The sequence below is a fragment of the Actimicrobium sp. GrIS 1.19 genome (assembly GCF_035984655.1).
In the GTDB taxonomy this organism is placed as follows: domain Bacteria; phylum Pseudomonadota; class Gammaproteobacteria; order Burkholderiales; family Burkholderiaceae_D; genus Actimicrobium.
In genome coordinates, this window is the sequence record NZ_JAXCHT010000002.1 from 1 (window position 1) to 53,796 (window position 53,796).

Consider the following 53,796-nt stretch of genomic DNA (forward strand, 5'->3'; position numbering starts at 1 on the left):
TGCGCTTCATAACTCAACGGCCCCAGGCCGCGTGTCTGCTGGCCGTTGAAATTGAGTTCGGTCGTATCCTGCAGACACAGCACGACCGCTTGCGCACACATGCGCACCTGGGTTTGCTGCCAGTGCGGCTCCAGCAGCGCACGCCAGTCCACGCTTTCATTGGCAAAGAATCGGTACGCTGCCATCGTCTCGCCCCAGCCATTGCAGGCCTTGGGCACACTCAAGGTCGGTTCTGCCGCCAGTCGTTCCATCAATATCCTCGCTCGCTTGTCCAGGCGTGCATCGCCCAGATCGAGTTGCCCGAATTCCGTGTCCGTCCACACTGCCGATTTGGTTGTCAATTGGGCCACCCAAAAGACGAGAGTAAACGCGATTTCTGCCCAGTTTACAAGGGATGCGCTAATTTATTGAACGTATGCGGGAATTCTCGTGTGGCGTGGGTGGGGCGCACTTGTGTATAACGAGGTGGGCCATGCCGCGTCGCCGCAGCAAGTTAAATTACCGAGTCCATTGGGTGGCGGTGGCAGCGTAGCCGGTTCCATTCCCACCGGATTGCCAGCAAGCCGGACTGCGCTTATCATCGCTGCGCGTTCCAATTGCAATCCCATTGCTTCGCTGTCCCACTTTTTCCGGAATCACCATGCGCATTCCAACGCTCGTTTTATTTCTTCTTCTGGTCACATCGGCACACTCAGCCGACCTGCCGGCCAATGCTCCGCCAATCGTGCGCAACGCAATCGGCATGCAGCTCGTGCTGATCCCCGCCGGTGACTTCGTCATGGGCAGCGACGAGAGCCCCGACTCCCTGGCCAAGGCCTATCCGCAATACGATCGGTCGCGCTTTCTCAAACTCGGCGACGAAGCGCCGGCGCACAAGGTCCGGATCACGCACCCGTTTTATCTTGGCCAGCACGAGGTCACGGTGGGCCAGTTCCGGCGCTTTGTCGCCGCCTCCGGCTATGTGCCGGAAGCCGAGGCCGACGGCACAGGAGGCTACGGTTACAACCCGGCCTACGATCCGGCCACGACCGTGCGCGGCGATGCCTTCGAAGGACGCAATCCGCGCTACTCGTGGCGCAATCCGGGTTTTCCGCAAACCGACGAGCACCCGGTCGTCAACGTCACCTGGAACGACGCGGTGGCGCTGGCGCAGTGGCTCAGCAAGACCGAGGGAAAAACCTACCGCCTGCCAACCGAAGCCGAATGGGAATACGCCGCCCGCGCCGGCACCCGCACGCGCTACCACAGCGGCGATGATCCGCAATCGCTGCTGACGGTGGCGAACGTGTTTGATGCCGACGCCAGGGTCAATTGGGAAAAGTGGTCGTCGTATGCGCTGACCGGGCACGACGGCTTTGCCTTCACCGCGCCGGTAGGCAGCTTTGCACCAAACGCCTTCGGGCTGTACGACATGCATGGCAACGCGTGGGAATGGACCGGCGACTGGCACGATGAGAATTACTACGCGCGCTCGCCCGAGAATGATCCGCAGGGACCAGCCACAGGCGTGGTGCGGGTGCGGCGCGGCGGTTCGTGGCATACCTGGGCGCTGTACGCGCGCTCGTCGTTCCGCAACTGGAATTCACCCGAGACACGCTATACGCTGGTCGGGATGCGGCTGCTGCGCGAAGCGGATTGACCCCCGGACGGGAGCGCCTTAGAGGCGCGATCGTTTCTTGCGCTTCTTCTCGGGAACCGATTGTTCCTGCTTGGCCTTCATCGACGGCGGCGGCGCCACCGGCATCGGGAAGCCCAGAAAGATCATGACGAAGAATATCGGCAACAGGACGTAGAAAAGGGGTTTCTTCCAGTTGAGTTGAAGTTTCATCATAGCCGGCAGATTGGGGCATCCCCGGCCGATTCAATGCCATTGAGGTCGCAGTGCCGACAACAAAATAAAGGAGCCACGCCGTGCCAAAATTTGCCGCCAATCTGACCATGATGTTCAACGAAGTCGCGTTCCCGGAGCGCTTTGCGGCAGCCGCCGCGGCCGGCTTCACGGCAGTTGAATTCCTGTTCCCGTATGACCATCCTGCACAGGACGTCGCTGCATGGCTGCAGCACAACGCGCTCGAGAACGTGCTGTTCAACCTGCCGCCGGGCGACTGGGCTGCCGGCGAGCGCGGCATTGCGGCGTTGCCCGGCCGGGAAGAAGAGTTCGAGGCGGGCGTGGCGCTCGCGATCAAGTATGCGCTGGCCCTTGGCACGCCGCGCGTGCACATGATGGCCGGGCTGGTCCCGGCAGGCGCCGACCTGGGCCCGCATCATGACGCGTATGTGCGCAACCTGCGCCATGCGGCCGCGGCGGTCGGCGCGCACGGACTGGCGCTGCTGATCGAGCCGATCAACGGTCGCGACATGCCGGGGTATTTCCTCGCTTCGCAGCGCCAGGCGCATGCGCTGCGCCTCGAATGCGGCGCGCCGAACGTGCAGGTGCAAATGGATTTTTATCACGCGCAGATCTCGGAGGGCGATCTGGCCACGACGCTGCGCAAGCATATCGACGCCATCGGCCATGTGCAGATAGCCAGCGTCCCGGCGCGCAACGAACCGGATGACGGCGAAGTCAATTATCCGTTCCTGTTCCGGTTGCTCGACGAACTGGGCTATGCGGGTTGGATTGGCTGTGAATATCGGCCGCGCGGGCGCACCGAGGATGGCCTCGGCTGGCTGGCTGAGGCCCGGCGCCAAGCGTTCTGATGGTCGTGCACACCGCTTGTGCGGCGACAAGGATGACGACGCGATCCCCAGGGGCCTTTGCGGATACGCGCTAAGATCAACGGCACAGACCAGTCCGGTCGGGCTGGTTCCATTGAAGCATTGTTCACGGGAGACTCACATGGCAGCCAGGAAAATCCTGTTCTTGACAGGCGATTTTGCGGAAGATTATGAAACGATGGTGCCTTTTCAGGCACTGCAAATGGTAGGCCACACGGTGCACGCGGTCTGCCCCGGCAAGAAGAGCGGCGACAAGATCAAGACCGCGATCCATGATTTCGAAGGCGACCAGACCTACACCGAAAAGCCGGGCCACCTGTTCGCACTCAATGCCAGCTTCGACGATGTCCAGGTCGGCAACTACGATGCCCTGATGATTGCCGGCGGGCGGGCGCCGGAATACCTGCGCCTGAACGAGCGCGTGATCGCCATCGTGCGCGAGTTTGCCGCCGCCGACAAACCGATTGCAGCCGTCTGCCATGGCGCGCAGCTGCTGGCCGCTGCCGACGTGATTCGCGGCAAACGAATTTCGGCCTATCCCGCCTGCGCGCCGGAAGTGCGGCTGGCCGGCGGCGAGTATGCCAACATCGAAGTCGACCAGGCGGTCACGGATGGCAATTTCATCACGGCGCCGGCCTGGCCAGCCCATCCGCAATGGCTGGCGCAATTCCTGAAACGGCTCGGCACCGAAATCTCCCTGTAGACTGGAGCCGCGCGCACCTGCTGGCGCGCGGCAATTCCACGCCATTCACCCACTGAGCGACCATGCCCCTGACAACGCCGCAGTACCGTATCGGACTGGCCGCCAACCGAAGCCATCAGGACGATGCGGATTCCGCGCTGGTGCGTTTGCTGCAGGATGGCAAAGCTGCGATCGAGACCCATCTGCGACCGCAACTGGTAGTGGTCGGACGCACCCTGGATGCGATGCAGCGCCACCGCCTGCTGGCCGATTACCCGTCGATCGAGCGCTTTCCGTACGGGCGCGAAGGCGGGCTGATGATGCTGGTCTCGCGGGTGGTCGATCCCGACCCGGTGCGCGCGCTGGATGCGGTGATCTACCTGATCGATCCGGTCGATCCGTCGTCGAATTTTCCCGAAGCACTGGCGCTCAAGCGCCAGTGCGTAATCCACGGCAAGCCGTTTCTGTCGACGCTGGCCGGCGCGCGCGAATGGCTCGAACTGGAAGCCATCGCCACCGGCGCCGCGCCCGATCGCTCGCTCGACGGCATGTTCGATCCGGCCAATGAGGCCATCGCCCTGATCGCGCACGATGCGATGAAGCCGCGCCTGCTGGAGTTGGCCGAGCGCCATTTCGACTTGCTCAACCGGTTTGCATCGCGCTGCGCGACCGGCACCACGGGGGGCTTGCTGAATGGCCTTGCACAAAAGATGCTTGGGCAGGAAGCCGGCCGCAACTGGGTCAAGCCCTACCTGAGCGGCCCGATGGGCGGCGATGCGCAAATTGCGGAGCGCATCCTGAACCGGCAATGCCGCCGCGTGCTGTTCCTCGAAGACCCGCACGTGGCGCGCCAGCATGAGGCCGACATTCAACTGCTGGAACGTGCCGCCCGCACGGTCACCGATTTCGCCACCTGCTGCAGCGACGCCGGCAGCGCCGATCGCTGGCTGACATTGCTGGCACTGCGCTGCGGCGGCAGGCCGGACTGAGGCACGACCCGCGGCGCGCTTACTTGCTCAGCAAGCGCATGCCGCGCTCGAGACCCTCGATCGTCACCGGGAACATGCGGTTGTTCATGATCTGCTTGATCACCGCAATCGACTGCCGGTACTGCCACAAGCCCTCCGGTTCCGGATTGAGCCAGATGAATTTCGGGAAGGTCTGGGTGAAGCGCGCCAGCCAGGTTGCACCGGCTTCGGGATTGTCATACTCGACCGAGCCACCCGGCTGCAGCACCTCATACGGACTCATGGTGGCGTCGCCCACGAAGATCAGCTTGGTGTCGGCCGGATACTTGCGCAGGATGTCCCAGGTCGGAAACCGCTCGGCGTGGCGCCGGCGGTTGTGCTTCCACAGATAGTCGTAGACGCAGTTGTGGAAGTAAAAGAACTCCATGTTCTTGAATTCGGTCTTGGAGGCCGAGAACAATTCCTCGGTGCGCGCGATGTGGTCGTCCATGCTGCCGCCGACGTCGAGCAGCATCAGCACCTTGATCTTGTTCTTGCGCTCGGGCTGCATCTTGATGTCGAGGAATCCGGCGTTGTTGGCGGTGGCGCGGATGGTCGCATCCAGCGCCAGTTCTTCATCCAGGCCTTCGCGCGCAAACTTGCGCAGGCGGCGTAGCGCGACCTTGATATTGCGCGTGCCCAGTTCGCGTTCGGCGTCGTAATCGCGGTAGCTGCGCGCTTCCCAGACCTTCACCGCAGTCCGGTTGCCGCCTTCGCCGCCGATGCGGATGCCTTCCGGATTCTGGCCGCCATTGCCGAATGGCGAGGTGCCGCCGGTGCCAATCCACTTGTTGCCGCCTTCGTGGCGTTCCTTCTGCTCGGCCAACAGCTCCTTGAGCCGGTCCATCAGCTTGTCGTAGCCGAATTTTTCCAGCGCGGCTTTCTGCTCATCGGTCAGTTCACGCTGCATGCGCTTGGCCAGCCAGTCCAGCGGGATCTCCGGGTGCTTCTCGAAGATCGCATCGATGCCCTTGAAGTACATGCCGAAGGCCTGGTCGAACTTGTCGAAATGGGCCTCGTCCTTGACCAGCGTGATGCGCGACAGGTAATAAAATTCATCCAGCGAATTGCTGATCACGTTCTTTTGCATGGCTTCGAGCAGGATCAGGAATTCCTTGATCGAGACCGGAATTTTGGCGTCCTTGAGCGTGAAGAAAAAGTCGATCAGCATGATCAGTCTCCGCGATAGCGTTGGAGTTTTTGCTGCAGGCCTGCCTTGATGGCAGGCCACTCGCCGGCGAGGATGCTGAACATCACGGTGTCGCGCACGCTGCCATCGCGGCGCAGCGCGTGGTGACGCAGCGTGCCGTCGCGCTGTGCGCCCAAGCGGACGATGGCGGCCTGAGAGGCATGGTTCAGATGGTCGGTCCGAAAACCGACCACTGCACAACCGAGCGTGTCGAAGGCATGGCCGAGCAGCAGCAGCTTGCAACTGGTGTTGACATGACTGCGCTGCCAGGATTTGCCGTACCACGTGTAGCCGATTTCGACCCGGCCAATGGCGGGAACCATGTCGTGAAAACTGGTGCTGCCGATCACCTTGCCGCTGGCGATGTCGCGTACCACCCACGGCAACCGGGCGCTATCCTGCAGCGCCTTGTCGATGTAGGCGGCTTCTTCGCCGGGGGCCGGCACCGAGGTCACGTGCAGGTTCCAGAGCTCGCCGTCAGCGGCCGCCAGCGCCAGGTCGGCGGCATGCGCGCGCGTCATCGGCTCCAGCCGCAGGCCGTTGAATTCCAGCGTGACGGGGCTGAGCGCCTTCATTTATCGATTGGTCCGGGACATGAACACCAGCCGCTCGAACAGATGCACATCCTGCTCGTTCTTCAGCAGCGCGCCGTGCAGCGGCGGCACGATCGACTTGGCATCCTTGCTGCGCAGCGCCTCGGGCGGAATGTCTTCGGCCAGCAGCAACTTGAGCCAGTCGAGCAATTCGGAGGTCGAGGGTTTCTTTTTCAGGCCGGGCACGTCGCGCACTTCATAAAACGTTTGCAGCGCCTGCGCCAGCAAATCCTTTTTCAGGGTGGGGTAGTGCACGTCGACGATTTGCTGCATCGTGTCCTTGTCAGGGAACTTGATGTAGTGGAAAAAGCAGCGGCGCAGAAAGGCGTCCGGCAATTCCTTTTCGTTATTCGAGGTAATGATCACCAGCGGGCGATGCCTGGCCTTGATCAGCTCGCGCGTTTCATAGACATAGAATTCCATGCGGTCGAGTTCGCGCAGCAGATCGTTCGGAAATTCGATGTCGGCCTTGTCGATCTCGTCGATCAGCAACACGACCTGCTGGTCGGCGGTAAAGGCTTGCCAGAGCACGCCCTTGACGATGTAATTCTGGATATCCTTGATGCGTTCGTCGCCGAGTTGCGAATCGCGCAGGCGCGACACCGCATCGTATTCGTACAGGCCCTGCTGCGCCTTGGTGGTCGACTTGATATGCCATTGCATCAGTGGCATGCCCAGCGCCGCGGCGACTTCTTCGGCCAGCATGGTTTTCCCGGTACCGGGCTCGCCCTTGATCAACAACGGCCGTTGCAATGTCAGCGCGGCATTGACCGCAAGTTTCAGGTCGCCGGTGGCGACATAACTGGAAGAGCCTTCGAAGCGGGTAACTGGTGGCATGGCGGTAGCGGGTCCGTTTGTAAATGAAAACGAGTATAAGCGAGAACCGGTTTGCGCCGGACTGCGCGAAAAGCGGGGTCGGTGGGTCGGCAGGGGTGCACGAAGGCCGTTTCTTGCGGTAGAATCCGGGGGTTTTGATGCCGAGTGGCACGGGCAAGCGGGGGCATCAACAGCCCGGCGTGGCATCGGTACTGCACTGCACCGCGCGGATTTCGCACTGAGTTTCGCATTAATTATCCTGGCAAACATGAAAAAACTACTTGCACTTCTTGTGCTGGCCGGACTGGCCAATGTCGCTGCAGCAGCAGACCTCGTTGGTGATCCAAAAGCCGCAGAAAAAAACATCGCGCAATGCATCGGCTGCCACGGTATCGCCGGCTACAAGGCCAGTTATCCGGAGGTGTATTCGGTGCCGATGATTGGCGGCCAGTCTGCCAAGTACATTGAAAGCGCGCTCAAGGCGTATCGCAAGGGCGACCGCAAGCATCCGTCGATGCGTGGCATTGCAGGCAGCCTGTCGGACCAGGACATGGCCGATCTCGCCGCTTACTATTCGCAAAAGAAATAAGGACAACCAGACATGAACAAGATTCTCACAGGCGCGGCCTTCGTGCTGTGCAGTGCGGTGTCGTTGCATGCCAGCGCTGGCGGCAATATCGACAGTGGCAAGGCAGTCACCGTCAAATACGGTTGTGCCTCGTGCCACGGCGCTGATTTCAACAGCCCGATCGATCCGACCTATCCGCGCATCGCCGGCCAGCATGCCGATTATCTGGCGCATGCACTGACCGCCTACAAGCGCGGTGGCGATGCGATGAACGGCCGCAGCCACGCCATCATGGGCGGCATGGCCAAGCCACTGACCGACAAGGACATCGCCGATGTGTCGGCCTACCTTGCCAGCCTGCCGGGATCGCTCGCCAGGGTTAAATAAGGCGGTTCTTCTTCGCGCATGAAAAAAGCCACGGATTCCGTGGCTTTTTTATTGGGCGCGCCGTTTCACGCACTCGATGTACGCCGCCCCGTCCGGTGGCAGGCCGCTGCGCTGCGCCGTCCACATCATCTCGCCAAGGCATTCCATGATTTGATGGTGGGCCTCGTGTTCCGAATCGAGCCGGCGTGCCAGTGCCAGAAACGCCATGCGGATACCCGGCGGCTGGTCGATCGACACCTGCTCGGCAATCGACAGGTGCATCGACAGGTGCAGGAAGGGATTGCTCTGGCCGCGCTCGACCGTAAAATCCATTGCCACGGCCGCCTCCGCGTCGGACAGCGTGTCGGCATATTCGGGATGCTGCACAATCCAGTCGCGCGCGATGGCTTCGAGCGGTGACAGGATGCCCTGGCGCTGGTGCTTGTCGAAGGTGGCGCAAAAAAAGCGCCGGACCTCATCCTGTGACGGATTGAACATGATTGGTCGTCTGGCTCTTTGAAAAGTGCGATTGTACGTGGCCCGGCGGACATACGCAGTCGGGCGATCGTGACTATGATGTGGCTCACTGATTTTTTCGGGAGTCCCCAATGCTTGATCAAGCCGCACTTGATACCCTGTTCGTCACGGCCCGCACCCACAATGTCTGGCTCGAGGAACCGGTTCCACAAGCGCAACTGGAACAACTGTACAACCTGATGAAATGGGCACCGACATCCGCCAATTGTTCGCCGGCGCGGATCGTGTTTGTGCAGTCCGAGGCCGCCAGGGCAAAGCTGGCCGCCTGCATGTCCCCGGGGAACGCCGACAAGACCCGGGCGGCGCCAGTGACCGCGATCATCGGGATGGACATGGCGTTTTACGACAAGCTGCCCGAGCTGTTCCCGCACGCCGATGCCAAGGCCTGGTTCGTCGGCAATCAGCCGATGATCGATGCCACCGCCTTTCGCAATTCGTCGCTGCAGGGCGGCTACTTCATTCTTGCCGCGCGCGCGCTCGGCCTGGATTGCGGTCCGATGTCCGGATTCGACGCGGACAAACTGAATGCGGCGTTTTTCGCCGGCACCACCATCAAGGTCAATTTTGTTTGCAGCCTCGGTCACGGCGATGCCACCAAACTGTTCCCGCGCTCACCGCGGCTGACGTTCGAGCAAGCCTGTCAGGTGCTGTAGCGTCACCGACGGCGCGCACGTCCGTTCAGGAGATCGCCCGCGCCACGCCAAATGCCACGCCCGCGGCCAGGCCGCCAATGATGAGTGTCTGCAGCGCCGAACGGAACGCGCCAGTGCCGGTGAAGCGTCCCTTCAGATAGCCGAAGCCGAACAGCGCCAGCAGTGTCACAACGGTCGAGACGGCCAATGCGGTTTGCGGCTGGTCGCGCACCAGCATGTAGGGTGACAGCGGAATCATGCCGCCGACGATGTAGGACAGCGCAATCGTCAGCGCGCTTTTGCGTGCCGATGCGGCATTCGGTTCTTCCAGTCCCAGTTCGAACCGCATCATGAAGTCGCGCCATGCAGTCGGGTTGCGTTCCAGGCCTGCCAGCAGCGGAGCGCATTCGCTGGCAGTCACGCCGTACTTCGCCATGATCTCGACGACTTCGGCGCGTTCGCGATGCGGCACGCGCTGGATCTCCTGCTCTTCGCGGGTGCGTTCGGCAAAATAATGCTGATGTTCGCTGCGCCCGGCCAGATAGCCGCCCAGGCCCATGGCGATCGAACCTGCGGCGATTTCCGCCAGCCCGGCCGTGATCACGATGTCGATGCTGACCGCCGCGCCGGAGATGCCTGCGGCCAGCGCGAACGGCACCGTCAAGCCATCAGCCATGCCGAGCACGATATCGCGCACGCGGTCGCTGGATTCAAAGTGGTGCTCGGTATGGCTATGCTTGTGATCGTCGCTCATCAGATGGCCTTGGTCGGTGTCGGGGTTTTGTCGCGATAGTCGCAGAGATCGGCCAGCATGCAGTTCCAGCACTTGGGCGTGCGCGCGATGCAGGTGTAGCGGCCGTGCAGGATCAGCCAGTGATGGGCGTCGAGCAAAAACTCACGCGGCACGACTTTCATCAGTTTCTGTTCAACCGCATCGACGTCCTTGCCTGGCGCCAGACCGGTGCGGTTGGACACGCGAAAAATGTGGGTGTCGACCGCGATGGTCGGTTCGCCGAAGGCCGTGTTCAGGACCACGTTGGCGGTCTTGCGCCCGACACCTGGCAAGGCTTCCAGGGCGACGCGGGTGCGCGGGACTTCGCCGCCATGTTCGGCCAGAATCAGTCGACAGGTCTCGATGACATTTTTCGCCTTGTTGCGAAACAGGCCGATGGTTTGCAGATAGGGGATCAGCCCCTCGACGCCGAGTGCAAGCATGCTCGCCGGCGTATTCGCAACCGGGTACAGCTTGCGCGTGGCCTTGTTGACCGATACGTCGGTGGCCTGCGCCGACAGCAGTACCGCAATCAGCAGTTCGAACGGCGTGGTGTAGGCCAGTTCGGTGGTCGGATGGGGATTGGCCTCGCGCAGGCGGGCAAACAGCTGGTGGCGCTTGGCGGTGTTCATTCCACTTGCTCGCGCTTGATGCGGGCCCGTTCGATGGCGGCCTGGATGATGGCCCGCTTGCGATCGCGCTCGGCCAGCGCTTCTGCCGACAGCGTCGGTTCGGCCTCGACCTCCCTGAGTTTGGCAGCGGCCTTGGCCAGCAGTCGCGCATCGTTCTCGTGGCGCTCGCGCTGCAGGCGCGCGCTGCGAAAATCGTGGCGTGCACGGGCCTCGTCGGCCTGCTGTTGCGTCCATGCCTGCCAACCGGTGGTGGTGGTCACCGGCACCATCGCAATGCAATCCACCGGGCAGGGCGCCACGCACAGGTCACAACCGGTGCACAGGTCGCCCAACACAGTGTGCATCTGTTTGGCCGCGCCCAGGATGGCATCGACCGGACAGGCCTGGATGCAGAGTGTGCAGCCGATGCAGAGTGCCTCATCGATCACCGCCACCGTGCGCGGCCGTTCCACGCCATTGGCCGGATTGAGGGCAATCACCGGGCGGCCAAGCAGGTGCGCCAGCCGCGCGATGCCTTCGCTGCCGCCAGGCGGGCATTGATTGATGGCGGCGCTGCCGTCGGCAATTGCCTCGGCATAGGGGCGGCAGCCGGCATAGCCGCATTTGGTGCACTGGGTTTGCGGCAGCAGGTCTTCGATGCGATCGGCGAGGGTGGGGGCGGGAACGTGCGGCACGGGAGCCATTCAGTTTCAAAAAATACATTATCCCGGCAATTGCATGCCGCACCAAATAAAAAAGCCGTTCAACCCGAGGGTGAACGGCTTTGTCGCGACGTGCGTCGGATCAGGCGTGTTCCTTGATGAACTCGGTGATCTTCGGGCAAATCACTTCGCGCCAGCGACGACCGGCAAAAATGCCGTAGTGGCCGCACTGCGGCGCCACGAAATCCTGCTTCATGTTGTCCGGAATGCCACTGCACAGCGTATGCGCGGCCTGGGTCTGGCCAGCGCCGGAGATATCATCGAGCTCGCCCTCGACCGTGAACAGCGCGACGGTCTTGATGTCCTGCGGCCGCACCAGCTTGCCTTCGACTTCCCAGGTGCCCATCGGCAGATTGAAATCCTGAAACACGGTCTTGATCGTGTCGAGGTAATACTCGGACGGCATGTCGAGCACGGCGTTGTACTCGTCGTAAAACTTGCGGTGCTCTTCGGCCGATGCATCGTCGCCTTCGCGCAGATGCATGTAGAAGTCCCAGTGGCTTTGCGCGTGCCGGCGCGGGTTCATTGCGACAAACCCGGCATGCTGCAGGAAGCCCGGATAGACCTTGCGGCCGGAGCCTGGATAGTTGGCCGGCACGCTGTAGATGACGGTGTTTTCAAACCACGAAAAGGGTTTCTTGGTCGCCAGATTGTTCACTTCGGTAGGCGATTTGCGCGGGTCGATCGGTCCGCCCATCATCGTCATCGTCTTTGGCAGCTTCGGATCCTTGGCCGTGGCCATCAATGCAATTGCAGCCAGCACTGGCACGGTTGGCTGGCAGACCGAGATCACATGCACATCAGGACCCAGCAGGCGGATGAAGTCCTGCACGTAATAAATGTAGTCATGCAGATGGAACGCGCCTTCCGACATCGGCACCATGCGGGCATCGGTCCAGTCGGTGATGTAGACATCATGTTCCGGCAACAGCGCCCGCACGGTGTCACGCAGCAGCGTCGAATGATGGCCGGACAGTGGCGCGACCAGCAGCACGGTTGGCTGTTTCAGTTTGGCCCGCTCGCTGGTGGTGACATTCTTTGCAAAGTGCAGCAACGTGCAGAATGGCTTGATCTCGGCCGGTTCCTCAACAACTCCGCACGGTTTGCCATTCACGGTGGTCGATGTCAGGTCGAATTTTGGTTTTTCGTAATCTTTTCCCAGCCGGTACATCAATTCGTACCCGGCAGCGATGCGCTGCGCGAACGGCGAGTGCGCCAGCGGAGAGACAGGATTGGTGAACAGTTTTGCCGAGGCTTCAGCCCACTGGATCAGCGGGTTGATGAAGGTGCGGTTCAGTTCATGCAAGTGGTAGAGCATAGTGGCCTCGTAAAAAAATACCGTGACTCCAACAATACAGACTCACCTTGTTGCAACGCATCATAGACCAGATCAGCGGATTCCCTGTGTGAATTCGGTGCCCGATAATCATATAAACCAATAGTCGCATTGGCGTCTTGCCAAGGTTTGGTCGTGCGGTCTGGCATTTGCTGACAATTCGTGCAGCGCGTGCCAGACAAATCCAATATGTAGCCACCGAATCGGCGATGCAATCACAAAAAAGCAAACTGTTGTAACGGTGATGATGTTCATCGTCGGGTTCGGTCTGATGCAGTATGCCACTTTCCAAAAAAAAAGCACGGTGCGCCTTTTATGCGCCCGTGCCTTGTTTGAATATTGCCGGATTTAATCGAAAACCGGACTTTCGACGCCCAGGATCTTGTGCAGCTTGGGCGAGGTCGTGGTGTATTGCATGTGGATTTTCTTGTCAGGGAAAATATAGGGCGCTGCACCGAAGGCGGCCAGTGCCGCTTCATGGAAGCCGGACAGGATCAGTTTCTTTTTACCGGGATAGGTGTTGATGTCGCCAACGGCAAAAATACCCGGCACGTTGGTTTCGAACTTCTCGGTACCCACCTTCAACTGCTTGCGCTCGATCTCGAGGCCCCAATCGGCAATCGGTCCGAGTTTTGGCGACAGCCCGAAAAACACCAGCAGGTAATCGAGCGGCATGCGACGGGTGACGCCATCGGCGCCGGCAACCTTGATGTGATTCATCACGCCGGCCTCATCAGCTTCGAACCCGGTGACCTGACCGATGACGAACTGCATCGCGTAGTCTTCGCACAACTGCTTCATCCTGGCGACCGAGGCGGGTGCTGCGCGGAACTCGTCGCGCCGATGCAGCAGTACCACCGATTCGGCCTTGCCGACGAAATTCAGGGCCCAGTCGAGCGCCGAATCGCCGCCACCGCAGATGACGATGTTCTTGCCGTCGAAGCGCGCCGGATCCTTGACGCGGTAAAACAGCTGACTATCCTGAAACTGCTCAATGCCGTCGACTTTCAGGGTGCGCGGCTGGAAGGAGCCGACACCGGCGGCGATGAAAATGGTTTTGGTGAGGAAGCGCGTGCCGGTCGAGGTTTCCAGATTGAAGCGGCCATCGTCGCGCTTTTCAACCAGCGTGACTTCCTGGTTCAGGTGGAAGGTCGGTCCGAACGGCTCGATCTGTTTCAACAGATTGTCGGTCAGTTCCTGACCGGTGCAGACCGGTACGGCCGGGATGTCGTAAATCGGTTTGTCCGGATACAGCTCGACGCATTGGCCGCCGACGCTGGGCAGGGAATCAATGACATGGGCCTTGATCTCGAGCAGTCCCAGCTCGAACACCTGGAACAGGCCGACCGGACCGCCGCCGATAATGACGGCATCGGTCTCGATGATTGGTGCGAATTGGGCAACGGGGATGGCTGCGGAGGCGATCGCTCCGGAATCAAGGCTGGCGCTGGTGTCCATACGACGGTGTGCTTCCTGTTTCGTGGGGTGGTTCAAAAAACCGCCAGACAAGGGTGTCGGCGGCTTCGGTCATCAGTGGTGTGGCTGGCGTGCGGGCGGTCAGCGTTTGAGCAGATGCAGCTTCTTTTCCACATCCTTGAATTGCTCGGCTTCGGGCAGAGCGGCCTTGGTTTTCGTGATCGACGGCCAGCTGCGCGCCAGATCGATGTTGAGCTTGATGAATTGCTGCTGGTCGGCGGGCACATCTTCTTCGGCGAAGATTGCGTTGACCGGACATTCGGCCACGCATACGGCGCAGTCGATGCATTCATCCGGGTCGATCGTCAGGAAGTTCGGGCCTTCGCGAAAACAATCCACCGGGCATACATCCACGCAGTCGGTATAGCGGCACTGGATGCAGGATTCGGTCACAACGTGGGTCATAACAGTCCTATTACTAAATTGAGACGGAAGCGTTGGTTCGCCGGCAGGCTGGCCGCCGGGGAACGCATTTGCAAAGACCCGTATTTTAAGGTACTTCCGGGGTTCTCACAAACCGGGCTTAGACAGAATGCGTATAAGCAAATTCGGAAATTTCCGGAATTACCTCTTGGGGCGGCCGCTTTCGACCGATTTCGTCGGCGCGTCGCAGCCTGGCGGGCTAGAATGCTGCTCCCCTTCCTTGCAGACTGCCGGCAATGACCAAGCAAAAAATCCTGATCGCGCGCGCCACCTTTCCCGACCTGCTGGCCCGGCTGGAGTCGCAGTTCGAGGTTGAATCGAACCAGGCCGATGAAATTTTTTCAGCGCAGACACTGCAGGAAAAAATGCGCGACAAGGATGCGGTGATGGTGACGGCCAGCGAGGCCATCAGTGCCGCATTGATCGCCACATCGCCACGGCTCAAGGCGATTTGCAATATCGCGGTGGGCTACAACAACATCGACGTCGCCGCCGCCACGGCCGCCGGCATCATGGTCACCAACACGCCCGACGTCTTGAACGAAACCACGGCCGACTTCGGCTGGGCCTTGCTGATGGCGACGGCGCGCCGCATCACCGAAGCCGAGCACTGGTTGCGCGCCGGCCATTGGGACAAATGGCGCTACGACGCGTTCCTGGGCGCGGACCTGCACGGCAGCACGCTGGGCATCATCGGGATGGGCCGGATCGGTCAGGCGATCGCACGGCGCTCGATGGGGTTCGACATGCGTGTGCGCTATCACAATCGCTCGCCGCTGACGCCGCAGCAGGAGGCGCATGCCAACGCCGCCGCATATCGCAGCAAGGAAGCGCTGTTGCGCGAGGCCGACCATGTGGTGCTCGTATTGCCGTACTCGGCTGCCACCCATCACACCATCGGCGCTGCGGAACTGGCGTTGATGAAGCCGTCGGCGACCCTGGTCAACATTGCGCGTGGCGGCATCGTTGACGATGTGGCGCTGATCGCCGCCTTGCGCACGGGGCGCGTAGCTGCTGCCGGACTGGATGTGTTCGAGCACGAACCGGCGTTGCATCCCGATTTTCTGACGTTGAGCAATGTCGTGCTGACGCCGCACATCGCCAGCGCCTCGGCGCCGACCCGGCGCGCCATGGTGCAGTGTGCCACCGACAACCTGCTGGCGGCATTGGCGGGGCGCATTCCGCCAAACTGCCTCAATCCCGAATCCATCACGAACAATCACTAAGGCGGCACAGCATGTCTGACATCAGCATCACGCAATCGCACACCCTGAGTCTGGTCGAGGCGCGTGCGGCGGCGCAGCTCAGCGCCGATTCAATGGCCGAGCAATACGACATCTCCAGCAGTTGGGAGGGTGATGTGCTGACCTTTGCCCGCAGCGGTGTGGCCGGGACGCTGGCCGTATTCGACCATGAAGCCCGGCTCGACATCACGCTGGGCTTCATGCTGAAATCGTTCGCGCCGATGATTCAGGAAAAGGTCGCGCGCAACATGGCCAAGGTGTTCGGCGCCGACGCTGGCTAGTCCTTCAGTTCTTCGATCAGCGCAATATATTCTTTCATCGCGGCGTCTTTCGAGGTGCCCTTGAGTTCGTTCCAGGCATCCCACTTGGCCCGGCCGACCATGTCAGTAAAGCCGGGGCGTTCGCCGTCGACATCGCCTTTGCTGGCTTGCTTGAACAGGCCGTACATCTTCAGCATGGTCATGTTGTCAGGACGTTCTTCCAGATTCTTCGAATCCGCCATGGCCTGGTCAAATTGCGCTTGCAGTGTCATCATTTTCTCCGGAAGAGGAACGCGGTTAGCCAAATACTGCTTCTTTATACGCCCAACAGTTCAACATCGAAAATCAACACTGCATTGGGCGGAATGACACCACCTGCGCCACGTTGACCGTAGCCCAGTGCGGCCGGAATCACGAGCCGGCGCTGTCCGCCCACCCGCATGCCTTGCACGCCTTCATCCCAGCCCTTGATGACATTGCCGGCGCCCAGCACGAACTTGAACGGCTCGTTGCGGTCGCGGCTCGAATCAAACTTCAGGCCGGCGCTGCCATCCGGATTCTGCAACCAGCCGGTGTAGTGCACCGTCACACGCGCGCCGGACTTGGCCGCCGCGCCGGTGCCAGGTTTGACTTCCTTGTATTGCAGACCGGACGGGGTGCTGATGAGCGTTTTGCCGTCGGCAGCCGCAGCGACGCTTTGTGCCTGACACACACCGGCAGCCAGCGCCAATGCCATGACGCCCGCCAGTGCGGTTGCCTGAAGGGTCTTCATACGCCCAGCAGCTCAACTTCGAAAATCAGGGTCGCATTGGGCGGAATCGCGCCGCCAGCGCCGCGGGCGCCGTATCCGAGTGCTGCAGGGATGATCAGGGTACGGCTACCGCCGACTTTCATGCCTTGCACGCCTTCGTCCCAACCCTTGATGACGTGGCCTGCGCCGAGCGGGAAGTTGAACGGATCGTTGCGATCCTTGCTGGAATCGAATTTGCTGCCGGCAGTGCCGTCCGGTTTTTGCAGCCAGCCGGTGTAGTGCACGCTGACATGGTTGCCGGCCTTGGCTTCGTCGCCGCTGCCGACCTGGGTGTCTTCGTATTGCAGGCCTGAGGCCAACATGGTCATCGTCATGATAATTTCCTTGCAAAAGTTGTCTGGGCCCGCCGATTGTAGCAGGACACCCGGGAATGACCGCGATACTGATTTAAGTCTTCGTAGACAGGGGCGACGCGGTAAAATGCATCACGTTTTCTTCTTCTACAAGTGGTGTTCATGCTTCGTCAATTCGGTAGTTGTGGTGCGGTCCTGCTGGCGCTGTTGTGCGCGACGCCGGCACAGTCCAGCGTCGTGGTGGTGCTCAATTCGCGCGACGCGACAGTCAGCCTGATCGATCAGGACACATTTAAGGAGATCGACACGTTTTCTGTCGGCAAGGAGCCGCACCATCTGATGGCGACTCCTGACAACAAATCGCTGATCGTCGCTAGCGCCACCGGCGACCAGCTGATTTTCCTCGATCCGGTGACCGGACGTATCCAGCGCAGCATCAAGGACATTGCCGATCCGTACCAGATCGGCTTCTCGCCCGACCAGAAATGGTTCGTTGCCAATGCGCTAAGGCTCGATCGCGTCGACATTTACCATTACGATGGCCGCGACATGAAGCTGGCCAAGCGCATTGCGCTGCCCAAGCTGCCCAGCCACATGGCCTTCACCGCCGACAGCAGCACCGTTTTCATCACGCAGCAGGGCAGCGACCAGATCAGCGCCATCGATCTGGCCACCCAGGCCGTCAAGTGGACCATGCCGGTGGGCAAGCTTCCTGCCGGAATTGCACTCACGCCGGACGGGCAATATCTGCTGGTTGGCATCATGGGCAGCGATTACGTCGAAGTCATCGACTGGCGCAAGCAAAAAACCGTCAAGCGCATCAAGGCTGGCGCCGGCACGCATAATTTTCAATCGATGAACGATGGTCGCCACATGTTTGTCTCGAACCGGGTGTCGAATTCAATCAATATCATCGACATGATCAAACTGGAAAATGTCGGTACGATCAACGTGCCGGGAGGTCCGGACTGCATGGAACTGACTGCCGATGGCAAGACCCTGTGGGCCACGCTGCGCTGGATCAAGAAGGTTGCCGTGATTGATGTCGCCAGCCGCAAGGTGATCAAGCTGATTCCGGTCGGGCGCTCGCCGCACGGCGTGTATTTCGTCAACCACGCAGTGCCTTGACACGGACTGCCGTGATGCGATTCGATGCCTTGGCGGCGGCGGTTCTTGGCCTGGTGCTGGCGGCGCCGGCCAGTGCCGCGGGCGTGTGCAAGGGCACGATTTACCTGACCTTCGATACCGGCAGCCAGTCGCAGGCGGAGTTCATTGCCGCCACATTGCGGCGGCATCATGCCAAGGCCACTTTTTTCCTGGCCAACGAAAAGACCGTCAATCAGGATTATTCGCTCGACCCCGCATGGGCGCCGTACTGGAAAGCCCGCGTCGCCGAAGGACATGCGTTCGGCACCCACACCTTCGACCATGTGTATGTGCAGCGCGACCTGCCCGGCGGGCGCATCGAGGTCAAGCCGCAATTCGGCGAGCACGCGGGCCAGAAGCTGGACTGGAGTCCGGCCCAATATTGCGCAGAACTCAATCGTGTCGGTACGCGTTTCGCGGCGCTCACCGGCAGCCGGCTTGATCCGTTGTGGCGCGCGCCGGGCGGCAAGCTGACGCCGAATCTGCGTGCTGCCGGCAGCGCCTGCGGCTACGCGCACGCCGGCTGGTCGCCGGCTGGTTTTTCCGGCGACGAATTGCCCAGCCAGGCCTGGCCGAATGTCAAGTTACTGCAACGTGCGCTGGCCGGTTTGAAGGACGGCGACATCCTGATGGCCCATTTGGGCATCTGGTCGCGCCAGCAACCGTGGGCGCCGGCGGTGCTGGAGCCCTTGCTCAGCGGCCTCGAACAAAAGGGCTTCTGTTTTGCCACGCTGCGCGACCACCCTGACTATCGCAATGCCATCGCCGCGGAGCCGCATTCATGATCCAGACCATCGTTGACCTGTTCGGCCAGGCGCAGGGCTGGTTGTTCCAGACCGTGATCGAACCGGTGATTTATCTGACCGGTCTGGGCGAATTCACCGAACAGGCTTTCGAGGGCACCGAGTGGCTGCTGATTGGCGCCTGCGAGATCGTGCTGCTGTTCATCGTGCTGCGTCCGCTGGAGGCGCTGATGCCGGCGCAGCCGATCACCGATCCGCGCGCGCGCTGGATTGATTTCATTTACACCGTCGTGCATCGGCTCGGCGCATTTGCCGTGGTGGTGTTCTTCGTACTTGATCCGTTGATGGATCATCTGGCCGCGCTGCTGCACCTCGAAGGCATGCAACCGTTTAACCTTGATGCGCTGTGGCCGGGCCTGACCGATTTGCCGCTGGCGAGTTTTCTGGTCTACCTGGTGGTGCTGGACTTCTTCGATTACTGGTATCACCGCGCCGAGCATCAATTTTCGTGGTGGTGGGGCTTGCACAGCCTGCATCACAGCCAGCAGAACATGAACCTGTGGAGCGACAACCGCAATCATTTGCTGGACGACTTCCTGCGCGACATTTACATGGCGATTATTGCGCTCGGGATTGGCGTTCCACCCGCCCAGTACGTGCTGCTGGTGGCGGCGTCGCGCATCCTGCAAAGCCTGCAACATGCCAACGTGCGGCTGCATTTCGGCGTCGTGGGCGAGCGTCTGCTGGTGTCGCCGCGCTATCACCGGCTGCATCACGCGATTGGCGTCGGTCACGAAAGCGGCGGGCGCGGCACGCTCGGCGGGCACAATTTTGCCGTGCTGTTTCCGGTCTGGGACATCCTGTTTCGCACGAGCGATTTCCGCCGCACGTTCGAGCCGACCGGGATTCGCGACCAGTTGCCGCCACCCGACGGTATCGGACGCCAATACGGACGCGGTTTCTGGGCGCAGCAATGGCTGGGCCTCAAGCGCATGGCTGGCGCAGATCGGACGGTGGGCTGATGCATCCTGTTCTCGGCAGCTTCTTTCGGGCGATCTGGTCGCAACTGCATCCGCGCATGCTGTTGCTGACGCTGATGCCGTTCATTCTTTCGGTAGTGATCTGGGGCGTGGTGCTGTGGCTGGGCCTGCAACCCATGATCGACTGGCTGCAGGCAGGCTTCGCCAACAACGACGGCTTTCGCGTGGCCGGCAGCGTGCTCGGCGCGATCGGACTGGGTGCGCTGAACATCGTCATCGTGCCGTTGATTGCGATGTGGGTGCTGCTGCCGCTGATGATCCTGACCGCGCTGGCGTTCATTGGCACGCTGGCGATGCCGGCCATCGTCAAGCATGTCAGCCAGCGCAACTTTCCGGCACTGGCGGTGCGCGGCAGCGGCTCGATACTGGGCAGTCTGTGGATTGCCCTGTCGTCGTTCGTCGTGTTTCTGCTGCTGTGGCTGGTGACGTTGCCGTTATCGATGATCCCGCTGGCCGGACTGCTGATCCAGCCGGTGTTGTGGGGCTGGTTGACGTACCGGGTGCTGGCTTACGACGCGCTGTCGACCCATGCCGACCGCGCCGAACTGCATGCCATCCTGCGGCAGCACAAATGGTCATTGCTGCTCATTGGCGCCATCACCGGCACGCTTGGCACCGCGCCAACGCTGCTGTGGCTGGGCGGTGCGATGTCGGTGGTGCTGTTTCCGTTCCTGGCGGCGTTCTCGATCTGGTTGTACGTGCTGGTGTTCGTCTTCACCGGCCTGTGGTTCCAGCATTACTGCATGGCAGCGCTGGCCGGTCTGCGCGCGACTGTGGCATCATCGGCGCATCCCGCAGGACAACCCATTGAAGGCACCGCATGGCCATCGGATTAATCATCATCGGCGACGAAATTCTGTCCGGAAAACGTGCCGACAAGCACTTCCCCAAAGTGGTCGAATTGCTGACGGCACGCGGGTTGCAGCTGGGCTGGGCGGAATACCTGGGTGACGAACGTGGCCGCATTACCGCCACGCTGGCGCGCACCATGGCCTCCGACGACATCGTGTTTTCGTGCGGTGGCATTGGCGCCACGCCCGACGACCACACGCGCCAATGTGCCGCGGCCGCATTCGGCGTGCCGCTGGCGCTGCATCCGGAGGCAAAGCGGCTGATCGAACAACGCATGCTCGCCATGGCGCGCGAGGCTGGCACCCCGATCGACCTGCAGGCGCCGGAAAACCAGCATCGGCTGAAGATGGGCGAATTCCCAACCGGGGCCGACATCATTCCGAATCCGTTCAACCAGATTCCCGGCTTCGCGCTGGCCACCGGCAGCGGCGGGGCGCATTACTTTGTGCCGGGCTTTCCGGTGATGGCATGGCCGATGATCGAGTGGGTGCTGGACACCCATTACAGCCACCTGTTTCATGGCGTCGCCCGGCTCGAGAAGGCGGCGCTGGTGTATGGCTCGATGGAGTCGACCCTGACACCGTTGATGGAAGCCATCGAGAACGACTATCCGCTGGTCAAGGTGTTCAGCTTGCCCAGCGTTGGCGACGCCACCACCCGACGCCACATCGAGCTGGGTGTGAAGGGCGAGCCGGGCCAGGCCAGCGCCGCGTTCGACCGGATGCTGGGTGAACTCGACCGCATGGCGGTCGAATATCTGCGTATCGAATGAACCCGTCGCGTCCGTTGTTATGATGCTTGCTCTTTTTTGAATTGATGCCGCCCTCCATGTTCGATTTCCTGTTCAAGCGCAAGACCCCACCAGCGGCTGCGGCCCCGATTCCGGCGGCGCCGGCGCAGCCAGCATCGACTGCGGCGCGCGACGCCGCATTGGCGCAGGCGGGCACCCTGCACGGCGACGAGGCCGGCAGCGTGGCCTTTCTGCTCGGCTGCGAATTTGCCGAGGCCAGGCTCAAGGCAGCACAGGGCATCGTCTCGAAGGCGGCGCTGCAACAGGTGCTTGGCGCGATGCGCAACACGGATCGGCGCGTCGCCAAGCTGATGCAGTCGCGGCTGGATGCGCTGGCCGCGCACGACAAGCTGGTTGACGGGGCGAGCGCCGCCATCACGCAGGCACGACAGCTGCTCGACGAAACGCTGCTCACACCGAATCAGGTGACCGAGCTGGATCAACGCTGGCAGCTGTTGAAGGCGGCGCCGCCCGCGCTGCTGCACGAATTCGATCAGGTACGCAGCAGCCTGGCCGAGCGGCTGACACAGCAAGCCATGCTGCAACGGGCGGTCATCGACGCGCTGGCGCAACTGCGCGCGCTGCACGACAACGCATTCCATCAGGAGCCGTCGGAAGTGCGCGCGCAACTCGCTGCCCTGGAAGCAGACCTCGCCAGTTATCGTGTCTCGCCCGAAGTCAGCGCCTTGCCGAAGCAGCTGCTTGGCCAATGCGCCGACGCCGCTGCCGAGCTCCAGCAGAGCCTGGCCGGCATCGAACAGCAGCATGCCGCGCGCAGTGTCTGCATTGCGTTGCTGGATGAGTGGGACGCGGCGGCACCGGAGTCGTTGCAGGAGTCGACCCTGCGTCGCAGTTGGCAGCGCCTGCAGCCGCAGAGCGTCGACCAGGAGCGCTTCGACCAGTTGCTGCAGCGGGTCAGTGCGGCGCGGCCGGCGCCGAGCGCCTCGCCGCTGCTTCCGGTGTCGGATCAGAAGCCGGCGTTGCTGGCCGCCCTGGAGGCGATGGAACAGGCACTGGAAGACGGCGCGTTGCAGCTGGCCGCGCAGGCCGATCAACGCGTGCGCGCGCTGGACCTGGCAGCGCTGCATCCGACGCCGGCGCAGAGTGCGCAACTGTCGCGCCTGCGTGCCGAACTGGGTCGCCTGCAAGGCTGGGCACGCTGGGGCGGCAATGTCTCGCGTGAAGAATTGCAGAAAGCCGCTGAGGCGCTGGCGACGCAGCAGTTGGCGGTGGCCGAGCTGGCCAAGAAGATCGGCAGCTTGCGGGAGCGCTGGAAATCGCTCGATGTTTCGGCCGGACCCGCGCCGAGGGAGCTGTGGCAAGGCTTCGATGCCGCCTGTACCGCCGCGTATGCGCCCGTGGCCGAGCACTTCGCGGCACTGGCCGAGCAGCGCCAGAAAAATACCGTGGCGGCCAGCGAATTGATCGCCGCCATGACCGTCCAGGCCGACGCCCTGGCCGGCGATGACAGCCCGGACTGGAAAGCGGTGGCACTGTTTTGCCAGCGCAGCTTGCAGGCGTGGCAGCGCCTTGGGCCGATCGACCGCAAGGAAAAGAAGCGGCTGGATGAGGAATTCGATCGCGTCCTGCAGCGCTTGCGCACGCCACTGGCGGCAATTCGTGCAACTGAAATTCACGGGCGCGAGCAAATGATCGATGCGGTCAACCACCTCGCCAGCAACGAGCGCAGTTCGCTCGACAGTTTGCGCGCCTTGCAGGAGCGCTGGCAGGAACGCGCCAAGGCGCTGCCGCTGGAGCGCAACGACGAGCAGGCGCTGTGGGAGCGTTTTCGCGCCGCCTGCGATGCCGTGTTCGCGCGCCGCAAGCAGGCAGCGGCCGGTGCCGATGCCGAGCGCCGGCAGAATCTGGCGGCACGCGAAGCGGTGTGCGCAGCGCTCGAACTGGCCGCCGCCGAACCAACCGCGAATCATGCCGAACAGTTGCGCGACAGTGCCGCGCAATGGAGCCGCATCGGTCCGGCACCGCGCGCCGTCGAAGGCGCACTGGAGACCCGCTATCGCCAGGCGGTGGTACAACTGACGCAGCAACGCGATGCCATTCGACTCGATCGGGCCGCCGCCGAAACGCGCAGCCTGCAGGAAAAATTACGGCTCTGCCAAGAGCTCGAAGCAGCCATCGGCGGCCGGGCGGAAGTCGATCGCGACAACATGATGGCACGCTGGCAGGCGTTGCCGGCACTGGCGACGCCGCTTGAACGCGCCTTGCAACTGCGCTTCGACAAGGCGCTGCAGGCACTTCGGGACGGTGACGCCCATTTCGCTGAATTGCTTGAGGCGAATCGCGCGGTCCTTGCCAGGGAGTTGTTGCGGGTCGAGATTGTGCTGTCGCTCGACAGCCCGGCCGAGTTCATCCGTGAACGATTGCAGTTGCAGGTCGAGGTGCTGCAGGCGGCGTTGAAATCGGGTCAGCAGTCCATGACCGAACAGGCCCGTCTGCTTGCGCTGTGCGCCTTGCCGGCTGCCATGGATGCGCAGTCCGTGGTGCGCTTCGAGCGGGCCGTGGCGGCGCTGGGAAAGCTGCCGACCTAAAAAAATACCCCGACGAATCGGGGCAAAAATCGGCTCCTGCATCAACTGCGGGGAGGTGCAGGCGCCGGGGGAGAACGCGGGCCGGCCTCCCTGCGGGATGCCGGCCAGGTTGTTATTTCTTGGACGCGCCGCGCGTGGCTTTTGCCGATGCTTCCGACAACTGCGAGACGGCGCTGGTGACATTGCCTTCGATCGTTGCCGCGGCCTGCTTGGCGGTGCGGGACATTTGTTCGTAGCCCGCGTTGGCATTGCCCATTGCCGACTTGAACATCGCAATCACGCTTTCCGAACCTGCTGGCGCATTCTTTGCGACATCCTCGACCAGCTTGGCGACTTTCTGGTTCACTTCACTGATCTGGGCTTCGGCCACCTTGGCGAACTCCGCCTGCACCTCTGACGCAATGCTGGCGACATGACGCGCATACGAAACGGCTTTCTCGGCCTGTGGTTGCGACTGCGCTTTGCTCATTGCGAAAAATTCCTGGGGATCCTTTGCCGCCAGCAGTTGCTTGACTGCGAAGCTCGATTCATCCATCGATGTCCGGGCCACGGTCAGGTTCAACTCGACCAGTTTTTCGACGCCTTCGAGCGCCTTCTGCGTCAGGGAAGTCATCAGTGCGAGTTGGAGTTCATACGCGCTTTTGGTTGCAGCTGAAATCTGTTCGGGTGTGGAAAACATGAGTTTCTCCTGATTGGGATGGGCTAAAAATTCTGCTGCAAATGACAACTGCCGGTTTCGCATTGTGCGCTGCAACACGGCCATTTTAAGTAGTCGCCGCGCCCTGTCAAGTACCTTTTTGACAGTAACTTAAGCACGGGTAAGTATTGTTCGGAAGTACCGGATTTGGGAGGCCGGGCTGTGCGTTCGCAAGCGCTTTTCCTCATTGGAAACGACGGGCCGGCGCCAGTGCTACACTCCGGCTTCCCTTGTTTTTTTGACAGAGCTTGTCGTGACAACATTTACCAGCGATAAACCGGCGGTTAACCCCTTGTTGGTCACCATGCCGTGGCTGTTCGTGCTGCTCTGGAGTACCGGTTTCATCGTCGCCAAATTTGGCTTGCCGTTCGCCCCGCCGTTGACCTTTTTGCTGCTGCGCTTTGCCGGCGTATTACTGATATTGGTACCGTTGGTAGGGCTGGTGCGGGCGCCCTGGCCAGTCGGCAGTCGGCGTCACATTGCCGTGGCCGGGGTCTTGCTGCAGGCCGGTTATCTGGGCGGCGTCTGGTGCGCCATCAAGCTCGGCATGCCGGCCGGTTTGTCTGCGCTGATTGTCGGCATGCAGCCGATCCTGACTGCCTTTGCGGCGCCGCTGATCGGTGAATCGGTGCGCGGCAAACAATGGTTCGGACTCGCGCTCGGCCTGTGCGGCGTCGGGCTGGTGGTGGCCAACAAGATCAGCCTGACGGGCTTGTCGATCGACAGTATCCTGCTGTGCCTCGGCGCGCTGCTGTCAATCACCGCCGGTACGCTGTATCAGAAACGCTATTGCGCACACTTCGATCTGCGCACCGGCACCATCATTCAATTTTCGGCTTCGGCGCTCGTCATCCTGCCACTGGCGATCATTTTTGAAGGCTTCACGCCGACATTGAGCACGGTGCATTGGACCGCGAGTTTCATCTTTGCCCTGCTCTGGTCGGTGCTGGCGTTGTCGATCGGCGCGATCTTCCTGTTGTTTGCCTTGATCCGCAAGAGCGCTGCAACCTCAGTGACCAGCCTGCTGTATCTGACCCCGCCCACTACGGCGGTGATGGCATGGCTGGCGTTCGGTGAACAATTCAGCTGGATCGGGATTGTCGGCATGTTGCTGGCCGTGGTCGGCGTGGCGTTTGTGGTGCGGCGATGACGCGCCTGGCCGCCCATCAACGCAGCGACTATCTGCATTTCCAGTCGCTCAATACCCGTTGGGGTGATAACGACGCGTATGGGCACGTTAACAACGTCCTCTATTACAGCTGGTTCGATACTGCCGTCAATGCGTTCCTGATCAATAACGCCGTGCTCGATATCGCACATAGTCCGGTAATCGGGCTGGTGATCGAGAGCCAGTGCAATTATTTTGCGCCGGTGTCGTTTCCCGAGCGCGTTACCATCGGCCTGCGGGTGGCCCGCATGGGGAACTCCAGCGTATGTTACGAGGTTGCCGTGTTCCGTGACGACGCTGCGCAGGCTGCTGCGCAAGGCCATTTTGTGCACGTGTATGTTGACCGCGTCAGTCGTCGGCCAGCGTCCATTCCCGAGGCGATGCGCACGCTGCTCGCCACCATTGTTCCCCCCAGTTACGTCAGTGAGCCAATCATGATCCAGTCCGCGCTACAGCAAGCTGTCGACGAAGCCATCAAGTCGCGTCGCTCCATCCGTGCCTTTCTGCCGGACCCGGTGGCGCGCGAAGATATTGAAGCCATCCTGGAAGTCGCCGCACGCGCGCCATCGGGCACCAACACCCAGCCCTGGAAAGTGTATGTACTGACCGGCGCAACCAAGGAGCGCCTGTCGGCCGCGATCCTGCAGGCGCATGACAATCCCGCCGAAGGGGTAAAACACGTCGAGGAATACCACTACTATCCGGTGCAGTGGAATTCGCCCTACATCGATCGACGTCGCAAGGTCGGCTGGGACTTGTACGCGCTGCTGCAGCTCACTCGCGAGAACAAGGCCGGCATGCATGCCCAGCATGGGCGTAACTACCGCTTCTTCGATGCCCCGGTCGGGTTGATGTTCACGATCGACCGCAGCATGGAGCGCGGTTCCTGGCTCGATTACGGGATGTTCCTGCAAAACGTGATGATTGCCGCGCGCGGCCGCGGTCTTGATACCTGCCCGCAGGCCGCGTTCACGCAATATCACCGGATCATTGCCGACGTATTGCAGCTGCCGGACAACGAGATGTTTGTCTGCGGCATGTCGCTCGGCCATGCCGACCTTGACCGCATCGAGAACACGCTGGTGACCGAACGCGAGCCGTTGCCGGGATTCGTCAAATTCGTCGAGTAGCAGCCGCAATCGTGCCGGTCGGTCGGGACGGAACCGCCCGGCGCCGTTGCGACACCCATCGAACCATGCTTTCTTGATATTATCAGTTCGAAAATTGATTAATAGTTTGCGCTAACTCTCTAATTTGCTTGCGAATAGTCTTGATTTTGCTACACTGCAAGGTGTTTAATCCATGCCCATTTTCGGGGAGCCACCGATGTCCAAGCCCGCCTTAGCACTGCTGCTCTTTTTGTCGTTGACCGTGTCGTCCGCGATGTCGGCCAGTGACACAGGCGATGCATCGGCCGCAGCGAAAAAACACCACACCAAAAAAAGCACCGTACGCCATCGCATGCATCGCGTCGTGCAAGCCAATCCATCGCTGGCCGCCAATGAAAAACTGGTGCGGCACGTATCGGTCGTACACGGCAAACGGCGCGTATCCTATCAACGCGTGGCTGCAATGCCGAGCATTCCCGCCGTCCCTCCGGTAATCAGCGCCGGTGACCTGGCAGGACTGAACCTGACGCGCGACCCGCTCGATCTGAAGTCCAGCGTTGCCCTCGTGATGGACCAGTCGAATTCCAAGGTACTGTTCGAAAAGAACGCCAATGTGGCTTTGCCCATCGCCTCGATCACCAAGCTGATGACCAGCATGGTCGTGGTCGAGTCGCACCAGAACATGGATGAAGTCATCGAAGTCACCAACGACGACATCGACAAGGAAAAATTCTCGTCGTCGCGCCTGCGGGTTGGCGCACAACTGTCGCGTGCCAACATGCTGCATATCGCCCTGATGAGTTCGGAAAACCGCGCGGCATCGGCGTTGGGCCGCAATTACCCGGGCGGACTGCCGGCATTTGTCGCAGCGATGAATGCCAAGGCCAAGTCGCTGGGCATGAACGATACCCACTATGTCGATTCAACCGGCCTGTCCAGTCACAACGTGGCCAGTGCGCAGGATCTGGCCAAGCTGGTGATCGCAGCGCGTCAGCATCCGATCATCTGCCAGTATTCGACCGATACCAAATACGTGGTTGAGCCGGGCGGACGGCCACTGCAGTACGCCAATTCGAATCATCTGGTGGCCAATCCGAGCTGGGAAATCAACCTGCAGAAAACTGGCTATATTTCCGAAGCCGGTCGCTGCCTGGTGATGATGACCAATATCGAAGGCCGTCCGATCGTGATGGTATTTCTCGATTCGAAGGGCAAGCAATCACGACTGGCCGACGCCGGCCGGATTCGCAAATGGATCGAAGCGGCAAAGCCGGAGAATCTGACCAATCCATTGGCGGTGCAGGCGTCAGCAGCGCGCAGCTGAGCGCGCCTGACAAAACCTGCATTGCTGCAGAGGTGGTCGGACATAAAAAAAGCGAACTTCGGTTCGCTTTTTTTTTCAGGTTCGCACGACGTCTGCCAGTTCAGGCGGAATCCTGCGCCGCATAGCCAAGCACTGCCGAGATCTGGTTCACCGTCAGGATCAGGTCGTCCAGCCACTCTTCCTGCAAGCGGTCGGCCGGTGCAGAAATCGACAGGCCGGCGATCAGGCGCCCGGAATCATCCCGGATCCCCGCTGCCATGCAACGTACGCCCAACTCCAGCTCTTCATTGTCACGCGCATAGCCGCGTGCGCGCACCAGGCTGAGCTCGCGTTCGAGCTTGGTCAGGTCGGTGATCGAATTCTTGTTGTGGCCGGCCAGCCCCGTGCGGGTGGCATACGAGCGCACTGATTTCGGATCGTCCACCGACAGAAACAATTTGCCGGTCGAGGTCAGATGGAGCGGGGCGCGTCCGCCGATGGCGCGTACCACCTGCATGCCGGAGCGTTCCGAAAAGGCGCGGTCGATATACACGATTTCATCGCTTTGGCGCACCGACAGGTTGACGGTTTGATGGGTCTTGCGATGCAGCGCGCGCATGAAATCGACCGCTGCCTCGCGCACATTGAGGCGACTCTTGACCACATTGCCCAGCTCCAGCAAACGCATTCCAAGCCGATAAGCGCCCGGTTCGGCGCGCTCGACGAAGCGTTTCAGCACCAGGTCATTGAGAATCCGGTGCGCCGTCGACGGATGCAGTCCGGTGTCGCCGGACAGTTGCTTCAGGCTGACCGGGTCGGGGTAGTGGGCCAGTGCGTCGAGCAACGACGTCATGCGCTCGATTACCTGGATGGAGGTCTTGTCGGTGTCAGGATTGGGCAGCGTTTTCATTGAGCAGGAGGAGCAGGCTGGACCCGCAATTTTATACCACAATGTGAAAAGATGGCCAGAAATTGCCCAGCGTTGACAAAACGGCACACGCAATTGTTTCGTGTCGATGACAGTCTTTTTCAGCTTGCGGTATGGGGGGTGGCGTCACATCGGGACAGCCGTCCGGCTCCTGTTAGAATCCGCCGACCGTGCCTCTCCTTCGATTTGTTCGACAACGTTTTCCAGCCAGGTTCAGCATGAGCGACAGCCCGCAACCAATCAGTCAGTTCAAAAGCAAGAGTGGACTCAAGCGCATCTTCGGCGCATTTCATTATTCGATGGAAGGATTTCGCGCCGCCTGGAAAGGCGAGCATGCGTTCCGACAGGAGCTCGCCGTGGTGGTGGTGGCCACCATCGTCGCCCTGTGCCTGCCGGTGCCGGCGCTGCAGCAGCTGATGCTGATTGGCGTATTCGTGCTGGTGCTGGTGGTTGAACTGCTGAACTCGGCCATCGAGGCGGTGGTCGATCGGGTCTCGCTGGAGCGCAATCCGCTGTCGAAGAATGCCAAGGACTTTGGCAGCGCCGCGGTATTCTTGACGTTTTCACTGGCCGCCGCCACCTGGGGCGTGATCGTCTATCCGTTGTTGGGTTTCCGTTAAGCATTCATTTCGGTAAGATACCGCCTGTTCAGTCATTCAAGGCGTGTCATGTCTACCGCAACAAGCAACGGCTTCGGCGTGCTCCGGCATCGCAACTTCCGGCTGTATTTACTGGCGCGGCTGTTGTCGACGCTGGCGGTGCAGATGCAGAGCGTTGCCATCGGCTGGCAGGTCTATGCAATGACGCATGATGTGTTTGATCTGGGCCTGATCGGACTGGCCCAGTTCGCACCGTTTCTGCTGTTGATCCTGTATGCCGGCCACGCTGCCGATCGTTACGACCGGCGCCGCATCATCACACTGTGCATTGGCGCCCAGCTGCTGTGCGGCCTGGCGCTGCTGGCGTTCTGCTTTGTCGACATGAAGGTGGTCTGGCCAATCTTCCTGGTACTGGTGCTGTTTGGCAGCGCGCGCGCATTCATAATGCCGGCCAGCCAGGCGATCCTGATCAACATGGTGCCGCCGGAGAGCTTCAGCAAGGCGGTGGCACTGGGCTCATCGACATTTCATGTGGCCGTCATCCTTGGCCCGGTGCTGGGTGGCTTGCTGTATCTGGCGGGCGCAAAGACGGTCTATGCGGTGGTCACCGCGCTGTTGATCGTGGCGGTTGTGCTGATGATGCTGGCACGCGTCATTCCGCAAGCCAGCAATCGCGAACCCGCCACGTGGCACAGCGTGCTCGAAGGTCTGCGCTTCGTCTGGTCGCGACCGGTGGTGCTCGGCGCGATTTCGCTGGACCTGTTTGCCGTGCTGTTTGGCGGTGCGACCGCGCTGCTGCCAGCGATCGCGCACGATATCCTGATGGTCGGCCCGACCGGGCTCGGCCTGCTGCGCACCGCGCCAGCGGTCGGGTCGGCGCTGACCTCGATTGCGTTGGGTTTCTGGCCGATCTCACGGCGCGTCGGGCGCTGGATGTTTGGCGGCGTGGCGCTGTTCGGCGCCGGCACCATTGCGCTCGGCCTCACCCACAGCATGGTCATTGCGCTGGTCGCGCTGGTCCTGATGGGGGGCGGCGACATGGTGAGCGTCTACATCCGCCATCTGCTGGTCCAGTTCGAAACACCGGACGCGATCCGGGGCCGGGTCAGTGCCGTCAATTCGGTCTTCATCGGCGCATCCAATGAACTGGGCGAATTCGAATCGGGGATCACTGCCGGCTGGTTCGGCCTGGTCCCGGCCATCCTCGTGGGCGGTGTCGCCACGCTGGTGGTGACGGCGGCATGGTCGCTCGGCTTTCCGGTGTTGTCGCGGATGGACCGCTTCCCGCATGCGCGCAGGGATGCCGCCGACACGGATGCGCCTGGCGCGGGCGCCTGATCAGGATGGTTGCGCGGCGTCGCCGTGAGCCGCGCCAGCTTGCTCACTGGCCCGTTTTTCCTGATACATGGCTTCGTCGGCGCAGGTCAGCAGCTGTTGACCACTTTCGCCATTCTCCGGATAGCGCGCCACGCCAATGCTGGGCAGGATGCGCAGGCTGCGGCCACTGATCAAAATCGGCTGGCTGATGGCATTGCGGATTTTTTCTGCCACCATCGCAGCATGCTCGGTGGCCTGGACATTTTCGAGCAGCACCACGAATTCGTCACCGCTCATGCGCGCCACCGTATCGGCGCCGCGCACGCACTCTTTCAGTCGGCTGGCGACTTCCTTGAGCAGCAGGTCGCCGGCAGCATGCCCGAACGTGTCGTTGACCTGCTTGAACTTGTCCAGATCGATATACAGCAGCGCCAGCCGGGTCTGTTCCCGTTGCGATCGTGCCAGCGCCACGTCCAGCCGGTCATACAGCAGCCCGCGATTGGGCAGGTCGGTCAGCGCATCGTATTGCGACATGTACTGCAAGCGGGTCTGCAATTGCTTGCGTTCGATGGCGGCGGCGACCTGTGTCGAAATGAAGTGCAGCAGCGCCTTGTGCTTTTCCGTGTAGGGCATGCCGCCGCGGTCGCTGCACAGGATCAGCGCACCGATGGTGCCATGTTGCGCATCGAGCGGCACACCGAGCCAGCATTGCGCCGCGCCGTTGTCGACGCGCGCCGGATTTGCCGACGCTGCGTCTGGCACCGTCGCGTTGCGCAGCAGTGGCAGCCGCGAGCGGATCACTTCGGCGCAGAATGCACGCGACTCCGCCTGTGGTACGGCTGCGCTGTCGTGATCCTCATTGGCGTGATACGGAAAGCTCAGCAGCTCGCTCTTGCGGTCGTACAGCGCGACTGAAAAATTGTTCGCCGAAAGCAGCTTCCCGATGATCTGATGAATTTGTCCGAACAGCGCGAACAGGTCGACTGCCGCATGGGCTGCTTCGGAAATGGCGAACAGCGCCGCCTGGGCCGACTCCGATTGCTTGCGCTCGGTGATGTCATGGGCAATCGCGATGCGCACCTGATCGGCTTCCAGCCAGCGGGCCGACCACATGATGTCGACCAGATGACCATCCTTGCGCACATAGCGGTTCTCAAAGTTGAGCCGCGGATGGCCGGCGATGATGTCGTTGGCTGCGGCGAGGGTGCGCTCGCGATCGTCCGGGGCGACCAGGTCGATCATGCGCATGCCAATGATTTCCTGCTGGGTATAGCCGAAGATCCGTTCGCAGGCGGCGCTGACGAAAACGAAGTGCCCCTGTCGATCGACCACGCAAATGGCATCGAGCAGCAGGTCGACGAAAGTGTTCAGTGGCGCGTACGGTCCGATTTCCATTCGGAAATGATACTCCAACGCCGCTGTCGGCTGATCAATCCCGTTACGGGGACACTGTCGGCTGCCGTGGATTTACAGCTCGTCTTCGTCGGCCAGGGTGATGGTCGACTTCTCGAGCTTGCGTTTTGCCACGCGCTTCATGCGTTCGTCACGTTCGTCCTGCAGCGCTGCATTGCGGCGGTACATCCAGCGCATGCGCAAAATGGTGGCCGCCGCGATCAACAGCATCACGCCGGAAATCAGACCGATCGCAGTGTGCACATTGGAAATCGATATGACGCCTGCAGCGGCATAGACGTAGGGCGAATATTCATACCAGATTGCTTCAAGATTCATCAGGCTTGGCAGGTTGGTTGGGCGGCGCTGCCGCGTGGGGGAACGCGGGAATACTACCCGGACATGCATCAGCAATGTTGGCGAATTAACAATTTTTAACGTTGTGCCAACTATCCATGCAGGTGTACCAGCCCATCCCAGCACAGCTTGATTCCGGTCAGCAGCAAAAAGCCGTAGGACAAGCGATAAAAGATTTTTTCATTGATCCGGTCATGCAGCCAGGCACCCAGTTTCACGCCCAGCGGAGCCAGTGGCGACAGCACCGCAGCGGTCGCCAGGTTATCGACACTGAGCTGTCCCAGCAATGCATACGGAACGATCTTCGCGTAATTGATGGTGGTGAAGAGGATCGTCAGCGTGCCGACCAGGATCGCTTTTTCGAGCCGCTTCGGCAGCAGGTAGATCATCATCGGCGGGCCGCCTGCATGCGACACGAAACTGGCAAAGCCGGACAGCGTCGACCACAGTGCGGCGCTGGCGGCAGGCGGCAAATGCAGCGGTGCGCGGACCCGGCCCTTGAGCCAGAAATTGAGCGCGAACAGCAGCGCCATGACGCCGATCAGCGTCTTGACGATGGCTTCGTTCAAGTGATGAAACATCAGCGTGCCGATCAGGATGCCGATCAACGCACCCGGCAGCAGGCGCTTGAACAGCACGGGATCGCAGAATTTGCGCCAGGTAAAAAAGCCGGTCAGATCCATCACGCACAGGATCGGCAGCATGATGCTGGCGGCCTGCAGCGGTGAAATCGCCAGCGCCATCAACGGCACTGCGGCGACTCCCATGCCGCCGGCGAAGCCGCCCTTCGAGATGCTGGTCAACAGGACCGCTGGCACGGCAACGGCATAAAACGCGGGATCGGTAATGACGTGCATGGGAGCGGCGGGAAATTGGCGACTGCCGAGCATATCTGAAAAGCGCATAACAAACCGCGAAAGCATTCGTTCCAGCTTGGGCGATGTGTCTTTACTGTTGAGCCTCCCCATCTCGCTTCCGAGGAGTTATTCGATGTCGTTCAAGACGCTGGTTCCCACATTCTTCACTGCCATCGCGCTATTGAGCGCGCTACCGGTGGCACACGCAGCCGATGTCTCGCTGCTCAACGTCTCCTACGATCCGACCCGCGAGTTCTACCAGGACATCAACCAGTCCTTTGCCAAACAATGGCTGGCCAAGACCGGCGACAAGCTCAGCGTCAAGCAGTCGCATGGCGGCTCGGGCAAGCAGGCGCGGGCGGTGATTGACGGCCTGGATGCCGATGTCGTCACGCTGGCGCTGGCCTATGACATCGACGCCATCGCCGAACGCGGCCTGTTGCCGGCCGACTGGCAAAAGCGCCTGCCGCACCACAGCGCGCCCTACACCTCGACCATCGTGTTCCTGGTCCGCAAGGGCAACCCGAAAGGCATCAAGGATTGGAGCGACCTGATCAAGCCGGGCGTGGCGGTGATCACGCCAAATCCGAAGACATCCGGTGGCGCCCGCTGGAATCATCTGGCGGCGTGGGGCTATGCCCTCAAGCAACCGGGCGGCAGTGAAGCCAGCGCGCGTGAATTCCTCGGCAAGCTGTACAAGAATGTGCCGGTGCTCGACTCCGGCGCGCGCGGCGCCACCACCACATTCGTGGAACGCGGCATTGGCGATGTGCTGATTGCGTGGGAAAACGAAGCCCTGCTGGCGATCAAGGAACTCGGTCCCGACAAGGTTGAAATCGTGGCGCCGCCGTTAAGCATCCTGGCCGAACCGCCGGTTGCCGTGGTCGACAAGGTAGTCGACAAGCACGGCACCCGCAAGGTAGCCGAAGCCTATCTGCAGTTTCTCTATACCGAAGAGGGGCAGAGCATCGCTGCGAAGCATTATTACCGGCCCACTTCCGAAGCTGCGCTGAAGAAATTCGCCGGACAGTTCCCCAAAGTCCAGTTGCTGACCATCGACGAGGTCGCTGGCGGCTGGACCAAGGCGCAGAAAACGCACTTTGCCGATGGTGGGGTGTTCGACCAGATCTATCAGCCCGCCCGCAAATAAGCAGCTACAACCGCATTGGAAAACCGCATGAATATCCTGTTAATCGCCGGCAGTCCGACCGTCCCGTCACGTTCGACCCGACTGCTCCATCACGTTGGCGACAAGCTTGCCTTGCTCGGTCACCGGATCGACAAATTGCAGGTGCGTGATCTGCCGGCGCAGGCGTTGATGCACGGGGATTTTGCGAATCTCGATCTGAATGTTGCGCGCTCGCGGGTCGAGCATGCCGACGCGGTGGTGATTGCCACGCCGGTCTACAAGGCTTCCTACAGTGGCTTGCTGAAAGCCTTTCTGGACATCCTGCCGCAAACCGCGCTGGCCGGAAAACTGATCCTGCCGCTGGCCACGGGCGGCAGCCAGTCCCACATGCTGGCGCTTGATTATGCATTGCGTCCGGTGCTGTCGTCGCTGGCGGCGCGGCATATCCTGCCGAGCATCTATGCGACCGACGCACAGGTTGTCTGGGCCATCGAGCAGGGCCTGACGCTCGATGCCGACATCGCCAAGCGGGTCGCCGAAGGTGTCACGCATCTCGCCGGCAGCCTGGCGCGAATGCATAGCGTCGTCACACCGGATTTCGCGCCGGTGCATTTCTCACAGGTTCAGTACAGCGGCTGAACCCGGCACTTCCCGATGTTCACACAGCCGCGCGCGTCGCGACGGGGGATTGCTTTGCCAACCCATTATCGATCGAGGACCAGACATGCACGTCATCAATAAGAAACGCACCGACAAACGCCGCACCCTGGGATTGTTGTCGGCCACCGCCATGGCGGCGATGCTGCCCGCCTGGAGCAGCGCGAAGGACAAGAATGTGCTGCGCATCGGCTTTCAGAAATACGGAACGCTGACCCTGCTCAAGGCGCGCGGCATGCTCGAAACACGGCTGGCGCAACAGGGCGTGGATGTGAAATGGACCGAATTTGCGGCCGGCCCGGTGCTGCTGGAGGCGCTCAATGTGGGCAGCATCGACTACGGCACCGTCGGCGAAGCGCCGCCGATTTTTGCCCAGGCCGCCAGCGCCGATCTGGTGTACGTCGCCAACGAACCACCCGCGCCGCTGGCCGAAGCGATCATCGTGCCGAAGGGATCGACGATCAGCTCGGTCGCGGCCCTGAAGGGCAAGAAGATCGCGCTCAACAAAGGCTCGAACGTGCACTACCTGTTGCTGAGGGCGCTGGAAAACGCCGGCGTGGCGTATGCCGACGTACAGACGATTTTTCTGCCGCCAGCGGATGCCCGCGCCGCGTTCGAGCGTGGCAGTGTCGATGCCTGGGTGATCTGGGATCCGTTCCTGGCCGCTGCCGAACGGCAGCTTGGCGCGCGCATTCTGGCGGATGGCAAGGGACTGGTCAGCAACCACCAGTTCTTCCTCGCAGCCCGGCCCTATGCCGAAAAAAACCCGGAGGTGCTGCGCGCCGTGCTGGAGGAGCTGGCCAAGGTGGATGCCTGGGGCAAGCAGAATCCGAAGGAGGTCGCTGCGTTGCTGTCGAGCCAGATCGGCCTCGAACCAGCCATCGTCGAGCTGGCCACCGGGCGCTATGCGTTCGGCGTGCAGCCCATCACGCCCGAGGTGCTCAATGAACAGCAGAAGATCGCCGACGCCTTCGCCAACCTGAAACTGATCCCGAAAAAAATCAAGGTGCACGACGCGGTGCTGGCCACCCGGTCGTAAGCGTCGCCGTCTACTGAAAGGAACCGCAATGAGTTTGAATGTTTTCTGGTTTTTACCGACCCATGGCGACAGCCGCTATCTGGGCACCACGCATGGCGCGCGCGTGGTGGATTTCGATTATCTGCAGCAGATCGCAGTGGCTGCCGACACGCTCGGCTACGACGGCGCGTTGCTGCCGACCGGACGCTCCTGCGAAGACGCCTGGGTCACCGCCGCCAGTCTGATCGGCGCGACCAAACAGCTGAAGTTTCTGGTCGCGGTGCGGCCCGGACTGAGCCAGCCAGGTCTGGCGGTGCGCATGGCGGCCACCTTCGACCGGCTGTCGAAAGGACGCTTGCTGGTCAATGTCGTCACCGGCGGCGACGAAGCCGAACTGGCTGCCGACGGCTTGTGGGCCGACCATGCCGAACGCTATGAGATTACTGACGAGTTCCTGAAAATCTGGCGCGCCTCGCTGGCCGGCGAGGGTGGCGACGGCGGTTTCGATTTCGACGGCAAGCACCTCAAGGTCAAGGGTGCGAAGACCTTGTATCCGCCGGTGCAGAAGCCCTATCCGCCGCTGTATTTCGGTGGCTCGTCGCCGGCTGCGCATGAGCTGGCTGCGGCACAGGTCGATGTTTATCTGACCTGGGGTGAACCACCCGCCGCAGTGGCCGAAAAGATCGCCGACATGCGCGCCCGCGCCGCCAGGCACGGCCGCACGCTGCGCTTTGGCATCCGCCTGCACGTGATCGTGCGCGAGACCAATGAAGCGGCCTGGAAAGCGGCCGAAGAATTGATCAGCCATGTCGATGATGACGTCATCGCGCGGGCCCAGTCGGCCTTTGCCAAAATGGATTCGGAAGGACAGCGCCGCATGTCCGCGCTGCACGGTGGCCGCCGCGACAAGCTGGAAGTGTCGCCCAATCTGTGGGCCGGCGTCGGCCTGGTGCGCGGCGGCGCCGGCACGGCGCTGGTTGGCGACGGCGCCACCGTCGCGGCGCGCATGCAGGAATACGCTGCGCTCGGCATCGACACCTTCATCCTGTCCGGCTATCCGCATCTGGAAGAGTCGTATCGCTTCGCCGAGCTGGTGTTTCCGTTGCTGGGCAAGGGCAAGCCGGCCAGCACCGACCAAAGCCTGACCGGGCCGTTCGGTGAAGTGGTCGCCAACGGCTACTACCCGAAAGCGTCGCAGAGCTGATGAGGGCGCGCGCATTATTTTCCGGCCGCACGGCGCAGGCACTGGCGCCGTGGGCGGTGCCGCTGCTGTTGCTGGTCGGCTGGCAGATTGCCGCGCAAAACGGCTGGCTGTCGAGCCGGATCCTGCCCGCGCCGCTGGCGGTGGCGCGCGCCTTCTGGACCCTGACGGCCAGCGGCGAACTGTTCACGCACCTGCAAAAAAGCCTGTGGCGCGCCACCGCCAGCTTCGCCATCGGCGGCGGACTGGGACTCTTGCTGGGCCTGTTGACCGGTACCTTCAAGAGCGCCGAGACGCTGCTCGATACCTCGTTGCAGATGTTGCGCAACATTCCGGCGCTGGCCCTGATTCCGCTGGTGATCTTGTGGTTCGGCATCGACGAATGGTCGAAGCTGTTTCTGGTGTCGATCGGCGTATTTTTTCCGGTCTACCTGAACACCTTTCACGGCATTCGCTCGGTCGATCCCGGTTTGATCGAAATGGCCAGGAGCTACGGACTGTCCGGCTGGCCGCTGTATCGCGACGTGATCCTGCCGGGCGCGTTGCCATCGATTCTGGTCGGGGTGCGCTTTTCGCTCGGGTTGGTGTGGGTGCTGCTGATCGTTGCGGAAACCATTTCCGCACAGTCGGGGATCGGCTTCATGACCATGAATGCGCGTGAATTCCTGCAGACCGATATCGTGCTGGTCGGCATTCTGCTGTACGCCTTGCTGGGCAAGCTGGCCGATGGATTGTCGCGGGCGCTGGAACGGTTCTGGTTGCGCTGGCACCCGGCCTATCAATAGGAGCTGACCATGCAGTCCAATTTGCTCGAACAGACCGAAGTACGCCACGCATCCGACCGGCGCGGCGTGCCCATCCGGGTGCAGGCGTTGTCGAAAGCCTTCGCCGGCCGCACCGTGTTGGCGGCAGTCGACCTGCATGTCGCCGCCGGCGAGTTCGTGGCGGTGGTCGGACGCAGCGGCTGCGGCAAAAGCACGCTGTTGCGCCTGATTGCCGGACTTGATCGCGCCGATCACGGCGAGGTCGTGGTCGACGGCGATGCCGAAGTGCGCATCATGTTTCAGGAAGCCCGACTGCTGCCATGGAAGTCGGTGCAGCAGAACGTTGCGCTTGGCTTGCCGCGCAGGTCACGACACGCGCTGGAGGCGCTGGAACAGGTCGGACTGGCATCGCGTGCCGGCGACTGGCCTGCAGTGTTGTCAGGCGGCCAGCGTCAGCGGGTGGCGCTGGCCAGGGCGCTGGTGCACGAACCCGATCTGTTGCTGCTCGACGAGCCACTCGGTGCGCTCGATGCCCTGACCCGCATCGAGATGCAGCAGTTGATCGAGTCGCTCTGGCGCGAGCGCCAGTTCACAGCGGTGCTGGTCACGCACGACGTGCAGGAGGCGATTGCCCTGGCCGATCGGGTGGTGCTGATCGAGGACGGCCGCATCACGCTCGATCTGGCGGTGTCGCTGGCGCGTCCGCGTTCGCGTGGCGATGCGGCGTTTGCCGCACTTGAAGCGCACATTCTGTCGCGGCTGTTGCAGCATCCGGCGGCCGCGGATGCCCGGCCGTTAGCTATTGACGTGCCATTAAAACCGTTCAGCCAACTCGGCTGGGCAATCTGATTCATTCACCCAAGGAGCAAGCATGAGCATTCAGGCCATCAACGTACGGAATCAATTTCGCGGAAAAATCAAGGCCATCATCGAAGGTCCGGTGGTCTCGGAAGTCGATGTCGAGACGCCGGCTGGCATCGTCACGTCGGTCATCACCACGCGTTCGGTCAAGGACCTGGCGCTGGAAATCGGCACCGAAGTGGTTGCGCTGGTCAAGGCCACCGAGGTGTCGATCGCCAAGCTGTAGGTTGCGGGCAGGTCGCGCTGGCGCTGCATTGCGCCAGCGCACCATATGCCAAATCCAACTAAGGACATGCGCAAAGAATCGTTCTAGTTATTACTTTCATGGCTGACTATGGCGCCTTACCCATTGAATATGTAATAACGAAGATGCCAACGTCCTCCGCCATCGCTGTCCCCATCGACCGCGCATCTCCGTTTCGCGTGCTGCCGGGTTTCCATTTGTCGCTCGGCTTCACCGTCCTGTACCTCAGCCTGATCGTGCTGCTGCCTTTGTCGGCGGTGTTCCTGAAGACCTTCGGCATGACGTGGGAGGCATTCTGGAGCGCGATCAGTTCGGAGCGTGTGGTGGCGTCATATCAATTGAGCTTTGGCGCCTCGCTGATTGGCGCACTGCTCAACGTGGTGTTTGGCGGCATCGTCGCATGGGTACTGGTGCGCTACGAATTCCCCGGCAAGAAGATCATCGATGCGCTGGTCGACTTGCCGTTTGCGTTGCCCACTGCGGTGGCCGGCATTGCGCTCACGGCGCTGTATTCGTCGCATGGCTGGCTGGGCCAGTACCTGGAACAGATCGGCATCAAGGTGGCATTCACTCCGCTTGGTGTGGTCGTGGCACTGACATTCATTGGCTTGCCGTTTGTTGTGCGCACCGTGCAGCCCGTGCTGGAAGACGCCGAACGCGAACTGGAAGAGGCCGCCGCCAGCCTCGGCGCATCGCGCTGGCAGACCTTCATGCGGGTGGTGCTGCCGACCATCGCGCCGGCGCTGCTGACCGGCTTTGCGCTGGCCTTCGCGCGCGCCACCGGCGAATACGGTTCGGTGATTTTCATCGCCGGCAACATGCCGATGGTGTCCGAGATCACGCCACTGTTCATCATCACCAAACTCGAACAATACGACTACGCCGGTGCCACCGCGATTGCGGTGGTGATGCTGTCGGTGTCGTTTGCCTTGCTGTTGACGATCAACCTGTTGCAAGCCTGGACCCGCAAGCGCGGCCAGGCGGAAAGAAGCTGACATGACTGCAACTGCCTTGCCTGTCGACGCGGCACGCCCGCGCGGCGAGCCGATCCCGGTCATCGCCGCCACCCTGGAGCCGGACTGGGTGCGCTACCTGCTCATTGGCATCGCGCTGGCTTTCCTGACGCTGTTTCTGTTCGTGCCGCTGGCGGCCGTGTTTGCCGAGGCTCTCAAGAAGGGCTGGCATACCTGGCTGATGGCGGTGATCGAACCGGATGCCTTGTCGGCAATCCGCCTGACGCTGCTGATTGCCTTGATCGCCGTGCCGTTGAATCTGGTGTTCGGAGTCGCTGCAGCGTGGACCATCGCCAAGTTCGAATTCCGCGGCAAGAATATTTTGCTGACGCTGATCGACCTGCCATTCTCGGTCTCGCCGGTGATCTCGGGCCTGATTTACGTGCTGATCTTTGGCGCCCAGGGCTGGTTCGGCCCGTGGCTGCGCGAGCACGACATCAAGATTCTGTTTGCCGTGCCGGGCATGGTGCTGGCGACGATTTTCGTGACCTTTCCGTTTGTCGCGCGCGAGCTGATTCCGCTGATGCAGTCGCAGGGCAGCGAGGAAGAAGAGGCCGCGCTGGTGCTCGGCGCCTCGGGCTGGAAGACCTTCTGGCATGTGACGCTGCCGAATATCAAATGGGGCCTGCTGTATGGCGTGATCCTCTGCAATGCGCGGGCCATGGGCGAGTTCGGCGCCGTGTCGGTGGTGTCCGGGCACATTCGCGGCGAGACCAACACGATTCCGCTGCAGGTCGAGATTCTCTACAACGAATACAACTTTGTCGCCGCCTTTGCGGTGGCGTCATTGCTGGCCTTGCTGGCACTGGTGACGCTGGCATTGAAATCCTTCATCGAATGGCGTTTGCGCGAAAGCGGCGCCCAACTGCACGGGGTACATTGAGCATGGCTATCGAAGTCAGGAACATCCACAAGGCCTTCGGCAATTTCGTTGCCCTCGACAACGTCTCGCTGAATTTTCCGGCCGGTGAGCTAACCGCGCTGCTGGGACCGTCAGGCTGCGGCAAGACCACGCTGTTGCGCATCATTGCCGGGCTCGAACGCCCCGACCGCGGGCAGGTGCTGCTCGACGGCGCCGACGCCTCCGACCGTCATGTGCGCGAGCGCCAGGTCGGCTTCGTGTTTCAGCACTACGCGCTGTTCAAGCACATGAGCGTGTTCGAGAACATCGCCTTTGGCTTGCGCGTCAAGCCGCGCAGCGTGCGGCCAAGCGAAGCGCAGATCAAGACCAAGGTCATGCAATTGCTGGAGCTGGTGCAGCTGGACTGGCTGGCCGATCGCTTTCCGCCGCAGCTCTCGGGCGGACAGCGGCAACGCATTGCGCTGGCGCGGGCGCTGGCGGTGGAGCCACGCGTGCTGCTGCTCGATGAGCCATTCGGCGCGCTCGACGCCAAGGTGCGCAAGGAGCTGCGCCGCTGGTTGCGACGGCTGCATGACGAACTGCAGGTGACCAGCATTTTCGTCACGCACGATCAGGAAGAGGCGCTTGAAGTGGCCGATCAGATCGTGGTCATGAACAAGGGTGTGGTCGAGCAGATCGGCGCACCGGACGCGGTCTACAACCATCCGGCGTCACCGTTCGTGTACGGATTTCTGGGCAACGTCAATCTGTTCCATGGGCGGGTGCATGAGGGCGTGCTTGATGCCGGCGGGATTCGCTTCGATGCGCCCGATCACGCCGGCGCACAGGATGCGGCGGGAGTCGGCTTCGTGCGTCCGCACGATATCGAGATTGATCGCTATGCGCCCGGCGCCGAAGGCATCATCGTGCAATTGCGCCACGCCCATGCAATCGGCCCGCTGGCCCAGCTCGATCTGGAACGCGAGGACAACGGCGAGATGATCGAGGCGGTCATGTCGAACGAACGCTTCACGCAACTGAAACTGACCGACGGTGAAACGCTGGTGGTGCGGCCCAAACGGCTGCAGGTATTTGTCAACAATGAGGCGCCCTGAATCATGAATTTTCAGCAATTGCGGTCCGTGCGCGAAGCCTGCCGGCGCGGCTATAACCTGACCGAAGTGGCCAATGTGCTGTTCACCTCGCAACCTGGCGTGAGCCGGCAGATCCGTGAACTCGAAGATGAGTTGGGCGTGGATATTTTCGAACGCAATGGCAAGCGCCTGACCGGCCTGACCGATCCCGGCAAGGACATGCTGGTGATTATCGAGCGCCTCCTGCTCGAAGCCGAGAACCTGCGTCAGGCCGGGCAGGAATATGCGGACCAGCGTGCCGGCACGCTGACCATTGCGACCACCCATACCCAGGCGCGCTACGTGCTGCCGAAAGTCGTGCAGACGTTTCGCGCGGCCTTTCCCGAGGTCCGGATCGCCCTGCAGCAAAGCTCGCCGGAGCATATCGCCGAGTGGGTCCTGTCGGGCAAGGCCGACATCGGCATCGCCACCGAGGGCTTGAGCCAGTTCGACGATCTGGTGTCATTTCCTTGCTATACGTGGCAACACGCGGTGGTGGTGCCGGAGGGGCATCCGCTGCTGGCGTTGTCTTCCGTGTCGCTGCAGGATCTGGGGGCGTGGCCGTTGATTACCTACGATGTCGGCTTCACCGGACGCGGCCACATCGATGCGGCATTCCGTGAGGCCGGCATGAGCACCGATATCGTGCTCACCGCGATGGATTCGGACGTGATCCAGCAGTATGTGTCGCTCGGGCTGGGGGTCGGCATCGTCGCTTCGATGGCGATCGAAGAAAGCCGTCATCATGGATTGCACGCCATCGCCGCCGACCATCTGTTCGCGCCGAACGTGACGCGGCTGGCGGTGCGACGCGGGTCCTATCTGCGTTCCTACACGCGCGATTTCATTTTGCAGTTTGCGCCAACGTTGACGCTCGGCGAGATCCAGGATGCGATGAACAATGGCGGGTGATTCCTGCGGCGAGGCGCACCCCGCGCTGCTTATTTTGCCGCTTTGAGAAATCCAAGCAGGCGCTCGTACTCCTTGTTGACGACGGAATAGCATTCACAGACGCGCGTTTCCAGGCCGCCGCGATTGATTACTTTTATGCGACCGCGCGAGCACTCAATGAGGTCGTCCTTTTGCAGTTCGCTGGCAACCTCGGTGATGCTCTCGCGGCGCACGCCGAGCAGGTTCGAGATCATTTCCTGCGTAATGCTTAGCGAATTGTCATGCAGACGATCAATGCTCATCAGCAGCCAGCGGCACATGCGCTGATCCAGGACGTGATGCTGGTTGCAGACGGCCGTCTGCGATGTCTGGCAAATCAACGCCTGCGTGTATAGCAGGGCCAGATGCTGCAGCTGGCCGCCGAGCGCGAATTCCTGTTTCATGACTTTGCGGGGAAGCCGGTAGGCGCCGCCCGCGCTTTGCACTTCGGTGCTGCTCGGCATGCTGTCGCCACCCATGAAAATCGATACGCCCACCATGCCTTCATTGCCCACCAGTGCGACTTCACTGGAGGAGCCGTCCTCCAGCACGTACATCAGCGAAACAATGCCGCTGATGGGGAAATGCAGGTATTTCACATGGTCGCCGGATTCCGACATGGTCCAGCCCAGTGGCATCGGCACATATTCGAGGTCCGGCAACAACCGGGCGTAATCCGCCTTGGGGAGTTCTGCAAGGATGAGGTTTTGATTCGGCTCGGGAACGGCTTTTGACATTGTCTGGTTTCTGAAGAGTTGCGATTTGTACATCTGCCGCCAGCTGTCGCATGCGCCTGGCCGGCGACACGAAGCCGTGACCGGAGTGTACAGGACTGGCCGGCCCGTGCGGACACCAACAGCCTGCGGCCGTGCGCCGTAACAATGCCGTTGCCTCGGGACACAATTCAGGCTGTCACGACACCACATTGCCTTCGATCTGGCCTTGCAGCAGGCGTTCGAACTGCATCAATTCCGGCCCGTTCAGATCCGAGATCGCTCGATACTGCATGCCGTCGCGGATCCAGCGAACCAGCTGGAAGCCTTGCCTGGAGGTCAGCGTTGGCGTGCTGTTGCGGTTGGTCCTCGCGGGCCAGACATACAGGTTGATGACATGTTTTTCGCGTTGATAGACCAATGCCGACACCGGCCGCTGGTCGATGTAATCCATGCGGCCACCGATCAGCGTGAAGCCGACTTGCGCCAGGTTGTAGACCGGCGGCGAGTAATCGAGTTTGCCGTTGAACCACGGCTTGACCGTATGCGGGTCCGTCGATGTGACGTCGGCCAGATGGTCGGGCATCAAGGAACGGAAATGGCTGGCCACGATTTCCTGATCCAGTCGTTCGGCCGCGGGCGGTACCAACAGGTACAACATCAGCATCACGGCGAATGCCGTGCTGCTGACAGCGCCGAAGGCAAAACTGATCCAGGCCCACGGCATCGTCCGGCGTGCGCGCGGTGCGTCAGGCGGCTGCTCCGACAGCGTGCCCAGGATGCGCTGCCGCAGGTGCGCCGGGGCCGGATAGCGCTGCGCGTGCATGTTGATGGCCACATGCACATCCTGCAATTGCTCATGCAATCGACTGCACCCGTCGCAACCGGCCAGGTGCAGGCTCAGGTCCGTGGCGGTAGTGGCATCGAGCCCGTCATCAATGCTGGCCGAGATCAATTCGCGCGCTTGGTTACAGTCCATCTTGCGGTCCGTCCGTTTTTTTCTGCAGATATTCGCGCACCTGTTTGCGGGCACGCGCCAGTCGTGACATCACAGTGCCGATCGGAGTGCCGACAATGCCGGCAATGTCCCGGTAGGACAATTCATCGATCTCCTTCAGCACCAGTACTTCACGAAAGCTGGTTGGCAGCGCATCGAGCGCACGGTTGATCTGGTTCTTCACATCCTTGCTGGCAAGGATGCTCTCTGGATTTCGGCCGATGCCATGGAAGGAAATTACGCTTTCGTCGTCCTGCGAGCCATACACTTCTTCATCAAGATCGACGTCGTTCTTTTCCTGAGGAGGGTCATGCAGCGCGGAGTAAAACGTGTTGCGCACGATAGTCAGCAACCAGGCACGGGCATCGGCGCCATGAAAGCCGTCGATGAATCTGAACGCACGCAAGAACGCCGTCTGCACCAGATCCTCGGCCCGCTGGTCGTCACGCGTGAGCCAGCGTGCCAGGTTGTAGGCCGCGTCGAGATGGGGCAAGGCGATCTGTTCAAAATACTGCTTTTTTTCTTTGTCACCCAAGTGCATGTCCATCCGCCGATCTGTTCTTTTTCTGAAGACGCGGTTGTGGGGCGCTTTATTCCCGCTGCGGCAAATTAATTTCGACAATGGTGCGATGCGATACGCCTTGAAAAAAATTGTCGCGCGCCGGGAATATTCTGCAGTGGCGTCGGGTTCTACGTCATGCCGAGTCGTTCAGCTCGCAAGCCAACGGTCGACATACCAATCAACGCTGATGTCGAGGGAAGTATTGCATGAAACCACCGCGGATTTTTCACCGGCTCGCAGCAACTTTGCTGGCGCCGTTGTGTTCACGCAAGTCCGCTGTTCGATCCGGTGGCAAGGCGAAACTGGATTCCACGTGACGACGGACCTGTTTGCGCATGGCGTGCGGGCTGAGTGTGTTGCTGGTCGGTAGTGCCGCGGGTGTAACGAAGCAGGGTTCCATCAAGATCGCAGCGCATTGGCGCATTCGCGCACAAGTGCCGGTCCGCGATAGATGAGGCCGGTATACAGCTGTACCAGCGCCGCACCGGCATCCTGCTTTTCACGGGCGTCGCTGCCTGACAGGATGCCGCCGACGCCGATGATCGGAACAGCGTCGCCCAGTTCGGCCTTCAACGCCCGGATCACCGCCGTCGACAATGCCTTGACCGGTGCGCCCGACAGGCCACCGGCTTCCTGCGCGTGCTTCATCCCGGCAATGGCGTCGCGGTTGGTGGTGGTATTGGTCGCGATGACGCCATCGATCTGGTGCCGCAACAGTGCCGCGGCGATCGTCCTGATCTGCTCGCCATCGATGTCGGGTGCAATCTTCAGCGTCAAGGGGACATAGCGCGCGTGGCGGTCCGCCAGCCGCAACTGGGCGGCTTTCAGTTGCGACAACAGCGCGTCGAGTTCATCGGCGCCTTGCAACTGCCGCAGGTTCTTGGTGTTGGGCGAGGAAATGTTGACGGTGACGTAGCTGGCGTACGGATACACCTTGTCGAGGCAGGCCAGGTAATCGTCGGCGGCGCGTTCGATCGGCGTGTCGGCGTTCTTGCCGATGTTCAGTCCGAGGATGCCAACCTTTTCCTGGTGAAAGCGGGAGGCCTGCACATTGCGCACGAAGGCATCGACGCCGCCGTTATTGAAGCCCATCCGGTTGATCAGTGCGTTGGCCTGCGGCAGCCGGAACATGCGCGGCTTCGGATTGCCAGGCTGCGCGCGCGGCGTGACGGTACCGACTTCGATGAAACCGAACCCCAGTGCAGCCAGGCCGTCGATATAGGCGCCATCCTTGTCCAGACCGGCGGCCAGTCCGACCGGGTTGGGAAACGTCAGTCCCATGACGGTGCGCGGATCGGCGGCGGGGCGCGGCAACATCCCGGTCAGTCCGAGTGCGGCGGCGCGGCGCAGTGATGGCAACGTCAGATTGTGGGCATCTTCGGGATCGAGCAGGAACAGGAAGGGACGGGCGGCGGCGTAGAGGAGTTTATCGGTCACGGAGCGGGATGAAAAGTGGGTGGAACTGCGAAAAATTGCACGGCCGGGTCAAAGACGTTCCCATCTTCCCAGGCGCAGTGCTTCGAGCGGGCGGAAATTGATTTTGTAGGCCATCTTGGGACTGGCCTCGATCCAGTAGCCCAGATACACATAGGGCATGTCCAGCTCCTTGCTCTGTGCGATCTGCCACAGCACGTTGAAGGTGCCGTACGAGGTACCTTCCTGATCGGGTTCGTAGAACGTGTAGACCGACGACAGGCCATCGTCGAGGACATCGATGATGCTGACCATGCGCAGCGTGGCGTCCTGGTCGCGGAATTCCACCAGCCGGGTGTTGACCTTGCTCTGCAGCAGAAACTGCGCGTACTGGTCGCGGCTGTCCTGGTCCATGCCGCCGCCGGCATGGCGCGCCGACTGGTAGCGCAAGTACAAATCGTAGTGTTCGTGGCTGTAGGCCAGGTTGGTCACCACGGCGCTGAGGTGTTGATGGCGCTCCCAGGCGCGCCGCTGGCTGCGGTTCGGCTTGAACGCGGCCACGTCGACCCGCACCGGGGTGCAGGCCTGGCAGCCATCGCAATAGGGTCGATAGGTAAACACGCCGCTACGGCGAAAACCGGATTTGACCAGTTGCGAATACACATCGGCATTGATCAGGTGCGATGGCGTCGCCACCTGCGAACGTGCCATGCGGTCGTCCAGATAGCTGCACGGATACGGCGCCGTCGCGTAGAACTGCAGCGTGGCGAAGGGCAGGTCTTTGAGATGTGTCATTGTCGAAATCGGGATCAATGCGATGCGGGTCGGTCGAGGGAAGGCCAATTCCGGATTTGCGGTTCCGCAATGGCTGCGCGCAGATGGCGGATGAACTCGGTGCGTGGGATCGGGACGGCGCCGAGCGAGGCCAGATGAGCGGTTTCCTGCTGGCAGTCTATCATCGAAACGCCATGGGATTTCAGGAACGCCACCAGGTGCGCAAGCGCGATCTTGGAGGCGTCGGTGACGCGTGCAAACATCGATTCACCGTAGAACATGTGGCCGATCGAGACACCGTATGCACCCCCGATCAGGCGGTTGTCGAGCCACACTTCGCACGAATGGGCGAAGCCGAGTTGATGCAGGCCGCAGTACCCGGCAACGATATCCTCGTTGATCCAGGTGCCGGCGCCGTCGCGGCGCGGTCCGGCGCAGGCGCGCATGACCTGCTCGAAGGCGGAATCGAAACGGACTTCCCAGCGGCTGTCGCGGGCGATCTTGCGCAGAGTCTTGTTCAGGCTGTCGGAGATGACGAAACGGTCGGTGTACAGCACCATCCTCGGGTCGGTGCTCCACCACATGATGGGCTGCCCTTCGGAGAACCACGGGAACACCCCGAGCCGATAGGCCTGCAACAGGCGCTGCGGCGACAGATCGCCGCCAGCCGCCAGCAGTCCGGGGGCGCCGTGCTCGTCGGTCAGGGCCTGTTCCACTTCAGGAAACGCCGAATCGTGGTCGAGCCAGGGGATCATCGTTCGGTGCGGATCCTAGTCAGGACGCCAGATGGGTTTGAAAATGTCCTGCGCATGGAAACCGAAGGACGCGCCCTCGCGCACCTTGCGCATGTCGGAAAAAAAGCACTTCAGGGTTTCGCCAACCGTCGGGAAGGCAATCTCGTCCCAGGGGATGGATGCTTCGTTGAACAGTGCGACTTCGAGGCTTTCGACGCCGGCCGCGAAGTCGAGGTCGAGCAGCGTGGCCCGGTAGAACATGTGGACCTGATGCACGTGCGGCACATTCATCATCGAAAACAGGCCGTGCAGGTCAATGCGCGCACCGGCTTCCTCTTCGGTTTCGCGCCGTGCCGCGTCGCCGGTCGTTTCGTCGTTTTCCATGAATCCCGCGGGCAGCGTCCAGTATCCAAGGCGAGGCTCAATGGCGCGCCGGCACAGCAACACACGCGTGTCGCCGGCCTGATCCCAGACCGGAATCGAGCCGATCACCATCTTGGGATTCTGATAATGGATCACGCCACACTGCTCGCACACGAAACGCTGCCGGTTATCGTCAGGGGGGATTCTCAACGCAACGGGATGCGCGCACTCGGAACAGAATTTCATGGTCAATCACAAGCCTGTCTGGCGCCGGCATGGCGCGTAAAGTTCATGGCAGTGTATCACTCGGCATGCGTCGCCGAAACCATTGCAAAGCCATTCGATACGCTGTATATTCGGGCACTTCAGACGCGGGGTGGAGCAGTCTGGCAGCTCGTCGGGCTCATAACCCGAAGGTCACAGGTTCAAATCCTGTCCCCGCAACCAGTCTCACCGCTCTTGCCGCAGTAACCATCATTCCCGCTCACCATACCTGGAGCACCAAGAAAAGCCGGATGGCAAGGCGCGCTGACGCAGGAAAGTCGGCACAACGCGGTCAACTGGCATTTTTCAGGTGCGCTTATCTTCCAGAAGTGGGCGCCGGAACGCAACATCAACAGGTTCTCTGACCGGACAATCGTCTTCAATGATTGTCGTTGATATACATTTCTGCAAAACCGTTACTCGATACGCTGGACACGAATCACGAATGAATACCGCTGAGGCCAAAAAAGTCCTCGAAACCGCCTTGCTGTGCGCGCATGAGCCATTGTCAATCAATGACATGAAGAAGCTCTACGTCGATCAGGACGGGCGTGGCGAAGAAGTCGGCGCCGACACGATCCGCGCGATGCTCGAGCAGCTGCGCGTGGACTGGGCCGACCGGGGTATTGAAGTGGTCGCGCTGTCGACGGGCTGGCGCTTCCAGAGCCGCCCCGAAATGAAAATGTATCTCGCGCGCCTGAATCCCGAAAAGCCGCCGAAATATTCCCGTGCGACGCTGGAAACCCTGGCCATCATTGCCTATCGCCAGCCAGTCACGCGCGGCGACATCGAAGAAATCCGTGGCGTCACCGTAAATTCGCAAACCATCAAGATGCTGGAAGATCGAAGCTGGGTGGAGTCGATTGGTCATCGTGACGTACCCGGGCGACCGGCCTTGCTGGCCACCACCCGACAGTTTCTCGACGATCTCGGATTGAGCTCGCTGGACCAATTGCCGCCCTTGCAACAGACCGCAAAAGGCGCCATGCAGGAAGGATTTCTGGAACAGCTGCAGGCGCTGGAAACCGAATTACCAATCAACCTCGACCAGGGCGCGATCGATTTTGCGGTTGCCGAAGTGGCGCTCGACGCCGCCGGGGTCGACGAAGCAGAAGCAACAACAATGGCACCGGTCCAGTCAAGTTCCGAAGCCGATCCACAACTGCCTGACATAACGGTCGATACCGCATCGACACTGCACATTAAAGAATCGAACAATGAACCCGTCTAATCCAAGCGATCTGAATCCGACCGACACGCCATCCGCCGACGCCGCCGAAGTGAAGGCGCCGCGCAAGCGTGCCAGCCGCGCCAAGCCGCCGGCCGATAAAAGCGTGACGGAGGTCGTTGCCGTCGAAGCGGTGCAGCAGGTCGCGCCGAGCGCTGACCAATCGAGCGCGCCAACCGCTGGCGGCGAGGACGGTGCGCCAGCAGCGCCCCGTCGCGCCGTACGCGGACCACGCAACCTGCGCCGCAATCGCCCACCGGTCGAGCGCGCTGACGCAGCGCGCGAACAGACGCCTGGCGAAGCAACGGTCGAGGCGACGCCGGGCGAGCCCAGTGATCTGGCAGCGATCCGGCCGCCACGCCAGCACACCCCGCGCGAACCGCGCGAACCGCGTGCCCGTTCCGGCGAAGAACGCAGCAAGGGTCAGAAGCCCGCGCAAAAGTCCCGGCAGAAGCCAGGCGGCGCCCCGAACCGTGGCGGCGCGCGCGGCCCTGATGCGGATTCCGTCTTTTCATTCGTCACCTCCGATGCATTCGACGCGGCCGACGATGCCACGGCCGAAGGCCAGCGTGGCGCTCGCCCGGCGCCACCGAAAGCGGTGCGCCGCGATCTGACCGCCGACGACGATGCGCCAAAATTGCACAAGGTGCTGGCCGAAGCCGGACTGGGTTCACGCCGCGACATGGAAGAGCTCATTGTTGCCGGGCGCGTGTCCGTCAATGGCGAGCCGGCGCACATCGGTCAGCGCATTCTTGCCACCGATCAAGTCCGTATCAATGGCAAGTTGATCCAGCGGCGCGTCAGCAAGAAGCCGCCGCGCGTGCTGGTCTATCACAAGCCGGCCGGTGAAATCGTCAGTCACGATGACCCGGACGGCCGTCCGTCGGTGTTCGAGCGCTTGCCCAACATGAAAGCCGGAAAATGGCTGGCGGTCGGGCGTCTCGACTTCAATACCGAGGGATTGCTGTTGTTTACCACCTCCGGCGACCTGGCCAATCGGCTGATGCACCCGCGTTATGGCATCGACCGCGAGTATGCCGTGCGCACGCTGGGCGAACTTGAGGAAGGCATGCGCCAGAAATTGCTGGCCGGTGTTGAACTCGAAGATGGGCTGGCGCAATTCTCGCGTGTCGCCGATGGCGGTGGCGAAGGCGTCAACAAATGGTATCGCGTGACCATCGGCGAAGGCCGCAATCGGGAAGTGCGCCGAATGTTCGAGGCGATCGGTCTGACGGTGTCGCGCCTGATCCGTACCCGCTACGGTGCGTTGGTGTTGCCGCCAAACCTCAAGCGTGGACGCTGGGAGGAAATGGACGAGCATGCGGTGCGCGACCTGCTGAAAATCAGCGGGCTCGAAAAAACCGTTGGCAAGCACGAGCCATCCAAAGGTCGGGTCGAGCATCAGGATGCGCAGGGCGGCGTCAACGGCAATCGTGTCGAGCGGACACCAGCATCGCCGCGCAGCAGCGGGCCAAACGGCAACCGCAGTACCGGGCCCGACCAGGGGCAGGGCACGTGGCAGGGCAAGGGACGTACGGGGCCACCGCGCGGACCAGGCGCGCCGACCGGCCAAGGCCAGGGTCAAGGGCGTCCGGGCGGCGCCAAACCTGCGCGCAGTCGCCAACCCGATCCCCTGCAGACCGCGCTCGGCTATCCGGGCATGGGTCAGCCACGGCGCAGTAATGGCCCCGGTCGGGGTGGGCAGGGCTCATCCGGCCAAGGCGGGCAGGGCGGCTTTGGTGGCAACCAGGGCATGCCGCGCCGCCGCACCAAAGGTTGATGTTGCAACGCGGGCGTCCCATTTGTTCATTGCGGCGCACAGGGTATTCGTTTATACTTCGCCAGTTAAAAAAGTCGCCGAAACAGCAAGTTCAAGAATAAGAACAGCCGGCGATGGCAACAATAGAAGATGGGCAGATGCCCATTTTTTTTTTGCTGATCGGTTTGTAGTGCTTATTATTGTGGTCTGGTTGTCTGGTGGCGGATTGTCGCTGCCTCATTCGGAGAATGCCCTTGCAGTTGCTGGATTTAATTGAAAAAACCGTCGTTGGGATGGAATACGAGCTGGTCGATTTCGAGCAGGCCGCACGCGGTCTGCTGCGCGTATACATCGATTTTCCGCCCGAGCAGGCTGAGCGCGGCATGATCACGGTCGAAGACTGTGAAAAAGTTTCGCATCAGTTGCTGCATGTGCTGACGGTTGAAAATGCGATTTACGAGCGGCTTGAAGTATCGTCGCCGGGACTAGACCGTCCGCTGAAGAAGCTGGCGGACTATATGCGTTTTGCGGGACAGGAAGCAATTGTCAAGCTGCGCATGCCGATGCCCGGTGCGGCCAGCCGCAAATCGTTTCAGGGCCTGTTGCAGGCGCCGGATGGCGATAAGTTAAAGTTGGAATTTGAAGGAAAAGAAGGTCCGGCGATGCTTGAGTTTGCGCTCGCCGACGTGGACAAGGCACGCCTGGTGCCGAAAGTGGATTTTAGGAGTCGCAAAGCATGAGTCGCGAAGTTTTATTGTTGGTAGATGCGCTGGCGCGCGAAAAAAATGTCGACAAGGATGTCGTCTTCGGAGCGCTGGAACACGCGCTGTCGCAGGCCACCAAGAAGCGTTATGAAGGTGACGTCGACATCCGGGTCACGATTGATCGCGAAACCGGCATCTTCGAATCGTTTCGTCGCTGGCACGTGGTGCCGGACGAAGCCGGTTTGCAACTGCCGGATCAGGAGATCCTGCATTTCGAGGCGCTTGAGCAGATCAGCGATATTGAAGTCGACGACCACATCGAAGAGCCGATCGAGTCAGTTGAATTCGGTCGCCGCTTCGCACAGGACACCAAACAGGTCGTGCTGCAACGCATTCGCGATGCCGAGCGCGAGCAAATCCTGGTCGATTTCCTTGAGCGCGGCGATTCACTCGTCACCGGCACGATCAAGCGCATGGAGCGCGGCGATGCAATCGTCGAGTCCGGCAAGATCGAAGCACGTCTGCCGCGCGACCAGATGATTCCGAAAGAAAATTTGCGTATCGGTGATCGCGTCCGCGCCTTCATCCTGC

At 61.4% G+C, this 53,796-nt stretch carries 63 protein-coding genes, 1 tRNA gene and 1 pseudogene (1 of these 65 only partly in view); 38 read left to right on the plus strand and 27 right to left on the minus strand.

Annotation, left to right across the window (positions count from 1 at the left end):
• A partial coding sequence (locus tag RCH09_RS01700; protein WP_442784991.1) for an IS4/Tn5 family transposase DNA-binding protein occupies positions 1-341 on the minus strand: 341 nt, incomplete at its 3' end.
• 299 nt (positions 342-640) lie between these two features.
• Here RCH09_RS01700 and RCH09_RS01705 point away from each other — a divergent pair.
• Positions 641-1,639, plus strand: coding sequence for a formylglycine-generating enzyme family protein (locus tag RCH09_RS01705; RefSeq protein ID WP_326939302.1), 999 nt, complete (start codon positions 641-643; stop codon positions 1,637-1,639).
• An 18-nt stretch (positions 1,640-1,657) separates the two neighbouring features.
• Here RCH09_RS01705 and RCH09_RS01710 read toward each other — a convergent pair whose 3' ends face one another.
• Entirely contained in the window at positions 1,658-1,828 is a 171-nt protein-coding gene (locus tag RCH09_RS01710; RefSeq protein WP_326939303.1) for a hypothetical protein, read from the minus strand.
• A gap of 83 nt (positions 1,829-1,911) precedes the next feature.
• Here RCH09_RS01710 and otnI point away from each other — a divergent pair, with 83 nt between their 5' ends.
• The 3 genes from otnI to RCH09_RS01725 all read left to right on the plus strand — a co-directional run bounded on the left by otnI (position 1,912) and on the right by RCH09_RS01725 (position 4,389).
• On the plus strand, positions 1,912-2,700 hold the full coding sequence (gene otnI, locus RCH09_RS01715) for a 2-oxo-tetronate isomerase (RefSeq protein WP_326939304.1): 789 nt from the start codon (positions 1,912-1,914) through the stop codon (positions 2,698-2,700).
• A 139-nt stretch (positions 2,701-2,839) separates the two neighbouring features.
• A complete protein-coding gene (locus RCH09_RS01720) occupies positions 2,840-3,421 on the plus strand; it encodes a DJ-1/PfpI family protein (protein WP_326939305.1) in 582 nt (193 codons plus the stop codon).
• Positions 3,422-3,483: 62 nt separating this feature from the next.
• The gene (locus RCH09_RS01725; RefSeq protein ID WP_326939306.1) at positions 3,484-4,389 is read left to right on the plus strand and encodes a methylglyoxal synthase; all 906 of its coding nucleotides are present in this window, start codon (positions 3,484-3,486) and stop codon (positions 4,387-4,389) included.
• A 19-nt stretch (positions 4,390-4,408) separates the two neighbouring features.
• Here the strand turns inward: RCH09_RS01725 and RCH09_RS01730 are convergent, their stop codons facing one another.
• The 3 genes from RCH09_RS01730 to RCH09_RS01740 are packed head-to-tail and all read right to left on the minus strand — an operon-like array spanning position 4,409 to position 7,026.
• Complete coding sequence (locus tag RCH09_RS01730) at positions 4,409-5,578, minus strand: vWA domain-containing protein (RefSeq protein WP_326939307.1); 1,170 nt, start codon at positions 5,576-5,578, stop codon at positions 4,409-4,411.
• A gap of 2 nt (positions 5,579-5,580) precedes the next feature.
• Positions 5,581-6,171: a GNAT family N-acetyltransferase gene (locus tag RCH09_RS01735; protein WP_326939308.1), complete on the minus strand. Its 591-nt coding sequence runs from the start codon at positions 6,169-6,171 to the stop codon at positions 5,581-5,583.
• Positions 6,172-7,026, minus strand: a complete 855-nt coding sequence (locus RCH09_RS01740) for an AAA family ATPase (RefSeq protein ID WP_326939309.1) — start codon at positions 7,024-7,026, stop codon at positions 6,172-6,174.
• A gap of 247 nt (positions 7,027-7,273) precedes the next feature.
• Here RCH09_RS01740 and RCH09_RS01745 point away from each other — a divergent pair, with 247 nt between their 5' ends.
• Positions 7,274-7,594, plus strand: coding sequence for a c-type cytochrome (locus tag RCH09_RS01745; protein ID WP_326939310.1), 321 nt, complete (start codon positions 7,274-7,276; stop codon positions 7,592-7,594).
• 12 nt (positions 7,595-7,606) lie between these two features.
• Positions 7,607-7,960, plus strand: a complete 354-nt coding sequence (locus RCH09_RS01750; protein ID WP_326939311.1) for a c-type cytochrome — start codon at positions 7,607-7,609, stop codon at positions 7,958-7,960.
• Positions 7,961-8,008: 48 nt separating this feature from the next.
• Here the strand turns inward: RCH09_RS01750 and RCH09_RS01755 are convergent, their stop codons facing one another.
• A complete protein-coding gene (locus tag RCH09_RS01755) occupies positions 8,009-8,437 on the minus strand; it encodes a DUF1841 family protein (protein ID WP_326939312.1) in 429 nt (142 codons plus the stop codon).
• Between the two features lie 110 nt (positions 8,438-8,547).
• Here RCH09_RS01755 and RCH09_RS01760 point away from each other — a divergent pair, with 110 nt between their 5' ends.
• Positions 8,548-9,129, plus strand: coding sequence for a malonic semialdehyde reductase (locus tag RCH09_RS01760; RefSeq protein ID WP_326939313.1), 582 nt, complete (start codon positions 8,548-8,550; stop codon positions 9,127-9,129).
• A 25-nt stretch (positions 9,130-9,154) separates the two neighbouring features.
• Here RCH09_RS01760 and RCH09_RS01765 read toward each other — a convergent pair whose 3' ends face one another.
• The 6 genes from RCH09_RS01765 to fdxA form a co-directional block, all read right to left on the minus strand.
• Positions 9,155-9,862, minus strand: coding sequence for a VIT1/CCC1 transporter family protein (locus tag RCH09_RS01765; RefSeq protein WP_326939314.1), 708 nt, complete (start codon positions 9,860-9,862; stop codon positions 9,155-9,157).
• Positions 9,862-10,512, minus strand: a complete 651-nt coding sequence (gene nth, locus RCH09_RS01770; protein WP_326939315.1) for an endonuclease III — start codon at positions 10,510-10,512, stop codon at positions 9,862-9,864. Before nth ends, RCH09_RS01765 begins: the two co-directional genes overlap by 1 nt.
• Positions 10,509-11,186, minus strand: a complete 678-nt coding sequence (gene rsxB, locus RCH09_RS01775) for an electron transport complex subunit RsxB (protein WP_326939317.1) — start codon at positions 11,184-11,186, stop codon at positions 10,509-10,511. Before rsxB ends, nth begins: the two co-directional genes overlap by 4 nt.
• Positions 11,187-11,295: 109 nt before the next feature.
• A complete protein-coding gene (locus RCH09_RS01780) occupies positions 11,296-12,531 on the minus strand; it encodes a polyhydroxyalkanoate depolymerase (protein ID WP_326939318.1) in 1,236 nt (411 codons plus the stop codon).
• Positions 12,532-12,897: 366 nt separating this feature from the next.
• Complete coding sequence (locus RCH09_RS01785; RefSeq protein ID WP_326939319.1) at positions 12,898-14,007, minus strand: NAD(P)/FAD-dependent oxidoreductase; 1,110 nt, start codon at positions 14,005-14,007, stop codon at positions 12,898-12,900.
• A 99-nt stretch (positions 14,008-14,106) separates the two neighbouring features.
• Positions 14,107-14,430 (minus strand): ferredoxin FdxA, encoded by a 324-nt coding sequence (gene fdxA / locus RCH09_RS01790; RefSeq protein ID WP_326939320.1) that lies wholly within the window; start codon positions 14,428-14,430, stop codon positions 14,107-14,109.
• A gap of 254 nt (positions 14,431-14,684) precedes the next feature.
• Here fdxA and RCH09_RS01795 point away from each other — a divergent pair, with 254 nt between their 5' ends.
• Together RCH09_RS01795 and RCH09_RS01800 are read left to right on the plus strand one after the other, a co-directional pair.
• Entirely contained in the window at positions 14,685-15,674 is a 990-nt protein-coding gene (locus tag RCH09_RS01795; RefSeq protein ID WP_326939321.1) for a 2-hydroxyacid dehydrogenase, read from the plus strand.
• A gap of 11 nt (positions 15,675-15,685) precedes the next feature.
• Positions 15,686-15,973 (plus strand): polyhydroxyalkanoic acid system family protein, encoded by a 288-nt coding sequence (locus RCH09_RS01800; protein ID WP_326939322.1) that lies wholly within the window; start codon positions 15,686-15,688, stop codon positions 15,971-15,973.
• Here RCH09_RS01800 and RCH09_RS01805 read toward each other — a convergent pair.
• From RCH09_RS01805 to RCH09_RS01815, 3 genes are read right to left on the minus strand one after another with little or no spacing between them, the layout of a single operon-like run.
• Positions 15,970-16,224, minus strand: a complete 255-nt coding sequence (locus tag RCH09_RS01805; protein ID WP_326939323.1) for an acyl-CoA-binding protein — start codon at positions 16,222-16,224, stop codon at positions 15,970-15,972. The genes RCH09_RS01800 and RCH09_RS01805 overlap by 4 nt on opposite strands.
• Before the next feature lie 44 nt (positions 16,225-16,268).
• Positions 16,269-16,688 (minus strand): FKBP-type peptidyl-prolyl cis-trans isomerase, encoded by a 420-nt coding sequence (locus RCH09_RS01810; protein ID WP_326939598.1) that lies wholly within the window; start codon positions 16,686-16,688, stop codon positions 16,269-16,271.
• A 32-nt stretch (positions 16,689-16,720) separates the two neighbouring features.
• Positions 16,721-17,077: an FKBP-type peptidyl-prolyl cis-trans isomerase gene (locus RCH09_RS01815; RefSeq protein ID WP_326939324.1), complete on the minus strand. Its 357-nt coding sequence runs from the start codon at positions 17,075-17,077 to the stop codon at positions 16,721-16,723.
• Positions 17,078-17,218: 141 nt separating this feature from the next.
• Here RCH09_RS01815 and RCH09_RS01820 point away from each other — a divergent pair, with 141 nt between their 5' ends.
• Genes RCH09_RS01820 through RCH09_RS01845 form a run of 6 tightly spaced genes read left to right on the plus strand, consistent with a single transcriptional unit; the run spans position 17,219 to position 24,176 of the window.
• Positions 17,219-18,184 carry a YVTN family beta-propeller repeat protein gene (locus RCH09_RS01820; RefSeq protein WP_326939325.1) on the plus strand — a complete coding sequence of 322 codons (966 nt, stop codon included), beginning with the start codon at positions 17,219-17,221 and terminating at the stop codon, positions 18,182-18,184.
• Between the two features lie 14 nt (positions 18,185-18,198).
• Positions 18,199-18,987, plus strand: a complete 789-nt coding sequence (locus RCH09_RS01825) for a polysaccharide deacetylase family protein (RefSeq protein WP_326939326.1) — start codon at positions 18,199-18,201, stop codon at positions 18,985-18,987.
• Positions 18,984-19,967, plus strand: a complete 984-nt coding sequence (locus tag RCH09_RS01830) for a sterol desaturase family protein (RefSeq protein WP_326939327.1) — start codon at positions 18,984-18,986, stop codon at positions 19,965-19,967. The genes RCH09_RS01825 and RCH09_RS01830 overlap by 4 nt, the downstream gene beginning before the upstream one ends.
• Entirely contained in the window at positions 19,967-20,821 is an 855-nt protein-coding gene (locus RCH09_RS01835) for an EI24 domain-containing protein (RefSeq protein WP_326939328.1), read from the plus strand. Before RCH09_RS01830 ends, RCH09_RS01835 begins: the two co-directional genes overlap by 1 nt.
• Positions 20,806-21,609, plus strand: coding sequence for a competence/damage-inducible protein A (locus RCH09_RS01840; RefSeq protein WP_326939329.1), 804 nt, complete (start codon positions 20,806-20,808; stop codon positions 21,607-21,609). Before RCH09_RS01835 ends, RCH09_RS01840 begins: the two co-directional genes overlap by 16 nt.
• Before the next feature lie 56 nt (positions 21,610-21,665).
• A complete protein-coding gene (locus RCH09_RS01845) occupies positions 21,666-24,176 on the plus strand; it encodes a DUF349 domain-containing protein (RefSeq protein ID WP_326939330.1) in 2,511 nt (836 codons plus the stop codon).
• A gap of 112 nt (positions 24,177-24,288) precedes the next feature.
• On the opposite strand, the gene phaP is transcribed toward RCH09_RS01845, so the two are convergent.
• A complete protein-coding gene (phaP, locus tag RCH09_RS01850) occupies positions 24,289-24,855 on the minus strand; it encodes a TIGR01841 family phasin (protein WP_326939331.1) in 567 nt (188 codons plus the stop codon).
• 322 nt (positions 24,856-25,177) lie between these two features.
• Here phaP and RCH09_RS01855 point away from each other — a divergent pair, with 322 nt between their 5' ends.
• The 4 genes and pseudogenes from RCH09_RS01855 (at position 25,178) to pbpG (ending at position 28,474) form a co-directional block, all read left to right on the plus strand.
• A complete protein-coding gene (locus RCH09_RS01855; protein WP_326939599.1) occupies positions 25,178-26,023 on the plus strand; it encodes a DMT family transporter in 846 nt (281 codons plus the stop codon).
• A pseudogene (locus RCH09_RS01860) lies at positions 26,020-26,415 on the plus strand (acyl-CoA thioesterase); the annotation flags it as partial. The gene RCH09_RS01855 and the pseudogene RCH09_RS01860, both read left to right, overlap by 4 nt.
• A gap of 60 nt (positions 26,416-26,475) precedes the next feature.
• Entirely contained in the window at positions 26,476-27,171 is a 696-nt protein-coding gene (locus RCH09_RS01865; RefSeq protein ID WP_326939600.1) for a nitroreductase, read from the plus strand.
• 196 nt (positions 27,172-27,367) lie between these two features.
• Complete coding sequence (gene pbpG / locus RCH09_RS01870; protein WP_326939332.1) at positions 27,368-28,474, plus strand: D-alanyl-D-alanine endopeptidase; 1,107 nt, start codon at positions 27,368-27,370, stop codon at positions 28,472-28,474.
• 100 nt (positions 28,475-28,574) lie between these two features.
• Here pbpG and RCH09_RS01875 read toward each other — a convergent pair whose 3' ends face one another.
• On the minus strand, positions 28,575-29,363 hold the full coding sequence (locus tag RCH09_RS01875; RefSeq protein ID WP_326939333.1) for an IclR family transcriptional regulator: 789 nt from the start codon (positions 29,361-29,363) through the stop codon (positions 28,575-28,577).
• A 236-nt stretch (positions 29,364-29,599) separates the two neighbouring features.
• Here RCH09_RS01875 and RCH09_RS01880 point away from each other — a divergent pair, with 236 nt between their 5' ends.
• Together RCH09_RS01880 and RCH09_RS01885 are read left to right on the plus strand one after the other, a co-directional pair.
• Positions 29,600-30,001: a diacylglycerol kinase gene (locus tag RCH09_RS01880; RefSeq protein ID WP_326939334.1), complete on the plus strand. Its 402-nt coding sequence runs from the start codon at positions 29,600-29,602 to the stop codon at positions 29,999-30,001.
• A 48-nt stretch (positions 30,002-30,049) separates the two neighbouring features.
• Positions 30,050-31,318 (plus strand): MFS transporter, encoded by a 1,269-nt coding sequence (locus RCH09_RS01885; RefSeq protein WP_326939335.1) that lies wholly within the window; start codon positions 30,050-30,052, stop codon positions 31,316-31,318.
• Here RCH09_RS01885 and RCH09_RS01890 read toward each other — a convergent pair whose 3' ends face one another.
• From RCH09_RS01890 to RCH09_RS01900, 3 genes are all read right to left on the minus strand, one after another.
• Positions 31,319-32,692, minus strand: coding sequence for a sensor domain-containing protein (locus tag RCH09_RS01890; protein WP_326939336.1), 1,374 nt, complete (start codon positions 32,690-32,692; stop codon positions 31,319-31,321).
• A gap of 72 nt (positions 32,693-32,764) precedes the next feature.
• Positions 32,765-33,028 (minus strand): hypothetical protein, encoded by a 264-nt coding sequence (locus tag RCH09_RS01895; protein WP_326939337.1) that lies wholly within the window; start codon positions 33,026-33,028, stop codon positions 32,765-32,767.
• Between the two features lie 110 nt (positions 33,029-33,138).
• Positions 33,139-33,903, minus strand: coding sequence for a sulfite exporter TauE/SafE family protein (locus tag RCH09_RS01900; RefSeq protein WP_326939338.1), 765 nt, complete (start codon positions 33,901-33,903; stop codon positions 33,139-33,141).
• Between the two features lie 133 nt (positions 33,904-34,036).
• Between RCH09_RS01900 and RCH09_RS01905 the strand changes: the two genes are divergently transcribed.
• The 11 genes from RCH09_RS01905 (at position 34,037) to RCH09_RS01955 (ending at position 43,676) form a co-directional block, all read left to right on the plus strand.
• Entirely contained in the window at positions 34,037-35,053 is a 1,017-nt protein-coding gene (locus RCH09_RS01905; RefSeq protein WP_326939339.1) for a sulfate ABC transporter substrate-binding protein, read from the plus strand.
• 27 nt (positions 35,054-35,080) lie between these two features.
• Positions 35,081-35,671 (plus strand): NADPH-dependent FMN reductase, encoded by a 591-nt coding sequence (gene ssuE / locus RCH09_RS01910; protein WP_326939340.1) that lies wholly within the window; start codon positions 35,081-35,083, stop codon positions 35,669-35,671.
• Between the two features lie 85 nt (positions 35,672-35,756).
• The gene (locus RCH09_RS01915) at positions 35,757-36,728 is read left to right on the plus strand and encodes a sulfonate ABC transporter substrate-binding protein (protein WP_326939341.1); all 972 of its coding nucleotides are present in this window, start codon (positions 35,757-35,759) and stop codon (positions 36,726-36,728) included.
• Positions 36,729-36,756: 28 nt separating this feature from the next.
• Positions 36,757-37,911 (plus strand): FMNH2-dependent alkanesulfonate monooxygenase, encoded by a 1,155-nt coding sequence (ssuD, locus tag RCH09_RS01920; RefSeq protein ID WP_326939342.1) that lies wholly within the window; start codon positions 36,757-36,759, stop codon positions 37,909-37,911.
• Positions 37,911-38,693, plus strand: coding sequence for an aliphatic sulfonate ABC transporter permease SsuC (ssuC, locus tag RCH09_RS01925; RefSeq protein WP_326939343.1), 783 nt, complete (start codon positions 37,911-37,913; stop codon positions 38,691-38,693). The genes ssuD and ssuC overlap by 1 nt, the downstream gene beginning before the upstream one ends.
• 9 nt (positions 38,694-38,702) lie before the next feature.
• Positions 38,703-39,521 (plus strand): ATP-binding cassette domain-containing protein, encoded by an 819-nt coding sequence (locus tag RCH09_RS01930; protein ID WP_326939344.1) that lies wholly within the window; start codon positions 38,703-38,705, stop codon positions 39,519-39,521.
• 22 nt (positions 39,522-39,543) lie between these two features.
• On the plus strand, positions 39,544-39,759 hold the full coding sequence (locus RCH09_RS01935) for a TOBE domain-containing protein (RefSeq protein WP_326939345.1): 216 nt from the start codon (positions 39,544-39,546) through the stop codon (positions 39,757-39,759).
• Between the two features lie 143 nt (positions 39,760-39,902).
• Positions 39,903-40,772, plus strand: coding sequence for a sulfate ABC transporter permease subunit CysT (gene cysT / locus RCH09_RS01940; RefSeq protein ID WP_326939346.1), 870 nt, complete (start codon positions 39,903-39,905; stop codon positions 40,770-40,772).
• A gap of 1 nt (position 40,773) precedes the next feature.
• Positions 40,774-41,673 (plus strand): sulfate ABC transporter permease subunit CysW, encoded by a 900-nt coding sequence (cysW, locus tag RCH09_RS01945; protein ID WP_326939347.1) that lies wholly within the window; start codon positions 40,774-40,776, stop codon positions 41,671-41,673.
• 2 nt (positions 41,674-41,675) lie between these two features.
• On the plus strand, positions 41,676-42,746 hold the full coding sequence (locus tag RCH09_RS01950) for a sulfate/molybdate ABC transporter ATP-binding protein (RefSeq protein WP_326939348.1): 1,071 nt from the start codon (positions 41,676-41,678) through the stop codon (positions 42,744-42,746).
• A 3-nt stretch (positions 42,747-42,749) separates the two neighbouring features.
• Positions 42,750-43,676, plus strand: a complete 927-nt coding sequence (locus tag RCH09_RS01955; protein ID WP_326939349.1) for a CysB family HTH-type transcriptional regulator — start codon at positions 42,750-42,752, stop codon at positions 43,674-43,676.
• A gap of 29 nt (positions 43,677-43,705) precedes the next feature.
• Here RCH09_RS01955 and RCH09_RS01960 read toward each other — a convergent pair whose 3' ends face one another.
• The 7 genes from RCH09_RS01960 to RCH09_RS01990 form a co-directional block, all read right to left on the minus strand.
• Positions 43,706-44,431, minus strand: a complete 726-nt coding sequence (locus RCH09_RS01960) for a Crp/Fnr family transcriptional regulator (protein ID WP_326939350.1) — start codon at positions 44,429-44,431, stop codon at positions 43,706-43,708.
• Between the two features lie 175 nt (positions 44,432-44,606).
• The gene (locus RCH09_RS01965) at positions 44,607-45,386 is read right to left on the minus strand and encodes an anti-sigma factor family protein (RefSeq protein ID WP_326939351.1); all 780 of its coding nucleotides are present in this window, start codon (positions 45,384-45,386) and stop codon (positions 44,607-44,609) included.
• Entirely contained in the window at positions 45,376-46,026 is a 651-nt protein-coding gene (locus RCH09_RS01970; RefSeq protein WP_326939352.1) for a sigma-70 family RNA polymerase sigma factor, read from the minus strand. Before RCH09_RS01970 ends, RCH09_RS01965 begins: the two co-directional genes overlap by 11 nt.
• A 339-nt stretch (positions 46,027-46,365) precedes the next feature.
• Positions 46,366-47,403, minus strand: a complete 1,038-nt coding sequence (locus RCH09_RS01975) for a quinone-dependent dihydroorotate dehydrogenase (RefSeq protein ID WP_326939353.1) — start codon at positions 47,401-47,403, stop codon at positions 46,366-46,368.
• A gap of 48 nt (positions 47,404-47,451) precedes the next feature.
• Entirely contained in the window at positions 47,452-48,174 is a 723-nt protein-coding gene (locus RCH09_RS01980; RefSeq protein ID WP_326939354.1) for an arginyltransferase, read from the minus strand.
• Between the two features lie 14 nt (positions 48,175-48,188).
• Entirely contained in the window at positions 48,189-48,908 is a 720-nt protein-coding gene (gene aat, locus RCH09_RS01985; protein WP_326939355.1) for a leucyl/phenylalanyl-tRNA--protein transferase, read from the minus strand.
• Positions 48,909-48,923: 15 nt separating this feature from the next.
• Entirely contained in the window at positions 48,924-49,496 is a 573-nt protein-coding gene (locus tag RCH09_RS01990) for an NUDIX hydrolase (RefSeq protein ID WP_326939356.1), read from the minus strand.
• 124 nt (positions 49,497-49,620) lie between these two features.
• Here RCH09_RS01990 and RCH09_RS01995 point away from each other — a divergent pair.
• From RCH09_RS01995 to nusA, 6 genes are all read left to right on the plus strand, one after another.
• Positions 49,621-49,697 (plus strand) — tRNA-Met (locus tag RCH09_RS01995).
• 262 nt (positions 49,698-49,959) lie between these two features.
• Entirely contained in the window at positions 49,960-50,745 is a 786-nt protein-coding gene (gene scpB, locus RCH09_RS02000; protein WP_326939357.1) for an SMC-Scp complex subunit ScpB, read from the plus strand.
• Positions 50,732-52,522: a 23S rRNA pseudouridine(2605) synthase RluB gene (rluB, locus tag RCH09_RS02005; protein WP_326939358.1), complete on the plus strand. Its 1,791-nt coding sequence runs from the start codon at positions 50,732-50,734 to the stop codon at positions 52,520-52,522. The genes scpB and rluB overlap by 14 nt, the downstream gene beginning before the upstream one ends.
• A gap of 22 nt (positions 52,523-52,544) precedes the next feature.
• Entirely contained in the window at positions 52,545-52,778 is a 234-nt protein-coding gene (locus RCH09_RS02010; RefSeq protein WP_326939359.1) for a hypothetical protein, read from the plus strand.
• Positions 52,756-53,241, plus strand: coding sequence for a ribosome maturation factor RimP (rimP, locus tag RCH09_RS02015; RefSeq protein ID WP_326939360.1), 486 nt, complete (start codon positions 52,756-52,758; stop codon positions 53,239-53,241). The genes RCH09_RS02010 and rimP overlap by 23 nt, the downstream gene beginning before the upstream one ends.
• Positions 53,238-53,796 carry the start of a transcription termination factor NusA gene (gene nusA / locus RCH09_RS02020; protein ID WP_326939361.1) on the plus strand. The gene runs 1,001 nt beyond the window's last position, so 559 of the gene's 1,560 nt are visible here — the first part of the coding sequence; the start codon lies at positions 53,238-53,240; its stop codon lies off the right edge, out of view. The genes rimP and nusA overlap by 4 nt, the downstream gene beginning before the upstream one ends.

What these genes read in the sequence shown, in the direction of transcription:
- RCH09_RS01705 (WP_326939302.1), top strand. Translation starts at nt 641, where the DNA reads ATGCGCATTCCAACGCTCGTTTTATTTCTTCTTCTGGTCACATCGGCA.
- RCH09_RS01710 (WP_326939303.1), bottom strand. Translation starts at nt 1,828, where the DNA reads ATGAAACTTCAACTCAACTGGAAGAAACCCCTTTTCTACGTCCTGTTG.
- RCH09_RS01720 (WP_326939305.1), top strand. Translation starts at nt 2,840, where the DNA reads ATGGCAGCCAGGAAAATCCTGTTCTTGACAGGCGATTTTGCGGAAGAT.
- RCH09_RS01725 (WP_326939306.1), top strand. Translation starts at nt 3,484, where the DNA reads ATGCCCCTGACAACGCCGCAGTACCGTATCGGACTGGCCGCCAACCGA.
- RCH09_RS01730 (WP_326939307.1), bottom strand. Translation starts at nt 5,578, where the DNA reads ATGCTGATCGACTTTTTCTTCACGCTCAAGGACGCCAAAATTCCGGTC.
- RCH09_RS01735 (WP_326939308.1), bottom strand. Translation starts at nt 6,171, where the DNA reads ATGAAGGCGCTCAGCCCCGTCACGCTGGAATTCAACGGCCTGCGGCTG.
- RCH09_RS01740 (WP_326939309.1), bottom strand. Translation starts at nt 7,026, where the DNA reads ATGCCACCAGTTACCCGCTTCGAAGGCTCTTCCAGTTATGTCGCCACC.
- RCH09_RS01745 (WP_326939310.1), top strand. Translation starts at nt 7,274, where the DNA reads ATGAAAAAACTACTTGCACTTCTTGTGCTGGCCGGACTGGCCAATGTC.
- RCH09_RS01750 (WP_326939311.1), top strand. Translation starts at nt 7,607, where the DNA reads ATGAACAAGATTCTCACAGGCGCGGCCTTCGTGCTGTGCAGTGCGGTG.
- RCH09_RS01755 (WP_326939312.1), bottom strand. Translation starts at nt 8,437, where the DNA reads ATGTTCAATCCGTCACAGGATGAGGTCCGGCGCTTTTTTTGCGCCACC.
- RCH09_RS01760 (WP_326939313.1), top strand. Translation starts at nt 8,548, where the DNA reads ATGCTTGATCAAGCCGCACTTGATACCCTGTTCGTCACGGCCCGCACC.
- RCH09_RS01765 (WP_326939314.1), bottom strand. Translation starts at nt 9,862, where the DNA reads ATGAGCGACGATCACAAGCATAGCCATACCGAGCACCACTTTGAATCC.
- nth (WP_326939315.1), bottom strand. Translation starts at nt 10,512, where the DNA reads ATGAACACCGCCAAGCGCCACCAGCTGTTTGCCCGCCTGCGCGAGGCC.
- RCH09_RS01780 (WP_326939318.1), bottom strand. Translation starts at nt 12,531, where the DNA reads ATGCTCTACCACTTGCATGAACTGAACCGCACCTTCATCAACCCGCTG.
- RCH09_RS01785 (WP_326939319.1), bottom strand. Translation starts at nt 14,007, where the DNA reads ATGGACACCAGCGCCAGCCTTGATTCCGGAGCGATCGCCTCCGCAGCC.
- fdxA (WP_326939320.1), bottom strand. Translation starts at nt 14,430, where the DNA reads ATGACCCACGTTGTGACCGAATCCTGCATCCAGTGCCGCTATACCGAC.
- RCH09_RS01795 (WP_326939321.1), top strand. Translation starts at nt 14,685, where the DNA reads ATGACCAAGCAAAAAATCCTGATCGCGCGCGCCACCTTTCCCGACCTG.
- RCH09_RS01800 (WP_326939322.1), top strand. Translation starts at nt 15,686, where the DNA reads ATGTCTGACATCAGCATCACGCAATCGCACACCCTGAGTCTGGTCGAG.
- RCH09_RS01805 (WP_326939323.1), bottom strand. Translation starts at nt 16,224, where the DNA reads ATGACACTGCAAGCGCAATTTGACCAGGCCATGGCGGATTCGAAGAAT.
- RCH09_RS01810 (WP_326939598.1), bottom strand. Translation starts at nt 16,688, where the DNA reads ATGGCATTGGCGCTGGCTGCCGGTGTGTGTCAGGCACAAAGCGTCGCT.
- RCH09_RS01815 (WP_326939324.1), bottom strand. Translation starts at nt 17,077, where the DNA reads ATGACGATGACCATGTTGGCCTCAGGCCTGCAATACGAAGACACCCAG.
- RCH09_RS01820 (WP_326939325.1), top strand. Translation starts at nt 17,219, where the DNA reads ATGCTTCGTCAATTCGGTAGTTGTGGTGCGGTCCTGCTGGCGCTGTTG.
- RCH09_RS01825 (WP_326939326.1), top strand. Translation starts at nt 18,199, where the DNA reads ATGCGATTCGATGCCTTGGCGGCGGCGGTTCTTGGCCTGGTGCTGGCG.
- RCH09_RS01830 (WP_326939327.1), top strand. Translation starts at nt 18,984, where the DNA reads ATGATCCAGACCATCGTTGACCTGTTCGGCCAGGCGCAGGGCTGGTTG.
- RCH09_RS01835 (WP_326939328.1), top strand. Translation starts at nt 19,967, where the DNA reads ATGCATCCTGTTCTCGGCAGCTTCTTTCGGGCGATCTGGTCGCAACTG.
- RCH09_RS01840 (WP_326939329.1), top strand. Translation starts at nt 20,806, where the DNA reads ATGGCCATCGGATTAATCATCATCGGCGACGAAATTCTGTCCGGAAAA.
- RCH09_RS01845 (WP_326939330.1), top strand. Translation starts at nt 21,666, where the DNA reads ATGTTCGATTTCCTGTTCAAGCGCAAGACCCCACCAGCGGCTGCGGCC.
- phaP (WP_326939331.1), bottom strand. Translation starts at nt 24,855, where the DNA reads ATGTTTTCCACACCCGAACAGATTTCAGCTGCAACCAAAAGCGCGTAT.
- RCH09_RS01855 (WP_326939599.1), top strand. Translation starts at nt 25,178, where the DNA reads ATGCCGTGGCTGTTCGTGCTGCTCTGGAGTACCGGTTTCATCGTCGCC.
- RCH09_RS01865 (WP_326939600.1), top strand. Translation starts at nt 26,476, where the DNA reads ATGATCCAGTCCGCGCTACAGCAAGCTGTCGACGAAGCCATCAAGTCG.
- pbpG (WP_326939332.1), top strand. Translation starts at nt 27,368, where the DNA reads ATGTCCAAGCCCGCCTTAGCACTGCTGCTCTTTTTGTCGTTGACCGTG.
- RCH09_RS01875 (WP_326939333.1), bottom strand. Translation starts at nt 29,363, where the DNA reads ATGAAAACGCTGCCCAATCCTGACACCGACAAGACCTCCATCCAGGTA.
- RCH09_RS01880 (WP_326939334.1), top strand. Translation starts at nt 29,600, where the DNA reads ATGAGCGACAGCCCGCAACCAATCAGTCAGTTCAAAAGCAAGAGTGGA.
- RCH09_RS01885 (WP_326939335.1), top strand. Translation starts at nt 30,050, where the DNA reads ATGTCTACCGCAACAAGCAACGGCTTCGGCGTGCTCCGGCATCGCAAC.
- RCH09_RS01890 (WP_326939336.1), bottom strand. Translation starts at nt 32,692, where the DNA reads ATGGAAATCGGACCGTACGCGCCACTGAACACTTTCGTCGACCTGCTG.
- RCH09_RS01895 (WP_326939337.1), bottom strand. Translation starts at nt 33,028, where the DNA reads ATGAATCTTGAAGCAATCTGGTATGAATATTCGCCCTACGTCTATGCC.
- RCH09_RS01900 (WP_326939338.1), bottom strand. Translation starts at nt 33,903, where the DNA reads ATGCACGTCATTACCGATCCCGCGTTTTATGCCGTTGCCGTGCCAGCG.
- RCH09_RS01905 (WP_326939339.1), top strand. Translation starts at nt 34,037, where the DNA reads ATGTCGTTCAAGACGCTGGTTCCCACATTCTTCACTGCCATCGCGCTA.
- ssuE (WP_326939340.1), top strand. Translation starts at nt 35,081, where the DNA reads ATGAATATCCTGTTAATCGCCGGCAGTCCGACCGTCCCGTCACGTTCG.
- RCH09_RS01915 (WP_326939341.1), top strand. Translation starts at nt 35,757, where the DNA reads ATGCACGTCATCAATAAGAAACGCACCGACAAACGCCGCACCCTGGGA.
- ssuD (WP_326939342.1), top strand. Translation starts at nt 36,757, where the DNA reads ATGAGTTTGAATGTTTTCTGGTTTTTACCGACCCATGGCGACAGCCGC.
- ssuC (WP_326939343.1), top strand. Translation starts at nt 37,911, where the DNA reads ATGAGGGCGCGCGCATTATTTTCCGGCCGCACGGCGCAGGCACTGGCG.
- RCH09_RS01930 (WP_326939344.1), top strand. Translation starts at nt 38,703, where the DNA reads ATGCAGTCCAATTTGCTCGAACAGACCGAAGTACGCCACGCATCCGAC.
- RCH09_RS01935 (WP_326939345.1), top strand. Translation starts at nt 39,544, where the DNA reads ATGAGCATTCAGGCCATCAACGTACGGAATCAATTTCGCGGAAAAATC.
- cysT (WP_326939346.1), top strand. Translation starts at nt 39,903, where the DNA reads ATGCCAACGTCCTCCGCCATCGCTGTCCCCATCGACCGCGCATCTCCG.
- cysW (WP_326939347.1), top strand. Translation starts at nt 40,774, where the DNA reads ATGACTGCAACTGCCTTGCCTGTCGACGCGGCACGCCCGCGCGGCGAG.
- RCH09_RS01950 (WP_326939348.1), top strand. Translation starts at nt 41,676, where the DNA reads ATGGCTATCGAAGTCAGGAACATCCACAAGGCCTTCGGCAATTTCGTT.
- RCH09_RS01955 (WP_326939349.1), top strand. Translation starts at nt 42,750, where the DNA reads ATGAATTTTCAGCAATTGCGGTCCGTGCGCGAAGCCTGCCGGCGCGGC.
- RCH09_RS01960 (WP_326939350.1), bottom strand. Translation starts at nt 44,431, where the DNA reads ATGTCAAAAGCCGTTCCCGAGCCGAATCAAAACCTCATCCTTGCAGAA.
- RCH09_RS01965 (WP_326939351.1), bottom strand. Translation starts at nt 45,386, where the DNA reads ATGGACTGTAACCAAGCGCGCGAATTGATCTCGGCCAGCATTGATGAC.
- RCH09_RS01980 (WP_326939354.1), bottom strand. Translation starts at nt 48,174, where the DNA reads ATGACACATCTCAAAGACCTGCCCTTCGCCACGCTGCAGTTCTACGCG.
- aat (WP_326939355.1), bottom strand. Translation starts at nt 48,908, where the DNA reads ATGATCCCCTGGCTCGACCACGATTCGGCGTTTCCTGAAGTGGAACAG.
- RCH09_RS01990 (WP_326939356.1), bottom strand. Translation starts at nt 49,496, where the DNA reads ATGAAATTCTGTTCCGAGTGCGCGCATCCCGTTGCGTTGAGAATCCCC.
- scpB (WP_326939357.1), top strand. Translation starts at nt 49,960, where the DNA reads ATGAATACCGCTGAGGCCAAAAAAGTCCTCGAAACCGCCTTGCTGTGC.
- rluB (WP_326939358.1), top strand. Translation starts at nt 50,732, where the DNA reads ATGAACCCGTCTAATCCAAGCGATCTGAATCCGACCGACACGCCATCC.